The organism is Pseudomonas sp. 30_B, assembly GCF_017491605.1.
GTDB lineage: Bacteria > Pseudomonadota > Gammaproteobacteria > Pseudomonadales > Pseudomonadaceae > Pseudomonas.
The window spans coordinates 168640-226310 of record NZ_JAFGYY010000008.1; the positions used below are offsets into that span (position 1 = coordinate 168640).

Consider the following 57671-nt stretch of genomic DNA (forward strand, 5'->3'; position numbering starts at 1 on the left):
GCGGCGCAGTTCTCCGTCGGCGAGGCGCCAGACCGGTTCGGCATCCGCCCGCGCATCGCGCAGGTCCTGCCAGCCGGCCCAGTGCGCGCTGTCGGGCAGGCGCGCCAGGGGCGCGAGCCAGTAGCGCAGGGCATTGCGCTGGCGTGACGCGCTCAGGGCGGCCAGCGGCCCGATGGCCAGGGACGGCAATGGCATTTCCCGGTAATGCGTCTGCTGGTCCGCCGCCGTCAGATCGATCTGCGCCAACTCCGCCAACAGTTCGTGGGCCGCCGCCAGATGCTCGGCACTGCGGGCAATGGATTCACCTGCCGCCGGCCAGCGCCGGGCGACGACCGGAAGAACCCGGTTGCGCAGGTAGTTGCGGTCGTAGTCGTCACTGGTATTGGAAGGATCTTCTACCCAGCCCAGGCCGTGCCGGCGGGCATAGTGTTCCAGCTCGTCGCGGGAGATACCCAGCAGCGGGCGCAGCAGAAGACCGGCGCCCAGCGGACGGCAGGCGGACATTCCCGCCAGGCCGCGCACGCCGGCGCCACGGAACAGTCGGAACAGCACGGTCTCCGCCTGATCGTCACGGTGTTGCCCGGTCAGCAGGCACTCGCCTTCTCCCAGCAACGATGTGAATGCAGCGTAGCGAGCGTCTCGGGCAGCACGTTCCAGACTGGCGCCCGCCCCCACCTGCACGCGTTCGATCCGCAACGGCAGGCCAAGCGCGTCGCAAAAACGTTGGCAGTGTTCCGGCCACGCGTCGGCGATAACCTGCAGGCCGTGATGAACATGAACAGCGGAAATCGACGGCAACGCCTCGCGGCGCGCGAGTTGCGCCAGCAGATGCAGGAGAACGGTGGAATCCAGCCCGCCGGACAGCGCCACGCGCCATGCAGGCGCACAACGCCAGGGTGCGAGCGCAGCTAGAAGTCGGTTTTCCAGGGACAAGGAGTCAAGGGACATGGCGCAGGAAGGCGGGGCGGATGACGAGGCAAGGATACCTCGTCATCCACGCTGCGCCGAACACGTCGATCAGGCGATGCCGTAGCTCATCAGGCGCTCGTAGCGGCGCGCCAGCAGCTCTTCGGTGCTCAGTTGCTTGAGGGTATCCAGCTGGCCAGTCAGGGCCTTGCGGATCGACTCGGACATCGCCGCCGGATCGCGGTGGGCGCTGCCCAGCGGCTCGGGGATGATGTTGTCGACGATCCCCAGGTCCTTCAGGCGGCTGGCGGTGATACCCATGGCCTCGGCGGCATCGGGCGCCTTCTCGGCGGTGCGCCAGAGGATCGAGGCGCAACCTTCGGGCGAAATCACCGCGTAGGTGGAGTACTGCAGCATGTTCAGCTGGTCGCACACACCGATGGCCAGTGCGCCGCCGGAGCCGCCTTCGCCGATCACGGTGGCGATGATCGGAGTCTTCAGGCGCGCCATGACACGCAGGTTCCAGGCGATCGCTTCGCTCTGGCCGCGCTCTTCGGCGTCAATGCCCGGGTAGGCGCCGGGGGTGTCGATGAAGGTCAGGATCGGCATCTTGAAGCGTTCGGCCATTTCCATCAGGCGGCAGGCCTTGCGGTAGCCTTCCGGACGCGGCATGCCGAAGTTGCGGCGCACTTTCTCGCGCACTTCGCGGCCTTTCTGGTGACCGATGATCATCACCGGCTGCTCGTCCAGGCGGGCAACGCCGCCGACGATAGCGGCATCGTCGGCGAAGTGACGGTCGCCGTGCAGCTCTTCGAACTCGCCGAAGATGTGCTCGATGTAGTCGAGGGTGTAGGGGCGACGCGGATGGCGAGCGAGCTGGGCGATCTGCCAGCTGGTCAGGTTGCCGAAGATGTTCTCGGTCAGCGCCTTGCTCTTCTCCTGCAGACGGGAGATTTCGTCGGTGATGTTCAGGGCGTTGTCGTTACCGACCAGGCGCAGCTCTTCGATCTTGGCGTGCAGGTCGGCAATGGGCTGTTCGAAATCGAGAAAATTCGGGTTCATGGGCTATCCGTCGTGATGATGGCGGCAGGGCCTGGTCCGTAAAGCGCCCTACCTTACGGTATCGGGCGCAAGGGGTCGAGACTGGCGGGCGGGCGGCTTCTGGCCACCGGCGCGCTAGCGGTAGTTCAGGAAGACGTTGTCGCGGCCGAACTGGTCACGCAACGCTTGAATCAGGTTGTCCGCGGGGTCGATCCGCCATTGCTCGCCGAACTGCAACAGGGCGCGCGCCTGCTCGCCGCTGTAGTCCACCGTGACCGGGCAACTGCCACGGTGACGGGTGCAGAGGTCGGCCAGCCAGCGCAGGCGGTCGCCCTTGAGCGCATCGGCGTGGACGCGGACCCGCAGGCTCTCGGCCAGCGAGGTGCGGGCCTCCTCCAGCCCCATCACACGCTTGGCGCGCAGGCGCAAGCCGCCGGAGAAATCGTCCTGGCTGACTTCGCCCTCGATCACCACCAACGCGTCGGTCTGCAACAGCGCCTGGTTGGCGGCGAAGGCCTCGGCGAACAGCGAGGCCTCGATTCGGCCGGAGCGATCGTCCAGGGTCACGAAGCCCATCTTGTCGCCGCGCTTGTTCTTCATCACCCGCAGGTTGACGATCAGGCCGGCGACGGTCTGGGTATCACGCGCCGGTTTCAGCTCGACGATGCGCTGGCGGGCGAAACGTCGCACCTCGCCTTCGTATTCATCGATCGGGTGGCCGGTCAGGTACAGGCCGAGGGTATCCTTCTCGCCCTTCAGGCGCTCCTTGAGGTTGAGCTCCTTGACCTTGCGGTGGTTGGCGTAGACATCCGCCTCGGGTTCGGCGAAGACGCCGCCGAACAGATCCATGTGGCCGCTGTCGTGGCTGCGCGAGGTCTGTTCTGCGGCCTTGACGGCCTCTTCCATGGACGCCAGCAGCACGGCGCGGTTGATGTCGACGTGGGCGTGGTAGGCCTTCTGCTCTTCGTGGAAGTGCGGGCCGAGGCGGTCCAGCGCACCGGCGCGAATCAGCGCCTCCAGGGTGCGCTTGTTGACGCGTTTGAGGTCGATGCGATCGCAGAAGTCGAACAGGTTCTTGAACGGCCCGCCCTCGTTGCGGCACTCGGTGATGGCTTCCACCGGACCTTCGCCGACGCCCTTGATCGCGCCGAGGCCGTAGACGATCTGACCCTCGTCGTCCACGGTGAAGCGGAACTCGGAGTTATTCACGTCCGGCGCGAGGATGCGCAGCTTCATGTGGCGGCACTCTTCGATGAGCGTCACCACCTTGTCGGTGTTCTGCATATCCGCGGTGAGTACCGCGGCCATGAACGGGGCTTTCCAGTGGGTCTTCAGCCAGGCGGTCTGGTACGACACCAGGCCGTAGGCCGCCGAGTGCGACTTGTTGAAGCCGTAGCCGGCGAACTTTTCCACCAGGTCGAAGATGTTGCCCGCGAGGTTGGCGTCGATGCCGTTGCCGGCACAACCTTCGATGAAGCCGCCGCGCTGCTTGGCCATTTCCTCGGGCTTCTTCTTGCCCATCGCGCGACGCAGCATATCCGCACCGCCAAGGCTGTAGCCCGCCATCACCTGGGCGATCTGCATCACCTGTTCCTGGTAGAGGATGATGCCGTAGGTGGGCTTGAGCACCGGCTCGAGGCCGGCGTACTGGTAATCCGGGTGCGGGTAGGAGATTTCCTCGCGACCGTGCTTACGGTTGATGAAGTCGTCCACCATGCCCGATTGCAGGGGCCCCGGGCGGAACAGCGCCACCAGTGCGATGAGGTCTTCCAGGCAGTCCGGCTTGAGCTTCTTGATCAGCTCCTTCATGCCGCGCGATTCAAGCTGGAAGACCGCAGTGGTTTCCGCCTTCTGCAGCAGGTCGTAGGTCTTCTTGTCGTCCAGCGGGATGCGGTCGATGTCGACCAACTCGGTCTCGCCGTTCTTGCGCTGGATGCGATGGATGATTTCCATCGCCCACTTGATGATGGTCAGGGTACGCAGGCCGAGGAAGTCGAACTTCACCAGGCCGGCGGCCTCCACGTCATCCTTGTCGAACTGGGTCACCAGACCGCCGCCCTCTTCGTCGCAGGCGATGGGGGCGAAGTCGGTCAGCTTGGTCGGCGCGATCACCACGCCCCCTGCGTGCTTGCCGGTACCGCGGGTGACGCCTTCCAGCTTGAGCGCCATGTCCCAGATTTCCTGGGCTTCCTCGTCGCTCTTGAGGAAGTCGCGGAGCATTTCCTCCTGCTCGTAGGCCTTTTCCAGGGTCATGCCCACTTCGAAGGGAATCATCTTCGACAGCTTGTCGGCCAGGCCGTAAGACTTGCCCTGCACACGTGCCACGTCGCGCACCACCGCCTTCGCCGCCATGGAGCCGAAGGTGATGATCTGGCTGACCGCGTTACGGCCGTAGGCGCCGGCCACGTAGTCGATCACCCGGTCGCGGCCTTCCATGCAGAAGTCGACGTCGAAGTCGGGCATGGAAATACGTTCGGGGTTGAGGAAACGTTCGAACAGCAGGTCATAGGCCAGCGGGTCGAGGTCGGTGATCTTCAGTACGTAGGCCACCAGCGAGCCGGCACCCGAACCCCGGCCGGGGCCTACCGGTACGCCGTTGTTCTTGGCCCACTTGATGAAGTCCATCACGATCAGGAAGTAGCCTGGGAAGCCCATCTGGATGATGGTACCCAGCTCGAACTCCAGGCGATCGACGTAGATCTGCCGCTTCTCTTCGTAGTTCGGCGTGGTTTCCTTCGGCCAGAGCACCGCCAGGCGCTCTTCCAGGCCCTCGTAGGACACATGGCGCAGGTACTGGTTGATGTCCATGTCGTCGTAGGGGATCGGGAAGTTGGGCAGGAAGTACTTGCCCAGCTGCACTTCGATGTTGCAGCGTTTGGCGATCTCGACGGAGTTTTCCAGGGCCTCGGGGATATCGCTGAACAGCTCGGCCATTTCCGCCGGGCTCTTCAGATACTGCTGGTCGGAATAGGAGCGAGAGCGGCGCGGATCGTCCAGTGCGCGGCCTTCGCCGATGCACACGCGGGTTTCGTGGGCCTCGAAGTCTTCCTGCTTGATGAAGCGCACGTCGTTGGTCGCCACCAACGGCGCGCCACTGCGCTCGGCCAGGGCCACGGCGGCGTGCACGTGCTCTTCGTCGTTGACCCGGTTGGTGCGCTGGATGTCCAGGTAGAAGCGGTCCGGGAAGACTTCCAGCCACTCGGCCAGCAGGGAATCCGCCAGGGCATTGTCGCCCGCCAGAAGGGCCATGCCGATCTCGCCTTCCTTGGAGCCGGACAGCGCGATCAGGCCTTCCGCAGCCTCCTTGACCCACTGCCGCTCGATGATGATCTCGCCGTTACGCTGGCCTTCCTGCCAGCCACGGGAGATCAGTTCGGTGAGGTTGCGGTAGCCCTTGGCGTTCATCGCCAGCAGGGTCAGGCGGGTCAGCGGGCCGTCCTCGTCGCGGTTGGCCAGCCAGATGTCAGCACCGCAGATGGGCTTGATGCCGCCGCCCATCGCCGTCTTGTAGAACTTCACCAGCGAGCACATGTTGCTCAGATCGGTCACCGCCACCGCCGGCATGCCCGCCCCGCCGACCGCCTTGATCAACGGCTTGACCCGCACCAGGCCGTCAACCAGGGAGAATTCGGTGTGCAGACGCAGGTGAACGAAGGTGGCGGTCATGGTGGTCCTTGGGCGAACGCGAAAAACGGCAAGCCCCGGATTGTACCGGGGCTCTGTGCAAAGCTACAGGGATCAATGGGCCAGCCGTCGCGCCGGCTGATTCAAGTCACCGGCAGACCGTTGGCCGCGAGGAATTCCAGAGTAATAACAGGGTGTTACAGGATGCCGACAGGATTTTCCAGCAGCTCGCGCACCGGCCCGAAGGAACGACGGTGAATGGGCGTCGGCCCCAGGCGCTTCAGCGCCTCCAGATGCACCGGGGTCGGGTAGCCCTTGTGCCCGCCGATGCCGTAGCCGGGGTACAGCGCTTCCATTTCCTGCATCTCGCGGTCACGGCTGACCTTCGCCAGGATCGACGCGGCGGCAATCGCCGGCACCTTGGCGTCGCCCTGCACTACCGGTGCCGACGGCACCTTGAGCTTCGGGCAACGGTTGCCGTCGATGAGCGCCAGTTTCGGCGTCACGCTCAGACCTTCCACCGCACGCTGCATCGCCAGCATGGTGGCGTGAAGGATGTTCAGTTGGTCGATCTCTTCCACTTCCGCGCGGGCGATGCACCAGGCCAGGGCCTTTTCGCGGATCTCGTCGAACAGCGCCTCGCGGCGCGCTTCGCTGAGTTTCTTGGAGTCGCTCAGGCCCTTGATCGGACGCGCCGGATCGAGGATGACCGCTGCCGTTACCACGGGCCCGCACAGTGGGCCACGACCCACTTCGTCGACACCGGCGACCAGCTCCTCCACCAGGGTGAAATCCAGGCCCATCTGCATCAGTGTTTCTCCACCAGGGCGAGCACCGCTTCGGCGGCCTGCGCGGACGCATCCTGGCGCAGGGCGCGGTGGATGGCGTCGAAGGATTCGGTCTGCACGCTGCCGTCGTCCAGCAGTGGCAGCAAGGTAGTGGCCAGCGCCTCGGGGGTCGCCGCGTCCTGGATCAGCTCGGGCACCAGCAGACGCGCGGCCAGCAGGTTCGGTAGCGAAATATAGGGACTCTTCACCAGTCGCCGGAGGATGCGATAGGTCATCGGCGCGACCTTGTAGGCGACGACCATCGGTCGTTTGTAGAGCAGCGCTTCGAGCGTGGCGGTGCCGGAGGCGATCAGCACGGCGTCGCAGGCTGCCAGCGCCTCGTGGGAGGCGCCGTCGAGCAATTGCACCGGCAATTCGCGCCCCACGAGCATTTCTTCGATCTGCACGCGGCGCTCAGGGCTGGCGCAGGGCAGCACGAAGCGAAGACCGGGGCGATCCTGCAGCAGGCGCTGGGCGGTATCGAGGAACAGCGCGCCGAGCTTGCCGACCTCCCCTCCCCGGCTACCGGGCAGGAGCGCAACGACGCTGGCGTCCTGCGGCAAGCCAAGACGCTCACGCGCACCGGCGCGGTCGGCTTCCAGCGGGATGGTGTTCGCCAGCGGATGGCCGACGAAACGCACCGGTACTGCATGTTCTTCGTAGAAGCGCGCCTCGAAGGGGAAGAGCGCGAGCATCAGGTCGCAGGCTTCCTTGATCTTCAGTACGCGCTTCTGCCGCCAGGCCCAGACCGACGGGCTGACGTAGTGCACCGTGCGGATACCCGCCCGGCGCAGCTTCAATTCGATGTTCAGGTTGAAGTCCGGCGCATCGATGCCGATGAACACGTCCGGCTTGGCCGCAATCAGCATCTGGACGAGGTCCTTGCGCCGACGCAGCAGTTCGCGCAGGCGGCCAAGCACCTCGACCAGGCCCATGACGGACAGGCGCTCCATCGGGAAATGCGATTGCAGCCCTTCGGCCTGCATGCGCGGGCCGCCGACACCGATGAACTCGATGTCGGGGTGACGCTGCTTGAGCGCCTGCATGAGGCCGGAGCCGAGAATATCGCCGGACGCCTCGCCCGCGACCAGGGCGACGCGCAGCTTGCGTACGGTCGGCTGCATGGTCAGCGGGTGATGCCGCGGGTGGAGCTCTGGATGGAGTCGCGGAACACCGCAACCTCCGGGAACTGCTCGGAAACCTCGACCAGTTCGGCCAGGGCTTCGTCCACCGTCAGCCCCTGGCGGTATACCACCTTGTAGGCCCGACGCAGCGCCTGGATGGCCTCGGCGCTGAACCCACGCCGGCGCAGGCCCTCGAAGTTCATGCTGCGAGCCTCCGCCGGGTTGCCGAAGACCGTCACGTAGGCCGGGACGTCCTTGCCGATTGCGCTGCCCATGCCGGAGAAGCTGTGCGCGCCGATGCGGCAGAACTGGTGCACCAGGGTATAACCGGACAGGATCGCCCAGTCATCCACGTGAACATGACCGGCCAGCGCCGTATTGTTCACCAGAATGCAATTATTGCCGATCACACTGTCATGGCCGATATGCACGTAGGCCATGAGCAGGTTGTGGTCGCCGATGGTGGTTTCCGAACGATCCTGGATGGTGCCGCGATGGATGGTCACACCCTCGCGGATCACGTTGTGGTCGCCGATCACCAGGCGAGTCGGCTCGCCCTTGTACTTCAGGTCGGGAGTATCCTCGCCGACGCTGGAGAACTGAAAGATGCGATTGTGCTTGCCGATCTTCGTGGGGCCCTTGAGCACCACGTGCGGACCGATCACCGTACCTTCGCCGATCTCCACATCCGGCCCGACGATGGACCAGGGGCCCACCTCTACGTCGTCAGCCAGTTTTGCGCGCGGGTCGATGATGGCGCGAGGATCGATCAAACTCATAGTTTGCGTTCCGCACAGATGATTTCGGCCGAGCATACCGGCTTGTCATCGACGGTGGCATGGCAATCGAACTTCCAGATGCCGCGCTTGACGCTGATGAACTGGGCATGTAGCTGCAGCTGGTCACCCGGCAGTACCGGCTGGCGGAAGCGCAGCTTGTCGGAGCCGACGAAGTAGTACAGGGTACCGTCGGCCGGCTTCACGTCGAGCATCTTGAAGCCGAGGATACCGGCCGCCTGGGCCATGGCTTCGATGATGAGCACGCCCGGCATGATCGGGTGCTGCGGGAAGTGGCCATTGAAGAACGGCTCGTTGATGCTGACATTCTTGTAGGCGCGAATGCGCTTGCCTTCGATGTCCAGCTCCACTACCCGATCCACCAACAGGAAAGGGTAGCGATGAGGCAGGTATTCGCGAATCTCGTTGATGTCCATCATGTTCAGGGAAGCCTGTTCAGAAAAGGGAGACGCCAAAAAATGCGTGGATCACGCATCTGATGGATCGTCGCCGCTCGGGGTCACGGCAGCCACGCGCTTTTCCAGCTGCTGCAGACGACGGGCCATGTCGTCCAGCTGGCGAATACGCGCAGCGCTCTTCTTCCATTCGCCGGCCGGCTGCATGGCAGTACCGGACGAATAGGAACCCGGCTCGGTAATCGAACGGGTCACCATTGTCATACCGGTGACGAAGACGTTGTCGCAGATCTCGATGTGGCCGACCAGGCCGACGCCACCGGCGAGCATGCAATGCTTGCCGATCTTGGCGCTGCCGGAAATCCCGCAGCAGCCGGCCATCGCGGTGTGATCACCGATCTGCACGTTGTGGGCGATCATGATCTGGTTGTCCAGCTTCACGCCATTACCCACCAGGGTATCGGACAGTGCGCCGCGGTCGATCGTGGTATTGGCGCCGATCTCGACGTCATCACCCAGGGTTACGCCGCCAATCTGCGCAATCTTCTGCCAGACGCCCTTCTGGTTGGCGAAGCCGAAGCCCTCGCCTCCCAACACGGCGCCGGACTGGATCACCACGCGCTTGCCGATGCGCACGTCGTGGTAAAGGGTCACTCTGGGTGCCAGCCAACCGCCTTCACCGATCACGCTGCGCGCGCCGACGAAGCAATGGGCGCCGACGGTAACGCCGGCACCAATCTGCGCGCCCGCCTCGATCACCGCATAAGGGCCGATACTGGCGCTGGGATCGACCTGGGCGCCTTCATCGACCACGGCAGTGGGATGAATACCGGCCGGCGCCTTGGGCTTGCGGTCGAACTGATGCGAAAGGCCGGCATACGCCAGGTAGGGGTTGGCCACCACCAGCGCATTGCCGGCGAAACCTTCGGCATCGGCCGCCGTCAGCAACACAGCGCCCGCCTTGCTCTCAGGCAGGAACTTGCGGTACTGCGGGTTGGCCAGGAAGCTCAGTTGGTCCGCGCCGGCTTCCTGAAGGGTTGCCAGGCCGCGAATGACTTGAGTGGGATCACCACGCAGCTCAGCATCGAGCTGCGCAGCCAGTTCAGCGAGGGTAAAGGACAGCTCGGTCATCATCAGCGCAGCTGGTTCATGCGCTCGATGACTTGACGGGTGATGTCGTACTGCGGCTTCACGTCCACCACGGCACCACGCTCGACCACGAGGTCATAGCCACCTTTCTTGATGGTTTCCTCGACGGCCTGGTCCAGCTTCGGCTTGAGCTTCTTGAGCATATCGCGGTCGGCGACGGCCTTGGCTTCGTTCAGCTCCTTGGACTGGAACTGGAAGTCACGGGCCTTCTGCTTGAAGTCGTTCTCGGCCTTTTCACGCTCGGACTGGGACATCTTGCTGCCACCGCTGACCAGCTTGTCCTGCAGCGCTTTGGCGTCGCTTTCCAGGGCCTTGAGCTTGTTCAGCTGGGGACCGAATTTCTTCTCCGCATCCACGGCGTACTGCTTGGCCGCGTCCGACTCGAGGAGTGCCATCTGATAGTTGAGCACCGCGATCTTCATGTCGGCGAACGCAGGGCTCGCCATAAGGGCTGCGGTGATCAGTACGAACTGGGTCAACTTACGCACAATGCACTCCTGCACAAAGCATGGTTGTCTTTACAACGATACGGCCAATTAGAAGGTCTGACCCAGGGAGAACTGGAAGACCTGGGTTTCGGCGTTGTCCGGCTTCTTGATCGGGGTCGCCAGGGCGAAACTCAGCGGGCCCAGCGCAGTGATCCAGGTCAGGCCCACACCGGCGGACATGGCCATGTCATTGAACTTGACGCCATCGCAACCCTGGGTGGTGGAGGTCGGGCAGTCGGCATCGAACACGTTACCCACGTCCCAGAACACCACGCTGCGCAGCTGACGCTGATCCTTCACGAACGGCAGCGGGAACAGGACTTCGGCGCCGCCGGTGATCAGGATGCTACCACCAAAGGCCTGCGGGTCCTGGTCCGGATCGTACTCGGTGCCCGGGTTGGTGCCCTTGCTCGGCGTACTGCGCGGGCCGAGGGTGCTGTCCTTGAAGCCACGCACCGAGTTGAAGCCACCCGCATAGTAGTTCTCGTAGAACGGCAGGCGGTCGGTGGAACCATAGCCATCACCGTAGCCGAGCTCGGTGTGGAAGCGCATGGTGTAGTTCTCGGTGAGCGGAGCGAAGATCTGGCCGCGGTAGTCGAGCTTGTAGAACGACAGGTCGCTACCCGGAACGGTGGATTCCAGCACCAGGCTCTGCGAGTGACCACGGTTGGCCAGCACGCCCTTGTTCAGGGTCGATTCGGACCAGCCGACGGACGCCTTGAAGTTGGTGAAGCTGTCGCCTTCCTGCTGGATGAAGTTGAAGATCTCGTCGACGGTGTAGATGCCGGTGTCGATCTCGTCCTTCTGCGCGGTCAGGCCGTAGGTCAGACGCGAGGTTTCGCTGATCGGGTAGCCGATGCTGACGCCGGCGCCATAGCTGTTGACGGAGTAGCTGGAAACGTCGACATCCAGGTCGCTGTAGTCGGTCTTGCGGTAGAAGGCGTTGTAGCCCAGGCTCACGCCGTCGACGGTCCAGTAGGGGTCGACGAAGCCGAAGTTGTAACGGGTCTGGTAGTCGGACTTGGTCAGGCCGAGGCTGACCTTGTTACCGGTACCCAGGAAGTTGTTCTGGCTGATCGAGCCGCCGAGGATCAGGCCGGCGCTCTGGGCGAAGCCGATGCTCGCGGTGATGGAGCCGGACGGCTGCTCTTCCACGCTGTAGTTCACATCGACCTGGTCGTCGGTGCCGGGCACGGCCGGGGTCTCGACGTTGACTTCCTTGAAGTAGCCCAGGCGCTCCAGGCGCTGCTTGGACTGGTCGATCAGGTAGGTCGACGCCCAGCCGCCTTCCATCTGGCGCATTTCGCGACGGAGAACTTCGTCCTCGGTCTTGGTGTTGCCACGGAAGTTGATGCGGTTGACGTAGGCACGCTTGCCCGGATCGACCACGTAGGTGATCGCGACGGTCTTGTTCTCGTCGTTCGGCTCGGGAACGCCGTTGACGTTGGCGAAGGTATAACCCTCGTTACCCAGGCGGCGGGTGATCAGGTCGGAGGTGGTGGTCATCACCTTGCGCGAGAAGACCTGGCCTTTCTTCACCAGCAGCAGCTTCTTGATTTCGTCTTCCGGCACCTTCAGGTCACCGGAGAGCTTCACGTCGCTGACGGTGTACTTCTCGCCTTCGTTGACGTTGACGGTGATGTAGACGTGCTTCTTGTCCGGGGTGATGGAAACCTGGGTCGAGGCGATATCCATGTGGATGTAGCCACGGTCCAGGTAGTAGGAACGCAGGCGCTCCAGGTCACCGGAGAGTTTTTCGCGGGAATACTTGTCGTCGTTCTTGAAGAAGGACAGCCAGTTGGTGGTCTTCAGCTCGAACAGGTCGGTCAGGTCTTCCTCGGAGAAGACGGTATTGCCCACCACGTTGACGTGGGCGATGGCCGCCACGGTGCCTTCGTTGATGGTGATCTTCAGGGCGACGCGGTTGCGCGGCTGCGGCACCACCTCGGTCTCGATCTCGGCGGAGTAGCGGCCCTGGGCCACGTACTGGCGCTGCAGTTCGTTGCGCACGCCTTCGAGGGTCGCGCGCTGGAAGATTTCGCCTTCGGCGAGGCCCGACTGCTTCAGGCCCTTCATCAGGTCTTCGGTGGTGATCGCCTTGTTGCCTTCGATCTCGATGCTGGAGATCGACGGACGCTCGACCACGTTGACGATCAGCACATTGCCGTCACGGCTGAGCTGGATGTCCTGGAAGAAACCGGTCTTGAACAGGGAACGAGTCGCCTCGACCAGGCGACGGTCGTCGATCTGCTCCCCCACGTTCAGCGGCAGTGCAGCGAACACGCTGCCGGCGGAAACGCGCTGCAGACCATTGACCCGGATGTCGGAGACGGTGAAGGACTCGGCGTGAACCTGGGCGATCATCAGCGCGGAAAGGGCCGCGGTTAGCAGAAAGCGTTTCATGGAGTCCTTTTATTCCAACTGACAAATAAAGAATCTGCCGCAGGTGGCGGCAGATCCGGAATTCAATGGCGGTTACAGTCGACTCAGATCGTTGACCAGGGCCAGCAACATCACCCCGACCACCAGGCTGATGCCAATTTGCATCCCCCACGCCTGGACCCGCTCCGACAGTGGGCGACCTCGCACCCACTCGACCACGTAGAACAGCAGATGCCCGCCGTCGAGAACGGGAATCGGCAATAGGTTGAGAACCCCCAAACTGATGCTCAGATAGGCGAGGAAATGCAGAAAGTCCCCCACGCCCGACTGGGCTGAAGCGCCCGCCACTTTAGCAATGGTTATCGGCCCGCTCAAGTTTTTTACCGAGAGCTGTCCGAGCACCATTTTCTTTAGAGAATCCAGAGTTAGCAGGCTCATCGACCAGGTTCGAGACAGTGCTTGCCCCACTGCGTCCACTGGTCCGTAGCTGATTTTGCGAAGCATGTCCGCCGGCCATTGACCACCCGAGACACCCGCTCCCAGGTATCCGGTACGCGCCTTGCCCTCGCCTTTTACCGCCAGGGTCAACGCGATCTCCTGCCGCTGACCGTCACGCTCGACACCCAGCACGACACGCGCCTCGGGACGGGCGCGAACCTTGTCCACCACCTGCTGCCAATCGTCCACCGACTGCCCATCGACACTCAGCAGACGGTCGCCAACCTTGAGCCCGGCAGCCTTGGCCGGCCCCTTCTCGTCCAGCTCCGCCAGCACCGGCGCAATGGCCGGGCGCCAGGGCTGAATCCCCAACCCGGCGATGGGGTCGGGATTATCGGCGTTCTTCAGCCAGGCATTGAGCTGCAACTGGTGCTCGACCGGCACGGAGGAGCCCGACTCGAGCACGGAGACGCTCAGCCCGCCGGTTTCACCAAGACGGCGCACCAGCTGCAGGTTGACGCCATTCCAGCCATCCACGGCCTTGCCATCGACCGCCACCACTTCCTGGCCCGCGGCCAGCCCGCCCATTGCCGCGGGGCTGTCAGCGACAACGGAGCCGATGATGGGCTTGATCTGCTGGCTGCCCAGCATGGCCAGAACCCAGAAGAACAGGATCGCCAGAAGGAAGTTCGCCACAGGCCCGGCGGCAACGATGGCGATACGCTGGAACACCGACTTGCGATTGAAGGCCTGGTCGAGCAGTTCCGGCGGGACATCGCCCTCGCGCTCATCGAGCATTTTCACGTAGCCGCCCAGCGGAATGGCCGCCACGACGAATTCTGTGCCCTGGCGATCATGCCAGCGCACCAGCGGGGTACCGAAGCCTACGGAAAAACGCAGCACTTTCACGCCGCAGCGGCGCGCCACCCAGAAGTGTCCGAACTCGTGGAAGGTCACCAGCACACCCAGTGCGACCACCAGCCCGACGATCATGTATAGGGCGCTCATCGCTACCTCCTGGGCGTCAACGCCCGCGTTCCTGCAACCACGCCTGCGCGGCGTCGCGTGCGCGCCGGTCGGCGGCGAGCACCGCATCGAGGGATTCGACCGGGGTATGCGCCTGACGGTTCAGTACGTCTTCGATGATAACCGCGATCTCGGTGAAGCGGACGCGCCGCTCGAGGAAGGCCGCCACCGCGACTTCGTTGGCCGCATTGAGCATCGCCGGGACGCTGCCGCCGGCTTCGGCCGCTTGTCGGGCCAGGCGCAGGCAGGGAAAGCGCCGCTCATCCGGCGGGCAGAAGTCCAGCCGGGCAATGGCGAACAGGTCCAGCGGCGAGACGCCGGAGTCGATCCGCTGCGGCCAGGCCAGCGCGTGGGCGATGGGCGTACGCATATCCGGGTTGCCCAACTGCGCGAGCACCGAGCCATCCACATAGTCCACCAGGGAATGAATGACGCTCTGCGGATGAATCACCACCTCGACCTTCGAGGGTGACGCATCGAACAGCCAGCAGGCCTCGATCAGCTCCAGTCCCTTGTTCATCATGCTGGCGGAATCGACGGAGATCTTCCGTCCCATCGACCAGTTGGGATGGGCGCAGGCCTGCTCGGGGGATACGTCCGACAGCACTTCCAGGGGCGTCTCGCGGAAAGGGCCGCCCGAGGCCGTCAGCAGAATCCGACGCACCCCGACTTCGCCGAGACCGCGCGCGTAGTCCGTGGGCATGCACTGGAAAATCGCATTATGTTCGCTGTCGATCGGCAGCAGCACCGAACCACTGGCGCGAACGGCGTCCATGAACAGCGCGCCGGACATTACCAGCGCTTCCTTGTTCGCCAGCAGCACCCGCTTGCCAGCCTCGACGGCAGCCAGCGTGGGCTTCAACCCGGCGGCACCGACAATGGCCGCCATGACGGCGTCCACCTCAGGATGGCCGGCGATCTCGCACAACCCGGCCTCTCCCACGAGCACCCGCGTTTCCAGCCCTGCTGCCAGCAACCCACCCTGCAGGTGCCGGGCCTGGTCAGCCTGCGGCACCACGGCAAAACGCGGACGATGCTGCAGACAGAGCGCCTCCAACTCGGCGAGCCGGGAGAAGCCACTCAGGGCGAAGACACGGTAACGATCCGGATGACGCGCGATGACATCGAGGGTACTGAGGCCGATCGACCCCGTAGCACCCAGCACACTGATCCACTGCGGGCTGCTCACGGCGTCCCCCAGCCCACGATCCACAGCAGCGCGGTGAACACCGGAATCGCCGCGGTCAGGCTATCGATACGATCGAGTACACCACCGTGTCCCGGCAGCAGATTGCTGCTGTCCTTGAGACCCGACTGGCGCTTGAACATGCTCTCGGTCAGGTCGCCCACCACCGACAGCGCCACCACGATGGCAGCGCACGGCAGCGCCAGCAGCAGTTCGCGCACCGTCCAGTCGCGGTATATCGCCACGCCGACGGTGATTGCCAGGCTTAGCGCCAAGCCGCCAAAGAAACCTTCCCAGCTCTTGCCCGGGCTGACCTTCGGCGCCAGCTTGCGCTTGCCGAAAGCCTTGCCGGAGAAATAGGCGCCAACGTCGGCCGCCCACACCAGCACCATCACGGCGACGATCAGCCAATTGGCCAGCGGCCACTGCTTGAGCAGCACCAGCCCCTGCCAGGCCGGCGCCAGGATCAGCAAGCCGATCAGCAGGCGGCGCCAGCGGCCACCCCAGCTCGACGCGCTGTCCGGATAGGTCAGCACCATGACAGTCGCCAGCAGCCACCAGAGCAGCGCCAGCACCAGCACCGCTCCAGCCAGTTGCGGCAGCCAGGAGAGGATGAACATCAGCGCGGCCACCACGGCGGCATAGCCGATTCGGGCGGACTGTTCGTTGTAACCAGCCAGACGCGCCCATTCCCAGGCGCCGACACTGACCACCAAACCGATGAACAGCGAGAATGCCGCGCCATCGAGGAGGAAGAAACCACCCAGCGCGATCGGCAACAGGATCAGCGCCGTGATGATTCGTTGTTTCAACATGTCGGGGGAGCCTCGGCCTCGACCTGCTCGCTGGTCTTGCCGAAGCGACGCTGGCGAGAGGCGTAGTCGACCAGCGCGGCCTTCATGGCATCGTGCTTGAAGTCGGGCCAGTAGAGATCGGAGAAATACAGCTCGGCATACGCCAGCTGCCAGAGAAGGAAGTTGCTGATGCGATGCTCGCCGCCGGTCCGGATGCACAGGTCGGGCATCGGCTGGTCGCCCGTGGAAAGACACCCCTGGATCAACTCCGGGGTGATTTCGTCCGGCGCCAGGTGACCGGCCTGCACTTCGCGGGCGAGGCGCTGGGCAGCCTGGGTGATATCCCACTGACCGCCATAGTTGGCCGCCACCTGCAGCAACATGGTGGCGCCATTGGCCGTCAGGCTTTCCGCCTCGCGCATTGCCGCTTGCAGCTCGGGAGCGAAACGGCTGCGATCACCGATGATACGCAGGCGGATGCCATTGGCGCTGAGCTTGCGCACCTCACGGCGCAGCGCCATGAGGAACAGCTCCATCAGCGCCCCGACCTCGTCGGCCGGGCGCTGCCAGTTCTCGCTGGAGAAGGCGAACAGGGTCAGCACTTCGACCCCCGCCTCGGCGCAGGTCTTGATCACCGCGCGGACGGCATCCACACCCGCTTTATGCCCGGCGACACCGGGCATCAGGCGTTTTTTCGCCCAGCGGTTGTTTCCGTCCATGATGATTGCCACATGCCGCGGCACGGGCGTCACCTGCTTGGTCTTTTCCATGACAAGAGCCCGGCCGTCAGACGGCCATCAGATCCGATTCCTTGGCCTCGAGGGCCTTTTCGATCTCGGCGACGAACTTGTCGGTGATCTTCTGGATATCGTCACCCGCGCGACGCTCGTCGTCCTCGCTGATTTCCTTCTCTTTCTGCAGGTCCTTGAGCTGGGCCAGGGCATCGCGGCGAATGTTGCGCACGGATACGCGAGCCTGCTCCGCTTCGGCGCGAGCCTGCTTGGTGAAGCCCTTGCGGGTTTCCTCGGTCAGAGCCGGCATCGGAACGCGGATGGTGGTGCCGGCGGTCGCCGGATTCAGCCCCAGGTCGGAGGTCATGATGGCCTTCTCGACCGCCTGGATCATGCTCTTGTCGAACACGCTCAGGGCCAGGGTGCGGGAGTCTTCCACGGTGATGTTGGCGACCTGACGCAGCGGGGTGTCGGAACCATAGTAGGACACCATGACGCTATCCAGGATGCTCGGGTGAGCACGGCCGGTACGAATCTTGGCGAAGGCATGACCCAGGGCTTCCAGGGTTTTGCCCATGCGATCCTGAGCTTCCTTCTTGATCTCGTTGATCATCTCAATCCTCCTCGATCAGGGTGCCTTCAGCACCACCTACAACAATATTCAGCAGCGCACCGGGCTTGTTCATGTTGAACACGCGCAGCGGCATTTTCTGGTCCCGGCACAGGCAGATGGCGGTCAGGTCCATCACACCCAGCTTGCGATCGAGCACTTCATCGTACGTCAGGCGTTCGAATTTCTCGGCATTCGGGTCCTTGAACGGGTCGGCAGTGTACACGCCGTCCACCTTGGTCGCCTTCAGCACTACGTCAGCATCTATTTCAATGGCGCGCAGACAGGCAGCAGAGTCAGTGGTGAAGAACGGGTTGCCGGTACCGGCGGAGAAGATCACGACCTCGCCGCTGTTCAGGTGGCGCATGGCCTTGCGGCGGTCGTAATGATCGGTGACGCCGACCATGGAAATGGCCGACATGACGATGGCGGTGATGTTGGAACGCTCCAGCGCATCGCGCATGGCCAGGCCGTTCATCACGGTGGCCAGCATGCCCATGTGGTCACCGGTGACGCGGTCCATGCCGGCAGCGGACAGCGCCGCGCCACGGAACAGGTTGCCACCGCCGATGACCAGGCCGACCTGGACACCGATACCCACGAGCTGGCCGATTTCCAGGGCCATCCGATCGAGCACCTTGGGGTCGATACCGAATTCCTCGGACCCCATCAGGGCTTCGCCGCTCAGTTTTAGAAGAATGCGTTTATAGCGAGGTTGACGAGCGCTCAGCTGCTGAGCCATGACCTGTTTCTCCTGCGGCGATTGAATGCTTGGCGCCCAAGGCGCCTTGGTTTGGAAGCATGGACCCGCCACGCTTACGGCGCCGTTAACCCGCCGTGCGGGCCTGCGCCGTGGAAACCGCCCCATTTGGCTTCCCCAGTTTGGCAAAGAGGCCGCGCGCGTTAGCGGGCAGCCTCTTGCGGGGCGACAGTCGTGAGACCGTCTATTACTGCTTGGAAGCGGCTACTTGAGCAGCAACCTCGGCAGCGAAGTCAGCTTCGACTTTCTCGATGCCTTCGCCTACTTCATAACGGATGAAGGAAACGATTTCAGCGCCGGCTTTCTTGGCCAGGTCACCGACCTTGACTTCCGGATCCTTGACGAACGCTTGCTCGACCAGGCTGGCCTCGGCCAGGAACTTCGAGATACGGCCTTTGACCATGTTCTCGACGATATTCTCCGGCTTGCCGGCGATCTTGTCGGCGTTCAGAGCCAGGAAGATTTCCTTCTCTTTGGCAACGGCTTCTTCGGAAACCTGCGACGGATCCAGGAACTGCGGGTTGCTGGCAGCGATGTGCATGGCGATGTCGCGAGCCAGGTCAGCGTTGCCGCCCTTCAGGGTGACCAGAACGCCGATGCGGTGGCCGTGCAGGTATGCGCCAACCACGTCACCTTCGGCGCGAGCCAGACGACGGATGTTGACGTTTTCGCCACACTTGGCAACCAGGGCTTCACGGGCCGGCTCTTGTTCCGCGATCAGCGGAGCGGCGTCGGTCAGCTTCTGGGCAACAGCCTTGTCCAGGCTGGCAGCCACGAAGGCCTTGAAGTCGTCCTGCAGGGCCAGGAAGTCGGTCTGCGAGTTGACTTCGATGATGGTGGCGGCCTTGGCGTCGTCAGCCACTTTAACGGCGATGGAGCCTTCGGCGGCGATGTTGCCAGCCTTCTTGGCAGCCTTGATGGCGCCGGAGGCGCGCATGTCGTCGATGGCCTTCTCGATATCGCCTTCGGCGGCTACCAGGGCCTTCTTGCACTCCATCATGCCCTGGCCGGTACGCTCACGCAGTTCCTTGACCAGTGCTGCAGTAATTTCTGCCATTTCGAAATCCTCTTGAGTTGCTCTCAAAACCAGATCGCCCGGATGCCCGGGCGGAATCTACAGGGTGGCAAAAAGGGGGCCTAGCCCCCTTTCCGCGCACCGCAGGACGTCTGGACGTCCTGGAATCAGCCTTCGGCGGAGTCGGCCGGCGCTTCTTCTACGAACTCGTCAGCAGTCACGCCACCGGCGGACTTGCCACGCAGTACGGCTTCGGCCATGGAGCCCAGGTACAGCTGTACGGCGCGGATGGCGTCGTCGTTACCCGGGATAACATAGTCAACGCCTTCCGGGCTGCTGTTGGTATCGACGATGCCGATGACCGGGATGCCCAGCTTGTTGGCTTCGGTGATAGCAATGCGCTCGTGGTCGACGTCGATCACGAACAGAGCGTCCGGCAGGCCGCCCATGTCCTTGATGCCGCCCAGGCTGCGATCCAGTTTTTCCAGATCACGGGAGCGCATCAGAGCTTCTTTCTTGGTCAGCTTGGCGAAGGTGCCGTCCTGAGCCTGGGTTTCCAGCTCACGCAGACGCTTGATCGACTGACGGATGGTCTTGTAGTTGGTGAGCATGCCGCCCAGCCAACGGTGGTCGACGTACGGCATGCCGCAACGGGCAGCTTCTTCGCGAACGATCTTGCCGGCGGAACGCTTGGTGCCGACGAACAGGATCTTGTTCTTGCCCTGGGCCAGGCGCTCAACGAAGGTCAGGGCCTCGTTGAACATCGGCAGGGTTTTTTCGAGGTTAATGATGTGGATCTTGTTACGCGCGCCGAAAATGAACTTGCCCATTTTCGGGTTCCAGTAACGGGTCTGGTGGCCGAAGTGCACACCGGCCTTCAGCATATCGCGCATGTTGACTTGGGACATGATAGTTCCTCGATAAGTCGGGTTAGGCCTCCATGCATCCCAACGGCCAACCCTCCGAACCAGTCGAAAGGCACCCAGGCCATCGTGTCGATGCATGTGTGGGTTAGTGCCTCGAAACGGCCGTAGCCTTCGAAGCGGGGCGCTTTATACCACAACCTCCGCCCCAGCGAAACCCGAACAGATATCCGGCACCACCCTGCCGCCCCGTTTCGCCCTTATATAGAAGGGTGCCAAGTCTGATAGACTTGCGTATTCCTCTTATTCACCCGCGCCTACGCAGCGCCTGAAGAGAAGTCGCATGACCGTTACCATCAAGACGCCCGAAGACATCGAGAAAATGCGCGTCGCCGGCCGTCTGGCCGCCGAAGTGCTGGAAATGATCGGCGAGCACGTCAAGCCCGGCATCACCACCGACGAACTGGACCGCATCTGCCACGACTATATCGTCAACGTGCAGAAGGCCATTCCGGCGCCGCTGAACTACAAGGGCTTCCCCAAGTCCATCTGCACCTCGATCAACCACGTGGTGTGCCACGGCATCCCCAACGACAAGCCGCTCAAGGAAGGCGATATCGTCAACCTCGATATCACCGTGATCAAGGACGGCTACCACGGCGACACCAGCAAGATGTTCCTGGTCGGCAAGACCCCGGAATGGGCTGATCGCCTGTGCCAGATCACCCAGGAATGCATGTACAAGGGCATCGCCGTGGTCAAACCCGGCGCGCGCCTGGGCGACATCGGCGAGGTGATCCAGAAGTACGCCGAGAAGAACGGTTTCTCCGTGGTGCGCGAGTACTGCGGCCACGGCATCGGCAAGGTGTTCCACGAGGAGCCGCAGGTCCTGCACTACGGCCGCGCCGGCACCGGCATGGAACTGAAGGAAGGCATGATCTTCACCATCGAGCCGATGATCAACCAGGGCCGCCCGGAAACCCGTCTGCTGGGCGATGGCTGGACCGCCATCACCAAGGACCGCAAGCTGTCCGCGCAGTGGGAACACACCGTGCTGGTCACCGCCGACGGCTACGAGATCCTGACCCTGCGTAACGACGAAAGCTTCCCGCGCACTTCGGCCTGAATGGCTGTTCAAAATCTTGCGAGCTAGAGCAGAACAAGGCAAAAACAGGCGAGGAAGCGGAGTTTACGAGCTGTAAATGAGCATTCCGAGCCTGTTTTTAACGCAGTTATGCCGACGCGCAGCAGATTTTGAAACGCGGTTTGCATTCTTGCCGACGGCTGGGTAGAACATAGAAATCCCGGCCCGGCATGTCCGGGCCCGGCGCCACGCGCCAGGCCCGTCGCACATCTTGCCCCTGCCCTCCCCTAATCCCTGAATCAGGAAGGCCGCCATGCCGCAGGTGGATCCCGAGTTGTTCGACCGCGGGCAGTTCCAGGCGGAACTGGCCCTCAAGTCCAGCCCTATTGCCGCGTTCAAGAAGGCCATTCGCCAGGCCAACGAGGTGCTCGACGCCCGCTTCAACGGCGGTCGCGACATCCGCCGACTGATCGAGGACCGCGCCTGGTTCGTCGACCAGATCCTGCAGCAGGCCTGGAACCGCTTCAACTGGGGCGACGCCACCGCTATCGCGCTGGTTGCCGTGGGCGGCTATGGGCGCGGCGAGCTGCACCCGCATTCGGACATCGACCTGCTGATCCTGCTCGACAGCGAGGACCAGGAAACCTTCCGCGAACCCATCGAAGGCTTCCTCACCCTGCTCTGGGACATCGGCCTGGAAGTCGGCCAGAGCGTGCGCTCGGTGGCCGAATGCGCCGAGGAAGCCCGCGCCGACCTGACCGTGGTCACCAACCTGATGGAATGCCGCACCATCTCCGGCCCGGATCGCCTGCGCCAGCGAATGCTCGAAGCCACCAATACGCAGCAGATGTGGCCGAGCGGGCAGTTCTACCTGGCCAAGCGCAAGGAACAGATCCACCGCCACACCAAGTACAACGACACCGAATACAACCTCGAACCCAACGTGAAGGGTTCGCCCGGCGGCCTGCGCGACATCCAGACCCTGCTCTGGGTCGCCCGCCGCCACTTTGGCAGTCTCAACCTGCACGCCCTGGTGCGTGAAGGTTTCCTGGTGGAAAGCGAATGCAGCGTGCTCGCCTCAAGCCAGGAATTCCTCTGGAAGGTCCGCTACGCCCTGCACATGCTCGCCGGCCGCGCCGAGGACCGCCTGCTGTTCGACCACCAGCGGCGCATCGCCGGCCTGCTGGACTACGAAGGCAACGACGCCAAGCTGGCGGTCGAGCGCTTCATGCAGAAGTACTACCGCGTGGTGATGGCCGTTTCCGAGCTGAACGACCTGATCATGCAGCACTTCGAGGAAGTGATACTGCGCGCCGGCGAGAACGGCCAGATCACCCCGCTCAACAGCCGCTTCCAGCTGCGCGACGGCTACCTGGAAGTCACCCACGCCAACGTCTTCAAGCGCACCCCCTTCGCCCTGCTGGAAATCTTCGTGCTGCTGGCCCAGCACCCGGAGATCAAGGGCGTGCGCGCCGACACCATCCGCCTGCTGCGCGACAGCCGGCACCTGATCGACGACGACTTCCGCCACGACATTCGCAACACCAGCCTGTTCATCGAGCTGTTCAAGTGCCGCGAAGGCATCCACCGCAACCTGCGGCGGATGAACCGCTACGGCATCCTCGGCCGCTACCTACCGGAGTTCGGCCTGATCGTCGGGCAGATGCAGCACGACCTGTTCCACATCTATACGGTGGACGCTCATACCCTCAACCTGATCAAGCACCTGCGCAAGCTGCGCCGCCCTGACATGGCGGAGAAGTACCCGCTGGCCAGCAAGATCATGGAGCGCCTGCCCAAGCCCGAGCTGATCTACATCGCAGGGCTCTACCACGACATCGCCAAGGGCCGTGGCGGCGACCATTCCGAACTGGGCGCGGTGGACGCCGAACACTTCTGCCAGCGCCACCAACTGCCGCCGTGGGACACCGCCCTGGTGTCCTGGCTGGTGCAGAACCACCTGATCATGTCCACCACGGCCCAGCGCAAGGACCTGTCCGACCCGCAGGTGATCTACGACTTCGCCCAGCTGATGGGCAACCAGACCTACCTGGACTACCTCTACGTGCTCACCGTGGCCGACATCAACGCCACCAACCCGACGCTGTGGAACTCCTGGCGCGCAAGCCTTTTGCGCCAGCTCTATACCGAGACCAAGCGCGCGCTGCGTCGCGGCCTGGAGAACCCCGTGGACCGCGAGGAGCAGATCCGCCAGACGCAGAGCGCGGCCATCGACATCCTGGTACGCGGCGGCATCGACCAGGACGACGCCGAGCAGCTCTGGAGCCAGTTGGGCGACGACTACTTCCTGCGCCACACGGCCGCCGACGTGGCCTGGCACACCGAAGCCATCCTCCAGCACCCGGACGACGGCACACCGCTGGTGCTGATCAAGGAAACCGCCCAGCGCGAATTCGAAGGCGGCACCCAGATCTTCATCTACGCCGCCGACCAGCATGATTTCTTCGCCGTGACCGTGGCGGCGATGGACCAGCTCAACCTGAACATCCAGGATGCACGGATCATCACCTCGACCAGCCTGTTCACCCTCGACACCTACATCGTGCTCGACGCCGATGGCGGCTCGATCGGTGACAATCCCGCCCGTGTTGCGGAAATTCGCGAAGGACTGGTCTACGCACTGAAGGACCCGGACGAGTACCCGACCATCATCCAGCGCCGCGTACCGCGCCAGCTCAAGCACTTCGCCTTCGCCCCGCAGGTGACCATCTCCACCGACGCGGCCCGCCAGGTCAGCGTGCTGGAAGTCATTGCGCCGGACCGCCCCGGCCTTCTGGCGCGCATCGGCGGGCTGTTCCTGGACTTCGACCTGTCGGTGCAGAACGCCAAGATCGCCACCCTGGGCGAACGCGTGGAAGACGTGTTCTTCGTCACCGATGCGAATAGCCAGCCGCTTTCCGACCCGGAGCTGTGCAAGCGCATCCAGACCGCCCTGGTCGACATCCTCTCCGACGGCGGCCAGCAGACCATGCCGGTGCGCATCAGCATCTAGTCAGCATTTGGAAAGAAAGAGCCTTGCCCATGAATCCTGCCCTCGACTCGCTCCAGCCCTACCCCTTCGAGAAGCTCCGCGCCCTGCTGGCCGGCGCCCAGCCGCCGGCGGACCTGAAGCCCATCGCGCTGTCCATCGGCGAACCCAAGCACCGCTCGCCGGACTTCGTCGCCAAGGCACTGGCCGACAGCCTCGACCAACTGGCCGTCTACCCGACCACCCTGGGCATCCCCACCCTGCGTGAAGCCATCGCCGCCTGGTGCGAGCGCCGCTTCAAGGTGCCGGCCGGCTGGCTGGACGCCGCGCGCCACGTACTGCCGGTGAACGGCACCCGTGAAGCCCTGTTCGCCTTCACCCAGACCGTGGTCGACCGCAACGCCAAGGGCCTGGTGATCAGCCCGAACCCGTTCTACCAGATCTACGAAGGCGCGGCCCTGCTGGCCGGCGCCGAGCCGCACTACCTGCCCTGCCGGGAAGACAACGGCTTCAACCCGGACTTCGACGCCGTCCCGGCGGACGTGTGGGCGCGCTGTGAGATCCTGTTCCTCTGCTCCCCCGGCAACCCCACTGGCGCCCTGGTCCCGCTGGAGACCCTGAAGAAGCTGATCGCCCTGGCCGATGAGCACGACTTCGTGATCGCCGCCGACGAGTGCTACAGCGAGCTCTACTTCGACGAGCAGAACCCGCCGGCCGGCCTGCTGACCGCCTGCGCCGAACTGGGCCGCTCGGACTTTGCGCGCTGCGTGGTGTTCCACAGCCTGTCCAAGCGCTCCAACCTGCCGGGCCTGCGCTCGGGCTTCGTCGCCGGCGATGCGCAGGTGCTGAAGAAATTCCTGCTGTACCGCACCTACCACGGCTGCGCCATGCCGGTGCAGACCCAGCTGGCCAGCGTCGCCGCCTGGAAGGACGAGGACCACGTGCGCGCCAACCGCGACATGTACCGCGAGAAGTTCGACGCCGTGCTGGACATCCTCGCCGGCGTGCTCGACGTGCAGCGCCCGGACGGCAGCTTCTACCTGTGGGCGAAGACCCCGGTGGCTGACACTGAGTTCTGCCGTGGCCTGTTCGACCAGCAGCACGTCACCGTGGTGCCGGGCTCCTACCTGTCCCGCGAGGTGAACGGCGAGAATCCCGGTGCCAACCGCGTGCGCATGGCGCTGGTGGCCCCGCTGGCGGAATGCGTGGAAGCGGCGGAGCGGATCAAGCGTTACGTGCAAGGACTCTGACCGTAGGGCGTACAACCGTTCGCGGTTGTACGCCGATATACCGCGACTTTCTGCCGGCTCCGAGGCCGAGTTCGGAGCGCGCTGAAACCAAGGTCAAACGGCGTATAACGCGGAGCGTTATACGCCCTACACCCATCTCCCCGCCTTGCTGGTGACCCACGCCTCCTGGTTATCCAGCTCACCCAGCACGCCGCGCAGGAGTTCGTCGTCGATCTCATGCTCATGGCGCATCCGGTACAGCTCCAGCCGCTGGGCACGTAGCGCCTTGATACGCAGCGCCTGGTCCGCCAGCTCAAGCGCCCGCGCGCGCTGACGGGCTTCCAGGCTGTCCGGTGCCGGGTCAAGCTCGTGACGGTACTCGGCCATCAGCTTCGCCTTCACCTCCGCCAGCCTCGCGGTTTCCTCGGCGTCCGCGCCTTCCTTCGCCGGCAACGCCTCGCTTTCCAGCATGCGAATCGCCGCTGCAGCGGTCTTGCGCCAGACCTGCTGCACTTCGAGTTCGCGCCGGTCGTTGCTGGCCACCGGCAGGCCGCGCAGCAATATCGGCAGGCCGATGGTTGCTGCCAGCAAGGAGATCAGGATCACCCCGGCGGCAATGAAAATGATCAGGTCACGCTGCGGGAAGGCCGATCCATCCCCCAGCAGCAACGGCACCGAGAGCACGCCCGCCAGGGTCACCGCCCCGCGCACTCCCCCCAGCGCCGATATCGCCGACAGCCGCAAGGTCGGTTCCCCCGGTTGCCCACCGAGCTCGACGCCCCACCAACGCTCGAAGCGCACTGAGACCTTCCAGTAACACCAGACCCAGGCGAAGCGCAGCACCAGCAAGGCGGCGAAGACCGCCAGCACATAGAACGCCAGCAGCGACGAACGCCAGAGCATGTCGTCGGCATGGTGCGCCACCGACTTGAGGATGTCGGGCAACTGCAGGCCGAGCAGCAGGAACACGACGCCGTTGAAGGCGAACTCCAGCATCGACCACACACTGCGGTTGAGCAGCCGGGTGTTGGTCTGCCGCGGCAGCAGATCGACCCAGCTCTGCATCATGCCCGCCGCCACGGCAGCCAGGATGCCCGAGACGCCCACCTCCTCGGCGACCATGTAGGAAGCGAACGGCAACAGCAGCATCAGCACCACATGAGTCGCCGGGTCGTCCCAGCCACGGCGGATCATCCAGCCGCGGATGCGCCCGAGCAGCCAGCTCAGCAGTACCCCGCAGGCCAGGCCGCCCACCGCCACCAGCAGGAACGACAGGCTGGCATCCACCAGCGAGAAGGTGCCGGTCATCGCCGCCGCGATGGCGAACTTGAAGGCCACCAGGCCCGAGGCGTCATTCATCAGCGCCTCGCCCTGGAGGACGTGCATCAGGCGCCTGGGCAGTCGATCCTGGGCGATGGCCGAGACCGCCAGCGCATCGGTGGGCGACAGCACCGCCGCCAGGGCGAAGGCCGCCGCCCAGGGGATCTGCGGAATCAACAGGTGGATGAAGGCACCCCCGACCACCACGGTGATCAGCACCAGGACGAACGCCAGCGCCAGGATCGGCCCGCGCATTTTCCAGAACTCACCCTTGGGCATGCGCCATCCGTCGACGAACAGCAATGGCGGGATGAACAGGAACATGAAGAGCTCGGGATCGAGCGCTACGTGCAATCCCAGGCTCGGCCAGGCCAGCGCGGCACCGGCGGCGATCTGGATCAATGGCAGCGGCAATGGGATCAATTGCGCGGCGAGTCGCGTACCGCCCACGGTCAGCAACAGGATCAGCACGGTGTAGACAGTTTGCATGGACGAACCCCCGGCACAGTGCTCCATTGAACCATCGGCGCAACAGCGGATCAGCCACAGGATCGACAACAATCTGTTGCAGCCGAGCGGTTTCCCACCGGCATCCCCCAAGGCAGCGGGAAATGGCATAATCCCGCGCCTGAAGAAAAGCATGAAAGAGGAGACGCGCCCCGTGAGTCAGCGGACGCTCTATGGAATCAAGGCCTGCGACACCATGAAGAAAGCCCGCACCTGGCTGGACGAGCATGGCGTCGACTACGCCTTCCACGACTACAAGGCTAGCGGAATCGACCGCGCGCACCTGGAGCAATGGTGCAATGAGCACGGCTGGGAGACCATCCTGAACCGCGCCGGCACCACCTTCCGCAAGCTCGACGACGCGCAGAAAGCCGATCTCGACCAGGCCAAGGCCATCGAACTGATGGTCGCCCAGCCGTCGATGATCAAGCGCCCGGTGCTCGACCTGGGCGGCCGTACCCTGGTCGGCTTCAAGCCCGACAACTACGCCGCCGCGCTGGCCTGAGCCTTTCCGCCATGAGCATCGCCTGGGCCCTGTTCCTCCCCGCCTGCTTCGCCCTGAACCTGGCGCCGGGACCGAACAACCTGCTGTCGCTGAACAACGCCGCACGCTTCGGCCTGTTGCGCGCGACGCTGGCCGGCGGCGGGCGCCTGCTGGCGTTCGCCGGCATGCTGGCCCTGGCCGCCTCCGGCCTGGCGCTGGTGCTGCAGACCTCGGCCTGGCTGTTCCTGGCGATCAAGTTGGTGGGCGCCGCCTACCTGCTGTGGCTGGCCGTGCAACTCTGGCGTGCGCCTACCGCCAATCTGCAGGCGAGCGCCGCCTCCGTTCCTGCCAGCAGCCTCTGGCGCCTGACGCGCCAGGAATTCTGGGTCGCCGCCGGCAATCCCAAGGCAATCCTGATCTTCACCGCCTTCCTGCCGCAGTTCGTCGATCCGAACCAGGCCGTGGGCGCTCAGTTCGCCCAGCTGGGCGCCGCCTTCCTGCTGCTGGAATGGCTGGCCATCGCCCTTTACGGGCTCGCCGGGGTCCACCTGGGCAAGCTGCTCGCCGGCGCACGCGCCCGGCGCCTGTTCAACCGTGGTTGTGCCGCGCTGCTGGGCAGCGCCGGGCTGGGCCTGCTGCTCAGCCGCCGTCCGGCCTGACCGAATCCGTTCTTCGAGACTCTCTTTTCAAGGAATCACCCACATGTCGAAATCCCTGTTCAGCCTGGCCTTCGGTGTCGGCACCCAGAACCGCCAGGGCAACTGGCTGGAAGTCTTCTACGCGCAGCCGCTGCTCAACCCCAGCGCCGAACTGCTCGCCGCCGTCGCTCCGCTGCTGGCCTACGAAGGCGGCAACCAGGCGATCGCCTTTACCGCCCACCAGGCCTATCAGCTGGCCGATGCCGTGGAATCCGTCGACGCCACCCAGGCCGCCCTGCTCAACCGCCTGGCCGAAAGCCAGAAGCCGCTGGTCGCCACCCTGCTGGCCGAAGACGCCGCTCCCACCTCCACCCCGGAGGCGTACCTCAAGCTGCACCTGCTGTCCCACCGTCTGGCCAAACCCCACGGCCTGAACCTGACCGGCATCTTCCCGCTGCTGCCGAACGTGGCCTGGACCAACCAGGGCGCCGTCGACCTGGCCGAGCTGGCCGAACTGCAACTGGAAGCGCGCCTGAAGGGCAAGCTGCTGGACGTCTTCTCGGTGGACAAATTCCCGAAGATGACCGACTACGTGGTCCCGACTGGCGTGCGCATCGCCGATACCGCCCGCGTGCGCCTGGGCGCCTACATCGGTGAAGGCACCACCGTGATGCACGAAGGCTTCGTCAACTTCAACGCCGGCACCGAAGGTCCGGGCATGATCGAAGGCCGCGTCTCCGCGGGCGTCTTCGTACGCAAGGGCTCGGACCTCGGCGGCGGCTGCTCCACCATGGGTACCCTGTCCGGCGGCGGCAACATCGTCATCAGCGTCGGCGAAGGCTGCCTGATCGGCGCCAACGCCGGCATCGGCATCCCGCTGGGCGACCGCAACATCGTCGAAGCCGGCCTGTACGTCACCGCCGGTACCAAGATCGCCGTGCTGGACGACCAGAACAATCTGGTGAAAGTGGTCAAGGGCCGCGACCTGGCCGGCCAGCCGGACCTGCTGTTCCGCCGCAACTCCCAGACCGGCGCGGTCGAGTGCAAGACCAACAAGACCGCCATCGAGCTGAACGAAGCGCTGCACGCGCACAACTGAGCAGGTGCGTCCCCGTTCGCGCGGGGTTCGCACTAAGCTTGAAAAACGGGGGCTGCGGCCCCCGTTTTCCATTTTCCGCAACCGGCCACACGTCCATGTCCATTCCCTCGCCCTGGCGTTCCGACTTCCCGGCCCTCGCCGCCTTCGAGGCCGAAGGCCAGACCTACCTCGACAGCGCCGCCACTGCACAGAAGCCCCAGGCCATGATCGACGCACTGGCCGGCTACTACGCCAGCGGCGCCGCCAACGTGCACCGCGCCCAGCACCTGCCCGGCGAGCGCGCCACCCGAGCCTTCGAGGCGACCCGCAGCCTGGCGGCCAACTGGCTCAACGGCGGCAGCCCGGCGCAGGTCATCTTCACCCGCGGCGCCACCGAAGCGCTGAACCTGCTGGCTTACGGGCTGGAAAGCCAGCTCCAGGCCGGCGACGAAATCGTCGTCAGCGCGCTGGAGCACCATGCCAACCTTCTGCCCTGGCAGCAGTTGGCGCTCAGGCGCGGGCTGAAGCTGGTGGTCCTGCCGCTGGACCGCAGTGGACATATCGATCTGGAACGCGCTGCCGGTCTGATCGGCCCGCGCACGCGCCTGCTCGCCGTCAGCCAGTTGTCCAACGTGCTCGGCACCTGGCAACCGCTGCCGGAGCTGCTGCAGATGGCACGCCAGCACGGCGCGCTGACCGTGGTCGACGGCGCACAGGGCGTGGTCCACGGCCGGCACAACCTGTCGGCGCTGGGTTGCGACTTCTACGTCTGTTCCAGCCACAAGCTCTACGGCCCGGAAGGCCTCGGCCTGCTCTGGGGCCGCCCGGAAGCCCTGGAGCGCCTGGCGCACTGGCAGTTCGGCGGCGAGATGGTGCGCGTAGCGGATTACTTCGACGCGCAGTTCCACGGTGCGCCCATGGGCTTCGAAGCCGGCACCCCGCCCATCGGCGCGGTCATCGCCCTGGGCGCCACCCTGGAATGGCTGGCCCGCCAGGACAACGCCGAAATCAGCGCCCACGAGGACTTCCTCCATGCCCGCCTGCTCGCCGGCTTGCGCGCCCGCGACGGCGTACGCGTACTGGGCGAGCCGGAGGTGGCGCTGGCCAGTTTCGTGGTCGAGGGCGTGCATGTTTCGGACCTGGGCCATCTGCTCACTGAACAGGGCATCGCCGTGCGCGCCGGGCACCACTGCGCCATGCCGCTGATGAAGACCCTGGATGTCGCCGGCGCCCTGCGTGTCTCCCTCGGCCTGTACAACGACGGCGCCGATCTGGAGCGCTTCTTCCACGCCCTGGACAGCGCCCTGGAGCTGCTGCGATGAGCCTGCCCGCCGCCGCCAACGAGGCCTTGCAGGCTTTCACCGCCTTGCAGGGCTGGGAGCAACGCGCCCGCCTGCTGATGCAGTGGGGCGAACGCCTGGAGCCACTGAGCGAAGCCGAACTTGGCGACGAACAGCGCGTGCAGGGCTGCGAGAGCAATGTCTGGCTGGTGGCGGATTCGCGCGCCGGTCATTGGCACTTCCGCGCTTACAGCGATGCGCGCCTGCTGCGCGGGCTGCTGGCGTTGCTGCTGGTGCGGGTGGAGGGTTTGCCGGCGGACGAGCTGTCCGCCGTCGATCTGGCGGGCTGGTTCGAACAGCTGGGGCTGGGCCGGCAACTGTCGCCGTCACGCAGCAATGGGTTGAACGCCGTGCTCAAGCGCATGCAGGAGCTGACCAACGGCTGATATGAATGCCTGTGCGTAGGAGCGGACTCCGTCCGCGATAGGTCCGCATCGCGCCGGAGGCCATCGCGGATAAATCCGCTCCTACAAGAGCATTCAGCCCGCAACGCGCTCCGACGGCCGACGCGCTCCGGCGACGATCTTGTCCACCGCCCGCGCCGCCGCGACCATGCCGAAAGTCGCGGTGACCATCATCACTGCACCGAACCCACCGGCGCAGTCCAGCTTCACCCCTTCGCCGACGAAACTCTTGGACTGGCACACCGTGCCGTCCGGTTTCGGGTAGCGCAGCTGCTCGGTGGAGAACACGCACTGCACGCTGTAGTGCCGGCCCGGCGTGCGCGAAAAATTGTAGTCGCGGCGCAGCATCGAGCGGACCTTCGCGGCCAGCGGATCGTTGAAGGTCTTGTTCAGGTCGGCGACCTGGATCTGCGTCGGGTCCACCTGCCCGCCGGCGCCGCCGGTGGTGATGATCTGCAGCTTGCGGCGCTTGCACCAGGCAATCAACGCGGCCTTGGCGGCAACGCTGTCGATGCAGTCGATCACGCAGTCCAGCTCGGGGGTGATGTAGTCCGCCATGGTTTCACGGGTGACGAAATCCGCCACGGCATGGACGACGATGCCGGGGTTGATCGCCTTCAGGCGCTCGGCCATGACCTCGACCTTGGGCTTGCCCACGGCGCCCTGGATGGCGTGTACCTGACGGTTGGTATTGGTGACGCAGACGTCGTCGAGATCGAACAGCGAAATCTCGCCCACGCCGCTACGCGCCAGCGCCTCGGCCGCCCAGGAGCCCACGCCGCCGATCCCGACCACCGCCACATGGCTGGCCGCCAGCCGCTCCAGGCCCTCGCGGCCGTACAGCCGCGCGATACCGCCGAAACGCTGTTCATCCAGTTCCATTCACCACACCTCGTATCGAAACGGCCGGCATTCTATAGCCTTCCGCAATCAGCGTCGGCAGACGTGCAACAAAGCTGACTTTCGGCAGTCTCATACACGCGCCTACAGCCCATTCTAAACTGTCGGGAGCCAGCGTCCGACACCCCACCGCAACGGACCGCCGGCAACCTGTACAGCCCCCGGAGTGCGGGGTAGGATGCGCCCCGCCCGGACGCCATTCCGGCCCCTCCCCGTTCCACCCTTTGGAACCCGATCGCACCATGCCTGCACGCAAGTTCGGCCTCAACCTGGTGGTCTTCGTCGCCCTGGCGGCGCTCTTCACCGGTTTCTGGGCCCTCTACAACCGCCCCGTCAGCGTTCCCGACTGGCCGGAAAGCATTTCCGGATTCTCCTTCTCGCCCTTCCGCCTGAACCAGAATCCGCAGAAGAACCAGTTCCCCAGCGACGACGAAATCCGTTCGGACCTGGAGCTCGTGTCGAAGCAGACCGACAATATCCGCACCTACTCGGTGAAGGGTTCGCTGGCCGACATCCCGCGCCTGGCCGAGGAGCTCGGCATGCGCGTCAGCCTGGGGATCTGGATCGGCCCGGACGAAGCCGAGAACGAGGCCGAGATCGAGCGCGGCATCGAGATCGCCAACAACTCGCGCAGCGTGGTGCGGGTGATCGTCGGCAACGAGGCCCTGTTCCGCCGCGAGGTCACGGTGGAGCAGTTGTCCGGCTACCTGGACCGCGTGCGCAAGGCGGTGAAGGTACCGGTGACCACCGCCGAGCAGTGGCATATCTACGAGAAGTACCCGGAACTGGCCAGGCACGTCGACCTGATCGCGGCGCACATCCTGCCCTACTGGGAATACACCCCGATGGACACCGCCGTGCCGTTCGTCCTCGAACGCGCCCGCGAACTGCGCGCCAAGTTCCCGCGCAAGCCGCTGCTGCTGGCCGAGGTCGGCTGGCCGAGCAACGGCCGCATGCGCGGTGGCGCCGACGCCACCCAGGCGGACCAGGCCATCTACCTGCGCCGGCTGACCAATGCACTGAACAAGAAGGGCTACAACTACTTCGTCGTCGAGGCCTTCGACCAGCCGTGGAAAGTCGGTGACGAAGGCTCGGTCGGCGCCTACTGGGGCGTCTACAACGCGCAGCGCCAGCCCAAGTTCAACTTCACCGGCCCGGTGGTGAATATCCCGCAGTGGCGCACCCTGGCGGTGGCCTCGGTGGTGATGGCGCTGCTCGCCCTGACCCTGCTGATGATCGATGGCAGCGCCCTGCGCCAGCGCGGCCGCACCTTCCTCACCGTGGTCGCCTTCGCCGGCGGCTCGGTGCTGGTATGGATCGGCTACGACTACAGCCAGCAGTACAGCACCTGGTTCAGCATGACCGTCGGCGGCCTGCTGGGCATCGGCGCGCTGGGCGTATTCATCGTGCTGCTCACCGAGGCCCACGAACTGGCCGAGACCGTCTGGGTGCGCAAGCGCCGCCGGCCGTTCGACCCGGTGCTCACCGATACCGGCTACCGGCCCAAGGTCTCGGTGCATGTGCCCTGCTACAACGAGCCGCCGGAGATGATGAAGAAGACCCTGGACGCGCTGTCCCGGCTCGACTATCCGGACTTCGAAGTCCTGATCATCGATAACAACACCAAGGACCCGGCAGTCTGGGAACCGGTGCGCGACTACTGCGAAATCCTCGGCCCGCGCTTCCGCTTCTTCCACGTCGCACCGCTGGCCGGCTTCAAGGGCGGCGCGCTGAACTACATCCTGCCGCACACCGCGCCGGACGCCGAAGTCGTCGCTGTGATCGACGCCGACTATTGCGTCGAGCCGAACTGGCTCAAGCAGATGGTGCCGCACTTCAGCGATCCGAAGATCGCCGTGGTGCAATCCCCGCAGGACTACTACGACGGCGAGGAGAACGTCTTCAAGAAGCTCTGCTACGCCGAATACAAGGGCTTCTTCCACATTGGCATGGTCACCCGCAACGACCGCGACGCGATCATCCAGCACGGCACCATGACCATGATCCGCCGCACCGTGATGGACGAGCTGAAATGGGCCGACTGGACCATCTGCGAGGACGCCGAACTGGGCCTGCGGGTGTTCGAGAAGGGCTACTCGGCCGCCTACTCGCACCAGAGCTTCGGCAAGGGCGTGATGCCCGACACCTTCATCGACTACAAGAAGCAGCGCTTCCGCTGGGCCTACGGCGCCATCCAGATCATGAAGGGCCACGCCCGCGCCCTGTTCCAGGGCAAGGACAGCAAGCTCACCCTCGGCCAGCGCTACCACTTCATCGCCGGTTGGCTGCCGTGGATCGCCGATGGCATGAACATCTTCTTCACCATCGGCGCGCTGCTGTGGTCGTCGGCGATGATCATCGTGCCCAAGCGTGTCGACCCGCCGCTGCTGATCTTTGCCATCCCGCCGCTGGCGCTGTTCTTCTTCAAGTTCGGCAAGATCCTGTTCCTCTACCGCCGCGCCGTGGGCGTCAATCTCGTACGATCGTTCCAGGCAGCGGTGGCGGGCCTGGCGCTGTCGCACACCATCGCCAAGGCGGTGCTCTACGGGGCGTTCACCAAGACCATCCCGTTCTTCCGCACGCCGAAGATGGCTTCCAACCACGGCATCCTCGTCGCGCTCGCCGAGGCGCGGGAGGAAGTCTTCATCATGCTCCTGCTGTGGGGCGCGGCACTGGGTATCGTGCTGGTACAGGGCGTGCCAAGCCGGGATATGATGTTCTGGGTGGCCATGCTGCTGGTGCAGTCGCTGCCCTACCTTGCCGCCCTGGTGATGGCGCTGCTGTCCGCGGCGCCCAAGGCTCAGGAGGCACCGGTCGCGGACGCCGCACCGGCCAGCTAAGGAGTTATCGCGTAGGGCGTACAACCGTTCGCGGTTGTACGCCGATACACCGCTCGCATCGTCGGCGCCATGGTCAAACCTGAAACGCCTTGGAGCGGCGTCTCCGCGCCAACCCCGGAGCGCCCTGCTGCCAAGGTCAATCGGCGTATAACGTCGAACGTTATACGCCCTACGATCCCGGGACCTTGTGTAGCGGCTCGTGCACCATCCGTCTCCTCCCAAGAACGCCGGCCATATGCCGGCGTTTTTGCTTTAAGATGGGCGCCTTTTTCCGTTCCACCCCCAGGATGCCCTCAATGTCCCTCTCGCCGACACTGGCCCTCGCCTGCGAGCTGATTCGCCGTCCCTCCGTCACGCCGGTCGATGCCGACTGCCAGCAGCTGATGATGCAGCGCCTGGACGCCTGCGGCTTCGCCCTGGAGCCCATGCGCATCGAAGAGGTAGATAACTTCTGGGCCCTGCGCCAGGGCCGCGACGGCGCCAATGGCCCGGTGCTGTGCTTCGCCGGCCACACCGACGTGGTCCCCACCGGCCCCGAGCAGGCCTGGCAGCACCAGCCGTTCGACGCCCTGATCGACGCCGACGGCATGCTCTGCGGCCGTGGCGCGGCCGACATGAAAGGCAGCCTGGCGTCGATGATCATCGCCACCGAGCGCTTCGTCGCCGACCACCCGGACCACCGCGGCAGCATCGCCTACCTGATCACCAGCGACGAGGAAGGCCCCGCCCATCACGGCACCAAGGCCGTGGTCGAGCGCCTGAAGGCGCGCAACGAGCGTCTGGACTGGTGCATCGTCGGCGAGCCGTCGAGCACCACCCTGGTCGGGGACATCGTCAAGAACGGCCGTCGCGGTTCCCTCGGCGCCACCCTCAGCGTGCGTGGCAAGCAGGGCCACGTGGCCTACCCGCACCTGGCGAAGAACCCGATCCACCTCGCCGCCCCGGCCCTGGCCGAGCTAGCCGCCGAGCACTGGGACAACGGCAACGACTACTTCCCGCCGACCAGCTTCCAGATCTCCAACATCAATGGCGGCACCGGCGCGACCAACGTGATCCCGGGCGAGCTGAAGGTGATCTTCAACTTCCGCTTCTCCACCGAATCCACCGTCGAAAGCCTGCAGCAACGCGTCGCGGCGATCCTCGACAAGCACGGCCTCGACTGGCACATCGACTGGGCGCTGTCCGGCCTGCCGTTCCTCACCCAGCCGGGTGAGCTGCTCGATGGCGTGGCGGCGGCGATCCGCGCGGTCACCGGCCGCGAGACCACTCCGTCGACCTCCGGCGGCACCTCCGACGGCCGCTTCATCGCCACCATGGGTACCCAGGTGGTCGAGCTCGGCCCGGTCAACGCCACCATCCACCAGGTGGACGAACGCGTGCTGGCCAGCGACCTCGATGTGCTGACCGAAATCTATTACCAGACCCTGGTGCGACTGCTGGCATGAGTGGACCGAACAAAGGCTTCTGCCTGGGCGCCGTACAGCCCGACACCCCGCCGCCCGCGCCAGCCGCCGAGCGCCGCTATTCCCTGCGCGTGTACCAGATCGCCCAGCGCCGCCGCTCCCTGCCCACGGTGCTGCGCAACGACCTGCCGCAGCCGCTGGTGCCGCCGCAAGGGAAGAAAGGATGCTGATCTGCCCGCTGTGCCGCGAGGCGCTGACCGAGGTCGATAACGGTGTCGCCTGCCCCGCCGGCCACCGCTTCGACCGTGCCCGCCAGGGCTACCTGAACCTGCTGCCGGTGCAGCACAAGAAGAGCCTCGATCCGGGCGACAACGCCGCCATGGTCGAGGCACGCCGGCACTTCCTCGGCGCGGGCCACTATGCTCCGCTGGCCAGACGCCTGGCCGAACTCGCCGCCGAGCGCGCTCCTGGGCGCTGGCTGGATATCGGTTGCGGCGAGGGCTACTACACCGCGCAGCTGGGTGAAGCCCTGCCACAGGCCGACGGCTATGCGCTGGACATCTCCCGCGAGGCCGTGAAACGCGCCTGCAAGCGCGCCCCGCAGCTGACCTGGATGGTCGCCAGCATGGCTCGCGTGCCGCTGGCCGACGCCTCCTGTCAGCTGCTGGCCAGCGTATTCAGCCCGATCGACTGGAAGGAAGCGGCGCGCCTGCTGACGCCCGGCGGCGGCGTGCTGCGCCTGGGCCCGGCCCGCGACCACCTGCTGGAGCTGCGCCAGCGCCTGTACGACGAAGTGCGCGAGTACGTCGAAGACAAGCACCTCGCCGACCTGCCCGAAGAGCTGAAACTGGCGCACAGTGAGCAACTGAGCTTCAAGCTGCCGCTGCACACCCGCGAAGCCCGCGAACACCTGCTGGCGATGACGCCCCACGGTTGGCGGGTCAACCCCGAGCGGCGCGAGCGTATCCTCGCCGAGCCGTTCGAGGTGACGGTCGCGGTACGCTACGATTGGCTGGAACGCCAGGAACCCTGAAGCCGGCCCAAGGCCGGCTTGCGTTCGCCCATGCGGCGTTAAAAACAGGTTCAAAGTGCTCATTTACTCCACGTAAACTGCGCTTTTGAACCTATTTTTGCCTAGCCTGAGCATCGCTCGGCTCGGCCTTGAACCGGCTTACGAGGACGCCATGCGCCAACCGGATATCGAGATCTACATCAAGGATGCCGACCAGGCCGCCGTCAGCGCCTGGCTGGAAAAGGCCCTTGGCCCCTGCTCCGAATGGCGCGCCCAGGGCGAGACCTTCAAGTGCACCGCCGGCAGCATTCCCGCCACCTGGCTGCCCAAGGCCGTGGGCAAGTGGAACAGCCTGTTCCTGGACAGCGACAAGACTCCGTGGGACGACGATGTCGCCTGTGCCCGCGATGCCTGCGCCGCGCTGGACGTCGAAGTGCGCTGCGCACCGGGAAGCTGGAGCGAGGATCAGGGCGAGGAAGATGCGGACCGCTGGCTGAAGGTAACCACCGCCGGCGTCGAGGAGATCACCTGGCGCACGGGCTGAAGCCGTCCTGCGCAAGGCTGTAAAAACAAAGGCCCGTCCATTGGACGGGCCTTTGTCGTCTTCGGGGGCTCAGACCTTGGCGACGTCTTCCGCCTGGAGGCCTTTCTGACCCTGGATCACCGAGAACTCCACTTTCTGGCCTTCGGCCAGGGAGCGGTGACCATCGCCACGAATGGCACGGTAGTGAACGAAAACGTCCGGACCGCTATCGCGTTGAATGAATCCATAACCTTTGGCGTCATTGAACCACTTGACGGTTCCGACCTCACGATCAGCCATTACCACACTCTCCAACTTGCCTATTATTTTTGGGTGGCCCCCGAAATGAGGACTTCGACGGCTCGTCCGACTGAACGTTTTCCGCATCATCCGACCCGAGCCCGAGGCGCGTTGGAAGGCAATTCGAATAACGCCCGAAGGCGACCGCGATCCCGAGTATATAAATCAAAAGTTACAGCTGAAAAGCACTTTTTCAACAAGTCCGCGCGCCTGTGACTCATCGAGCCAAAGTGCCATTTTACGGGGCTTGCAGGGCCATTTTGGTGCTCGTTACCCAGCGTAACGAAAGTGTTTCGAACTTGGACTCCTGCACAACTTTGCACGATGGTTCCGGGCGTTTTCGCAACACCCGGAGCCACTTTTCCGATCAGGGTTTGCGTCCCTGCATAGCAACCGGACGCAGTGCCAGAATCTCGCCCAAGGCGAAACCCTCAAATGGCCGACACCGCCTGCGGTCGCGAGGTGTCACGGGTTGACCTGGTAGCCACGCCCCTGCAGGCAGCTGCTGTAGGCCGAGGAACTCGCCTGGCTCTGCGTGGCCTGCTGGTTGCGGCGGTCCTGACGGCGATCCTGGCGCTGGCGGGATGCCCCCACCACGGCCCCGGCGGCGGCGACTTCGCCGGCACGGTTCTGCCGGTACTGCTGCTTGGCGTCATCGCTGGCCCGGTCGTAGATCTCGTCGTGCTGCTGGCCGCGCACTTCGGCGGCCACCGCCCCGGCGGCCGCGCCCCTGGCCGCGCCCCGCACTCGCCCGCCGACCTTCGGGTCGGTGCTGGTGGTCGAGCTGCTCGCGGCATTGGCGGCAACCCCGTTGCAGTAGTCCATGTCCTGTTGCACCTGCTGGCTGCTCTGGCCATTGAGCGGCACCACCGTCTGCGCTCCTGCCGGCGCTATGCAGACCAGCGCCAACAAGCATCCAAAAGTCACTTTACGCATCGTTCCACCTCCATAAATGGGAACCCTGAGTTAGCAGGATAGTCCCTGCCGATACGGCGTTCGCTGCCGCCGACCAGCCGCCTGCGGCTTTGCCGCAGACCCGCCGATCCGGCACACTAACGCTCCTGAGTAATCGCTCGTTTTATTTCTGCCAGCCATAGGGCCTGTATGCCTCGTTACCCGTTCCGCCGCTTCGGTTTTGGTGCCCTGCGCCGCCTGCTGTACCTCTGGGTGCGCTCGGAAACCATCAACCAGTCGGCCTTCAGCCTGAAGATCGACCGCAGCAAACCGGTCCTCTACGTCCTGCAGCAGCCCTCGGTCAGCGATCTGGCCGTGGTCGACACAGAATGCCGCAAGGCCGGCCTGCCGCGCCCGGTGATGCCGGTCGCTATCGGCGAGTCCATCGAGCCCGCGGCCTTCTTCTACCTGACTCCGGAGCCCGACTGGCTTGGCCGCCAGGACAAGCGCGGCGCACCGCCGACGCTGGTACGCACGCTCAATGCCATTGGCCAGAACGGGATCGACGACGCGCAGATCGTCCCCGTCAGCGTGTTCTGGGGACAATCGCCGGATAGCGAAAAGAGCGCCTGGAAGTTGCTGTTCGCCGACAACTGGGCGGTGACCGGGCGCCTGCGCAAGCTGGCGCGCATCCTGATCCTCGGCCGCAAGACCCGCGTGCAGTTCTCCGCGCCTATCCATCTGCGCGAGCTGGTGGAGCAGAACAAGGGCCACGCGCGCACCCTGCGCATGGTGCAACGCATCCTGCGGGTGCACTTCCGCAACCAGAAGACCGCCGTGATCGGCCCGGACCTTTCCCACCGCCGCACCCTGGTCAAGGGCCTGCTGCGCGCGCCGCTGGTGCGCCAGGCGATCCAGGAAGAGTGCGAAACCCAGAAGATCTCCCAGGAGAAGGCCGAGGCCACCGCGCTGCGCTACGCCAACGAGATCGCCGCCGATGTCTCCTACCCGGTGATCCGTTTCCTCGAAGTAACCCTGACCTGGTTCTGGAACAAGCTCTACGAGGGCGTGAAGGTCAACCACATCGAGCGCGTGCAGGACGTCGCCCAGGGCCACGAGATCGTCTACGTGCCCTGCCACCGCAGCCACATCGACTACCTGCTGCTGTCCTACCTGCTGTTCCGCAACGGCCTGACCCCGCCGCACATCGCCGCCGGCATCAACCTCAACATGCCCATCGTCGGCTCGATCCTGCGCCGTGGCGGCGCCTTCTTCATGCGTCGCAGCTTCAAGGGCAACCAGCTGTACACCGCGGTGTTCAACGAATACCTGCACACCCTGTTCAGCCGCGGCTTCTCCACCGAATACTTCGTCGAAGGCGGCCGCTCGCGCACCGGGCGCATGCTGCACCCGCGCACCGGGATGCTGGCGATCACCCTGCGCAGCTTCCTGCGCGACTCGCGCCGCCCCATCGTCTTCGTCCCCGTGTACATCGGCTACGAGCGCGTGCTCGAAGGCCGCACCTACCTGGGCGAACTGCGCGGCGCGGCGAAGAAGAAGGAGTCGATCTTCGACATCTTCAAGGTCATCGGCGCGCTGAAGCAGCGCTTCGGGCAGGTCTGGGTGAACTTCGGCGAGCCGATCCACCTCGACCGCTTCCTCGACCAGCAGCAGCCGGACTGGCGCCAGCAGGAACTGGCCCCGGAGTTCCGCCCGGCCTGGCTGTCGGAAACCACCCACCACCTGGCCCGCGACGTCGCCCGTCACCTGAACGACGCCGCCGCGATCAATCCGGTGAACCTGGTGGCCCTGGCGCTGCTCTCCACCACCCGCCTGGCGCTGGACGAAACCGCCCTGGCGCGGGTCATCGACCTCTACCTCGGCCTGCTGCGCAAGGTGCCCTACTCGCCCAGCGCCACCCTGCCCGACGGCGACGGCCAGCAGCAGATCGAATACGTGAAGAGCATGAACCTGCTCAGCGAGCAGAAGGACGCCCTCGGCCGCATCTGCTACCTCGACGAGCAGAACGCGGTACTGATGACCTACTACCGCAACAACATCCTGCACATCTTCGCCCTGCCCGCGCTGATCGCCAGCTTCTTCCAGAACAGCGGGCGAATCAGCCGCGAGCAGCTGCTGCGCTACACCCGCGCGCTGTATCCGTATCTCCAGGCCGAGCTGTTCATCCGCTGGAATCTGGACGAGCTGGACGCGGTGGTCGACCAGTGGCTGCAAGCCATGGTCGACGGTGAACTGCTCAGGCAGGAGAACGACACCTTCATCCGCCCGGCGCCCAGCTCGCGCCAGTTCGTACTGTTGACCCTGCTGGCCCGTGCCATCACCCAGACGCTGCAGCGCTTCTACATGTCGATTTCGCTGGTGCTCAACGCCGGACAGAAGCAGCTCACCGCCGAGGAGCTGGAAAACCTCTGCACCGTCATGGCCCAGCGCCTGTCGATCCTGCACGGCCTGAACGCCCCCGAGTTCTTCGACAAGAGCCTGTTCCGCCATTTCATCCAGACGCTGCTGGAGGAAGACGTGCTGCGCAAGGACGAGAACGGCAAGCTGAGCTTCCACGAGCTGCTGGGCGAGCTGGCCGAGGGCGCGGCCAAGCGGGTATTGCCGGCGGAAATCCGGCTCTCCATCCGCCAGGTTGCGCTGGAGCAGCCGAACCCGGCAACACCGGCCGAACAGCCTGCGGTCACTCCGGGGAACTGAAAGGCAGCGGCCGGTTGATACCGGCCGCTTGACGCCTGCTTGTCACGGTCGATAGATTTTTGGCGATCCCCCCTTTCCGCGGTCAGGAACGCCCTCGTGTTCGACAGGATTCTGATCGTCTGCACCGGCAACATCTGCCGTAGCCCCATCGCCGAGCACCTGCTGCGCGAAGCCTTGCAGGGCAGTGACATCGCCGTCAGCTCCGCCGGGCTCGGCGCGCTGGTCGACCATCCCATCGACTGTACCGCCCTGGCCACCCTCCAGCACCACGGTCATCGCCCGCCATCGCACCGCGCACGCCAGCTGACCGCCGAGCTTGCCCATGAGGCCGACCTGATCCTGACCATGGAGCAGGGCCAGATCCAGAGCATGATCCAGCGCGTCCCCGAAACACGCGGGAAAATCTTCCTGCTCGGCAAGTGGCAAAGCGAACAGGAGATTCCCGACCCGTACCGCCAGGGACCGGAAGCCTTCGAGCACAGCTACGGGTTGATCGAGCGTGCCGTGGCCAGCTGGGCAGAGCGCCTGCTGGCGCGCCGATAGTTCGACGGCCGACAAACGTAGCGTCCGCTCTGCCACGACCGCGTAGCAAAAAGACTACGCTGAGGTTCTGCCCGACCATATTCCGCAGTTTGGTCTCTCCAGGTAGTCGCTCAACTGACTCGGAGCCTGCGTCTGAATATGAAGACACCTCATATCACCAAGGTCGCGATCATCCACTACTGGTGGCTGAGCAATCGCGGCGGCGAGGCCGTCTGCTCCGCAATTGCGGAGCTGTATCCCGACGCGGATATCTTCATCCATGTCTGCGATGAGCAGGTCGTGCGCCAGGCATTGCCTGGAAACTTCCAGGGAAAGATAGGCACGACATTCATTTCGAAACTGCCCAAAGCGCGCAGGCACTATCAGAAGTACTTGCCCCTCATGCCGCTTGCGCTCGAACAGCTCGATCTCACGCCGTATGACCTGATCATCAGTAGCGAATCCGGCCCAGCCAAGGGCGTCATTACCCGCCCTGACTCCGTTCACATCTGTTATTGCCATTCGCCCATGCGCTATGTGTGGGACATGTATCACGAGTACCTGTCCGGAGCGGGGCGTTTCGTTCGAACACTGTTCCCCGTCATTGCCCATTGGCTCAGGGTCTGGGACAGGCTTTCGGCGGACCGCGTCGACTACTTCATCGCCAACTCGACCTTCGTTGCATCGCGCATCCGGAAGTTCTACCGGCGCGACTCGGAAATCATCTTTCCCCCCGTCAACGTCTCGGACTTCAATCCGCGGCTGGAGCGGGGTGACTTCTATCTGTGCCTGGGCCAGCTGGTCGCCTACAAACGCGCCGACATGGCGGTCGAAGCCTTCAACAGGCTCGGACTGCCCCTGGTGGTGGTCGGCGAAGGCGAGCTGTTCGAGTCGTTGACGAAGATCGCCGCGCCAAACGTCAAGTTGATGGGGCGTCAGCCCTTTTCAGTCATTCAGGATCTGCTGCAACGCTGCCGCGGGTTGATTTTCCCGGGGATGGAGGATTTCGGCATCGTCCCGGTCGAAGCCATGGCGGCAGGCGCTCCGGTGATCGCCTACGGAAAAGGCGGCGCCCTGGATACCGTCATTCATGGCAAGACCGGCATTCTGTTTCAGGAACAAAGCGTCGATGCATTGATGGAGGCCGTCAGGCAGCTTGAGCGTGGCGAGTTCGATTTCACTCCGGCAGAAATGCACCTGCATGCGCAGCGTTTCGCAAAACCCGTATTCCAGCAGCGCATCAAGGCATTCGTGAACCAGGCACTGACCCAGACGCCCTCCACGGAAAGACACGACCCCGGCCTACCTCCCGAAGTCAGGCAGCACTCCTGAGGACGAACAGGTGGCCATCCCGTTTTCATGACCGGTGAATACTCACCCATTGCAGGTCCATCATGCGCTGTGCCGTCATCTTCGGAGGCTCCGGCTTCATAGGCGTTTTCTTTGCCAGGCACCTGCTGGCAACGGGAGCCTTCGAAAAGGTCTATCTGTTCGACAAGGAACAGGTCGCCGACAAACCTTTCCCCTATCGAACCAGGCTGGTGCAGGAATCTGCCGGCATCGTCGAGGTTCGCGGCGATGTTCGCCAACCCATCGACTGGACGCCCGCGGAATCGATTTCGCTCATCGCGAACTTCGCCGCCGTGCATCGCGAACCCGGTCATGACGACTTCGAGTATTACGAGACCAACCTGCAGGGCGCCCAGCATGTCTGTGCCTGGGCCGAACGCGTGGGTTGCAACGACATCATCTTCACCAGTTCGATCTCTCCCTACGGGCCGAGCGAGGAACAGAAGGACGAGCGCTCGCTGCCCGTCCCCATGACCGCCTATGGCGGATCGAAACTGGTGGCGGAGAAGATGCACCTGGCCTGGCTCGCGGCAGACCAGGACACGCGGCACCTGGTGATCGTGCGGCCCGGCGTGGTGTTCGGTCCCGGCGAGGGCGGCAATGTCTCGCGCCTGATCAAGGCGGTGCTGCGTCACTACTTCTTCTACATGGGCAACCGCGATACCCGGAAGGCCGGCACCTACGTCAAGGAGCTGTGCAATGCCATGTACTGGATGCTCGAACGGCAGAAGGCCCAGGGGGAGCACTACTCACTGTTCAACATGTCGATGAATCCCGGGCCGTCGATCCAGGACTATGTCGATACCGTCTGCCAGGTGGCCGGGGTGAAACGGCGCGTGCCGGAGATCCCCTTCCACGTCCTGCTTGGCGCCGCCCATTGCATAGACCTGGTCGCCCGCCCGCTGGGCATTCGCCACCCGTTCAGCCCGGTTCGTATCCGCAAGCTGGTGCGTTCCAACAATATCCATCCCGCTCGCCTCGTCGAACTGGGTTACCCCTATCAGTTCGACCTGAAGTCCGCCTTCAGCGATTGGAAGTCCGCCGCGCCCGAAGAATGGCGCTGACCAGGGAACCCGTCGCACCCGGCACGTTCCAATGCTCCGTCCCTGTGCGCTGATTCATCGCACCTCCGGGTTTTCCCCGACGGCCTCCGTCCGTTACTCTCCGCGCCTCATTTTTCACCTCGACGGCCAGCTAGGCCGCCGAGCTTCGCTCAAGGAAGTCTCGATGTTGCGAATCCCTGCCCTGCTGGCCGGCGCCCTGCTCTCGGTCAACGCCTTCGCCCTGTCCCTCTCCGACCTCAGCCAGAGCGACGCATCCACCGGCCTGAAGGACGCCCTGACCCAGGGCGCACAGGTGGCCGTGAAACAGCTCAGCCAGCCCGGCGGCTTCAGCAATGACCCGCAGGTGCGCATCGAGCTGCCCGGCAAGCTGGGCAAGGCCGCCAAGACCATGAAGCAGTTCGGCATGGGCGCCCAGGTCGACCAGCTGGAAGCCAGCATGAACAAGGCCGCCGAGGCCGCCATGCCGCAGGCCCAGGCGCTGCTGGTGGATGCGGTGAAGAAGATGACCGTGACCGACGCCAAGGGCATCCTCCAGGGCGGCGACCATGCCGCCACCGACTACCTGAACCGCAGCAGCCGCGAACAGCTGCGCGCCAAGTTCCTGCCGATCATCAAGCAGGCCACCGACCAGGTCGGGGTGGCCAAGCAGTACAACGCCTTCGCCAGCCAGGCCACCGCCTTCGGCGTGGTCGATGCCAAGAGCGCCAACGTCGAGAACTACGTGACCGAGGAAGCGCTGGACGGCCTGTTCAAGATCATCGCCGAGCAGGAGAAGAGCATCCGCCAGGACCCGGCCGCCGCGGCCACCGGGATGGCGAAGAAGGTGTTCGGGGTGCTCTGAAACATCCGTCTCAAGAGCGTTCGCGAGCAAGCTCGCTCCTACAGGTAAAGCAAAGCCCGGCATCTGCCGGGCTTTTTCATGCCTGCTCCTACAGGGAAACACGGCCGTGACCGGTTTGGTGTAGGAGCGGACCTTGTCCGCGAAATCCATCGCGGCGGGCTGGTTGCCGCCAGGGAATCACCTCGGCATGGCGCCCGATCCGTACACAGCGCTCATCCTTCAACGCCGGCGTGGCGGCGGGACTTCGCGGACAAGTTCCGCTCCTACGGGAACCGAAACGCCGGAGCTAGCCTGTAGGAGCGCGCCATGCGCGCGATTCGCGGGCATGGCCCGCTCCTACAGGTCTACTCCGCAGCCCTCTCAGGCTTCCTTCTTCACCCTGAACCACGCCGCATACAGCGCCGGCAGGAACAGCAGGGTGAGCGCCGTGGCGACGATCAGGCCGCCCATGATCGCCACCGCCATCGGCCCGAAGAACACGCTGCGCGACAACGGGATCATCGCCAGCACCGCCGCCAGCGCGGTCAGCACGATGGGACGGAAGCGCCGCACCGTGGCCTCGATGATCGCGTGCCAGGTGTCCAGGCCATGGGCGCGGTCCTGTTCGATCTGGTCCACCAGGATCACCGAGTTGCGCATGATCATCCCGGCGAGCGCGATGGTGCCGAGCATCGCCACGAAGCCAAAGGGCTTCTGGAACACCAGCAGGAACAGGGTCACGCCGATCAGCCCCAAGGGCGCGGTGAGGAACACCATGATCATCCGCGAGAAGCTGCGCAGCTGGATCATCAGCAGGCTCAGCACCACCACGATGAACAGCGGCACGCCGGCGTTCACCGAGTTCTGGCCCTTGGCCGAATCCTCCACCGTGCCGCCGACTTCCAGCAGGTAGCCATCGGGCAGCTCGGCGCGAATCGGGTCCAGGGTCGGCGAGATCTGTTTCACCAGGGTGGCCGGCAGCGAATCGTCGTAGATGTCGGCGCGCACGGTCACGGTGGGCAGGCGGTTGCGCCGCCAGATGATGCCTTCCTCGAAGCCATACTCCAGGGTCGCCACCTGCGACAGCGCCACGCTGCGGCCGCTGCTGGTCTGCATCGACAGGCTGGGCAGCTGCGACAGGTCATGCCGCTCGCGCTCGTCACCGCGCAGGAGGATTTCGATCAGCTCGTTGTCCTCGCGGTAGAAGCTCACGGTGGAGCCGGTCAGCGAGCTCTGCAGGAACTGCGAGATGTCCGCCGTGCTCACCCCGAGGGCGCGGGCGCGCTCCTGGTCGATGTCGAGGAACACTGCCTTGCTCGGCTCCTCCCAGTCCAGGTGCACGTTCACCACGTGGGGGTTCTCGCGCATCTTGTCGGCGACCTTGCGCGCCAGCGCGCGGACCTCCGGGATGTGCTCGCCGGAGACGCGGAACTGCACCGGATAGCCCACCGGCGGGCCGTTCTCCAGGCGGCTGATACGGGTGCGCAGGGTCGGGAAATCCTCGTTCATGTGCTTGATCAGCCACTGGCGGATTTCCTCGCGGGCCTCCAGGTTCTTCGCCAGCACCACGAACTGGGCGAAGCTCGCCGCCGGCAGTTGCTGGTCCAGCGGCAGGTAGAAGCGCGGCGAACCGGTGCCGACGTAGGCCACGTAGTTGTCGATGCCCGGATGCTCGGCGAGCATCTTCTCCAGGCGGTTGACCTGCTCGGCGGTGGCGGTGAGCGAATCGCCCTCGGCCAGCTTCAGGTCCACCAGCAGTTCCAGGCGCGCTGACGGCGGGAAGAACTGCTGCGGCACCAGGCGGAACAGCATGATCGAGCCGATGAAGGCCGTCACGGTGAGGAGGATCACCGTCTTGCGGTAGCGCACGCACCACTCCACCACGCGGCGGAAGCGCTGGTAGAAGGCGGTCGAATACGGGTCGTGGCCCTTGTCGGTGCCGCCGTGCTTCTCCGCGTAGCGCTTGGCCAGGTCCGGTAGCAGCTTCTCGCCCAGGTAGGGCACGAACACCACGGCGGCGACCCAGGACACCAGCAGCGCGATGGTCACCACCTGGAACAGCGAACGGGTGTACTCGCCGGTTCCCGACTGCGCAGTGGCGATCGGCAGGAAGCCGGCGGCCGTCACCAGGGTGCCGGTGAGCATTGGGAAGGCGGTACTGGTCCAGGCGTAACTGGCCGCCTTCAGGCGGTCGTAGCCCTGCTCCATCTTCACCGCCATCATCTCCACGGCGATGATCGCGTCGTCCACCAACAGGCCCAGCGCCAGCACCAGCGCGCCGAGGGAAATCTTGTGCAGGCCGATGCCGAAGTAGTACATGGCAGCGAAAGTCATCGCCAGCACCAGAGGGATCGACAGCGCCACCACCAGGCCGGTGCGCAGGCCGAGGGAGAAGAAGCTCACCAGCAGCACGATGATCAGCGCCTCGGCCAGCACGCGGACGAACTCGCCCACGCTCTCGCGCACCGCCTCCGGCTGGTCGGACACCTTGCGCAGCTCCATGCCCGCCGGCAGGGTCTGCTGCAGGCGCGCGAATTCGGCGTCCAGGGCCTTGCCCAGCACCAGGATGTCACCGCCGTCCTTCATCGCCACGGCGATGCCGATGGCGTCCTCGCCCATGAAGCGCATGCGCGGCGCAGGCGGATCGTTGAAGCCCCGGTGCACGTCGGCCACGTCACCGATGCGGAAGGTGCGGTCGCCCACGCGGATCGGGAAGGCGCGGATGTCTTCCACCGAATCGAAGCGGCCGGACACGCGCAGTTGCACGCGGTCGGTGGTGGTTTCGAAGAAGCCGGTGGCGGTCACCGCGTTCTGCTCTTCCAGCGCCTTCTGCACCGCCGCCAGCGGCAGGCCGAGGGTGGCGAGCTTGGTGTTGGACAGGTCGATCCAGATCTTCTCGTCCTGTAGACCGACCAGCTCGACCTTGCCCACGTCCTTGATCCGCTGCAGCCGCAGTTGCAGGCGGTCGGCGTAATCCTTGAGCACCGCGTAGTCGAAACCCTTGCCCGACAGCGCGTAGATATTGCCGAAGGTGGTGCCGAACTCGTCATTGAAGAACGGCCCCTGGATGCCCTGCGGCAGGGTGTAGCGGATGTCGCTGACCTTCTTGCGGATCTGGTACCACAGCTCGGGGATATCGCGGGAGCGGAAGTCCTCGCGGGCGATGAAAGTGACCTGGGATTCGCCGGGGCGGGAGAAGGAAACGATGCGGTCGTAGTCGCCGGTCTCCATCAGCTTCTTCTCGATGCGCTCGGTCACCTGGCGCGAGACTTCCTCGGCGGTCGCGCCCGGCCAGTTGGTCTTCACCACCATGGCCTTGAAGGTGAACGGCGGGTCCTCGCTCTGCCCCAGCTTGGTGTACGACAGCGCACCGACGATACCCAGGAGCAGCATGAGGAACAGGACGATCTGACGGTTCTGCAGCGCCCAGGCGGAAAGGTTGAATTGCATCGGGCGTTACTCCTTCGCCACCAGCTTGACCGAGCGGTTTTCCCGATCGACCGGCCGTACCTCCTGCCCTTCACGCAAAACCTGCACGCCCGCGGCCACCACCCAGTCGTCGCTGTTCAGCCCTTCGAGCACCGGCACGCGGTCCTCGGCGAAGGGGCCGATGCGCACCGGGCGGCGGTGCAGGGTGGAATTATTCGGATCGACCACCCAGACGAACGGCTTGCCACCCTCGGCGGTCACCGCCGCCAGCGGTACCGCCAGGGGTACCTTGCCGGCGGCCTGGATGTAGACGCGCGCACTCTGGCCCAGCTCGGCGGGCACCTTGGTGTCATCGAAGGCGACCCGCGCCGCGAAGGTGCGCGACTGCGGATCGGCGGCCGGCGACAGCTCGCGGATCTTGCCGCTGAAGCGCTTGTCGCGCTGCGACCAGAGTTCGACGCTCACCGCCTCGCCGATGCGGAAGCGGTCGATGGCATGTTCGGGGAAGCTGATCAGCACTTCGCGGTCGCCGTCGGCGGCCAGGGTGAAGACGGTTTGCCCGGCGGCGACCACCTGCCCTACTTCCACCCGGCGCGTGGCGATCACGCCGTCCTGGGGCGCACGCAGAATCGCGTAGTCCGCCTGGTTGCGGGCCACGTCGTACTCGGCGCGAATCTGCTTCAGCCGCGCCTCGCCGGCGCGGTAGGTGTTCTCGATGTTGTCGAACTGCGACTGGCTGACCAGCTGGCGTTCGAGCAGCGTCTTGTAGCGGGCGTATTCGGAACGCACGGTCTGCAGGTTGGCCTCGGCAGCGGCCACCTGGGCGCGGGTGGCTTCGAGCTGCAGGCGGACATCTTCCGGATCGAGCTCGGCCAGCGGCTGGTCCTTCTTCACGCGCTCGCCCACCTCGACCAGTCGTCGGCTGACCTTGCCGCCAATGCGGAAAGCCAGCTCCGGCTCATGCCGGGCATGTACCTCGCCGGGATAGGCTTCGGTAACATCCCGCGCCGGCAACGGCTGCACCACCATCGCCGGGCGTACCGCCGGCTTGGGCGGCTCGCCGGAACCGCAGGCGGCCAGGGACAGGGAAAGGACGACGGGGAGCGCGACAGACAGAGCATGGCGGAACATGATGTGTGACCTTTCGCAAAGCGCGGTTGAATTCTTATACTCCCCGGTATAGTAAAAATACAGAACCCACCAGTCCAGTATTAGAAATGTAAAAACATGTCACTCACGACTCCCTCCAATGGGCCGGGTCGCCCCAAGGACCCCGCCAAACGCAAGGCCATCCTCGACGCGGCGAAGGACCTGTTCATTCGCCTCGGCTACGACGGCAGCAGCATGGAAGCCATCGCCGCCGAGGCTGGCGTGTCGAAACTGACCGTCTACAGCCACTTCACCGACAAGGAGACGCTGTTCGTCGAAGCGGTTCAGGCCAAGTGCGCCGAGCGCATGCCCGAGCTGTTCGCCGAGCCGCCGGCCGACGCGCCGTTTGAAAGTCTGCTGCTGACCCTGGCGCGCGGTTTCAACCAGCTGATCAACAGCCCCGAGGCGATCTCCCTGAGCCGGCTGATGGTGGCCCAGGGCGCGGGGAACCCGCACCTGTCGCAGCTGTTCTTCGAAGCCGGCCCGCAACGTGTGCTGGACCTGATGGAGCGCCTGCTGGAGCAGGCGCGCCAGCAGGGCAAGTTGCAGATGGACAGCCCGCGCCGGGCGGCCGAGCACTTCCTGATGCTGGTGCAGGGCTGCGTGCACTTCCGCCTGCTGATCGGCTGCGAAACAGCGCCCACGGAAGCGGAAGCCGAAGCGCATGTGCAGGAGGTGGTGGCGTTGTTCCTTAAGGCCTTTGCGCCCTGATGCAGCCGTGACCGGCTGATCGCGGGCCTCGGCCGCGAACCGCGCTGATGATCGCGTCGAGATTAAAAGCCCCTCACCCTAACCCTCTCCCGCAAGCGGGAGAGGGGACCGTTCGGTGCAGGATGAGGCCTAAGCGTCAGCCGGCACGATCTGCCCCCTCTCCCTGAGGGAGAGGGCCGGGGTGAGGGGGACGCGCGAGCACGGACTGCCCGGCAGAAAGAAGAGAATTCAGCCCTTCAGGCTTTTCAGCGGATAGATGTCATAGCGGCTGGACTTGCCTTCGAGGCTGTAGCTCGGCTTCTGCCCCTCGATGATCGGCGCCTTGCGCGGGCGCTTGACCACCACCCGGTGGCTCGCCAGCTTCAGCGCCGCCTCCAGCAACGCCGGCGCGTCCAGGTCGTCGCCCACCAGCGGGCGGAACAGGCGCATTTCCTTCTTCACCAACGCGCTCTTGTCGCGGTGTGGGAACATCGGGTCGAGGTAGATCACCTGCGGCGCCTCCCCTTCCCAGGCGGCCATGCGCTCGATCGAATTGCCCTGCAACAGACGCATGCGCGCGACGATGGCGCCCACCTCGAAATCCCCCGCCGCACGAGCCAGCCCGTCTTCCAGCAGCGCCGCAATGATCGGCTGGCGCTCGGTCAGGTGCATCTCGCACCCCAGGGTCGCCAGCACGAAGGCGTCTTTGCCCAGCCCGGCGGTGGCGTCCAGCACACGGGGACGCACCCCCTGCTGGACACCGACCGCCTTGGCGATCATCTGCCCGGCGCCGCCGCCGAACTGGCGACGGTGCGCAGTGGCGCCTTCGAGGAAGTCCACCCGCACCGGACCGGGCGAATCCGGCCCCAGTTGCAGCAGCTGCAAGCCATCGTCGCCCAGTTGCAGGGCGAAGTCCGCATCACCCTCGCCCATCGGCAACCCGAGCCGCTGCGCCCACTGCTCGGCGGCGGCCTGCCAGGCAGGCGCCAGCGCCTGGACGACGATGCGCGGCGGGGTAAGGGTCTCGGTCATGACGGGCGATCCTGGAAAAAACCGCGATTCTAGCGCAGCCCGGCCCTCTACGGACTCAAGGGCTCAACTACGGAACAGCTGATTGATCCGGTCGAACGGCATCGCCCCGCCCATTGGCTTCAGGTCTCCCTTTGCCAGCGACTCGGCGGCGCTGAAGAAGGCACCGAAGGCCACTCGAGCCAGGTTCGACCCGACGCTGACACGCTTCACGCCCAGCTCGGCCAACTCCTGCAGACTCACCTGCAACGCCGGCGAGCCTACCAGCACGTTGACCGGCCTCGGCGCCACGGCGCTGACCACCGCGGCGATCTCCTCCCGCGTCTTCAGCCCCGGCGCGTAGAGCACGTCAGCGCCCGCTTCGGCGAAGGCCACCAGACGGCGAATGGTGTCGTCCAGGTCGTTACGACCGTGCAGCAGATTCTCCGCCCGCGCCGCCAGGGTGAAGGGGAACGGCAACGCGCGGGCGGCCTGCACGGCGGCGCTGACCCGCTCCACCGCCAGTTCCAACGGGTAGATCGGCGTATCCGGACGGCCGCTGGCATCCTCGATGGAGCCGCCGACCAGCCCGCAGGCGGCGGCAAGACGGATAGTCTCGGCGCAGTCCTCCGGCGCGTCGCCGTAACCGTTTTCCAGGTCGGCGGCCACCGGCAGCGGCGTGGCCTCGATGATCGCTCTGGCGTTCGCCAGGGCCTCCTCGCGGCTGACCTCGCCCTCGGCATCAGGGCGACCCAGGGCAAATGCCAGACCTGCGCTGGTCGTGGCGAGCGCTTCGAAGCCCAGATGGGCGAGCATCTTCGCCGAGCCGGCGTCCCAGGGGTTGGGCAGAACGAACAGACCGTCGCGCTGGTGCAGCGCCCGGAACGCTTCGCCGCGCTGTTGTTGATGGGTCATGGCTATCTCCTTGCCGAACAGGGGAAGGAGCAGGTTAGTCCCCTCACCGCCGACCCGCCATGCACAGTTGGCCGCTCAGAGCAGGCCGAGCTGTTCCACTTCAGGTTTCGGTACGACCAGCGCCGGCAAGCCCGGCAGGCGCTCGCGCAGCAGGGAGTGGAAGCGTTGCGCCTGTTCGGCGGCGCGGTGGTTGTCCGGGGTGTGCAGGAAAACGTGGGGCGTCAGGCCCTGCTCGATCCACTCCGCCACCTTGGCGATCCACGGCGTGAGGAAGGCTGCGTTGGCGTCCAGATCGGGACCACCGATGAAGCGCACCTGCGGGCTGTCGCTGAAGGCCGCCGGGCGTACCGGCACCTTCGGCTTCTTCGATTGCGCGTGCAGCACCGCGGGATCGTCGGAGCGGCAGGCGAACAGCGCGCGGGAATCCAGGCAGATGCGCTCGACACCGCGATCCAGCAACAGCCGGTTCAGCGCCCGCTCCTCCTCGCCCTTGGCGAAGAACGCCGGGTGCCGCACTTCCACCGCCATCCGCCGCTCGGCAAAGGCATCCAGCCAGGCCGCCAGCTCGCCAAGACGATCCGGGCCGAAACTCGCGGACACCTGCAGCCACAGCGGCGCGACCCGCTCCCCCAGCGGCGCCAGCAGGTCGAGGAAGTCCTGGGTGTTTTCCAGTTGCCCGCGCAGGTCGCCTTCGTGGCTGATGTCGCGGGGCAGCTTGGCGCAGAAGTGGAAGTCCGCCGGCATGGTCTGCGCCCAACGCCTCAAGGTCTCGGCATTGGGCCGGGCATAGAAGGTGGTATTGCCTTCCACCGCGTTGAAGACCTGGGAGTAGAAGCCCAGCGTCTCGGCGGCACGCAGGTCGGCGGGGTAGAAGCTGCCGCGCCAGGCCGGCTCATTCCACGAGGGACAGCCCAGGTAGTACGGCAAACTCATGGAATCAGGCGTAGAGGTCGAGACCCAGGACTTCCTGGCCCTCGTACTGGCCGCCCATGCTGGCGGTGCTGGCGTAGCTGGCGAGCGCCTGGGCGGCGCGGGAGCTCAGCGGGCGCTGGTAGTCGAGGTTGTCGCGCAGGGTGGCCGGCAGGCTGTAGCTGCTGGCGTTGCCGGCTTCGACGCGGCGCGCTTGCGGCTGCTGCTCGAAGCCCTGGCTGGCCGAGGCCGGCGCGGGTCGCTCGCGGCGGGATTCGACGTCACGCTGCACTTCCCGATAGGGCGTGACCGCAGTGCCCGTGCGGGCAGTGCGCTCAGGCGCCTGGGAAGTGGAAACGAGACCGTCGATACGCATTTCGTGGAAACTCGGAGGGGATACCCATCACTCTAACGAGGGCCCCATGCCTTGGCAATTGGCATGGATCAGGCCTTCTTGGGGGTCGCCACGTTGTCACGCAGGTAAACCGGCTGGGCCTGCTCTGCGTCAACCGCCTCGCCGCGAGCCCAGGCGAATTCGGCCAGGGTCAGCAGGTCTTCGGCGTGGGGCAGCAGGCTGGCGTCATGGGCCGCGACCTTCACCGCCAGGCGCTCCTCGAAGCCCCAGCCAGTGCCGGAGCCGAACCACTCGCCGTGGGCATCGCCCGGCAGTTCCACGCGCTCCGGCGGCAGCACAGCCTCGGCGCCGGCCAGGCGCATCTCGCCCTGCTCCGCGCGGTAGCAACCCCAGTACACCTCGTCCATGCGCGCATCGATGGCCGCGGCCACCTGGTTCGCGCCATGCTCGCGATGGGCACGCTGGGCCAGCACCGCCAGGTCGGAGATCGGCAGCACCGGCTTCTGCAGCGCGAAGGCCAGGCCCTGGACCACGCCGATGGCGATGCGCACACCGGTGAAGGCGCCGGGACCGCGACCGAAAGCGATGGCATCCACGGCGGACAGCTCGATGCCGGCTTCGCCAAGGATGTCCTGCACCATCGGCAGCAGGCGCTGGGCGTGCAGGCGCGGGATCACCTCGTGGCGAACATACCGGCGACCGTCATGCAGCAGCGCGACGGAACAGGCTTCGGTCGAGGTATCCAGGGCCAGCAGCGTGGGCATGGTGTTTTCCATAGGACGTCAAAAAAGGGCGGGCATTATAAACGCCAAAGGCCCGCATTGTGCGGGCCTTTGGCATTGCGCGGGGCAATCAGCTCAGAGCGGCGAACACCTTGGCGGTGATCTGCTCCACCGAGCCGACACCTTCGACGCGGGTGTACTTCGGGGTGCCTTCGACGGCGGCCAGCTTCTGGTAGAAATCGACCAGCGGCTTGGTCTGCGAGTGGTAGACCGACAGGCGGTGACGCACGGTTTCTTCCTTGTCGTCTTCGCGCTGCAGCAGGTCTTCGCCGGTCACGTCATCCTTGCCTTCCACCTTCGGCGGGTTGTGCTGGATGTGGTAGACGCGGCCGGAGGCGGCGTGTACGCGGCGACCGGCCATGCGGCCGACGATTTCCTCGTCGTCCACGGCGATCTCGATCACGTTGTCGATGGTGACACCGGCTTCCTTCATGGCTTCAGCCTGGGGAATGGTGCGCGGGAAGCCATCGAACAGGAAACCCTTGGCGCAGTCGGGTTGAGCGATGCGCTCTTTCACCAGGTTGATGATCAGGTCATCGGAGACCAGACCGCCGGCGTCCATCACGCTCTTGGCCTTCAGGCCCAGTTCGGTGCCGGCCTTGACCGCCGCACGCAGCATGTCGCCGGTGGAGATCTGCGGAATGCCGAACTTCTCAGTGATGAAGCGAGCCTGGGTACCTTTGCCGGCACCGGGCGCCCCGAGCAGAATCACACGCATCGATATGCTCCTTAATACTTGTTAAGCGAAATCACGGATCCGCCTCTTGGGGCCAATCTCATCATGCTTTTAATGGCGCAAATGCGCGCCGAAAGGTTGCTCACGATACACAGCGGCCCCCCACCATACAAGCCGCCCTCGGCGACCGTACACGCCGATCGCGGGCGGGAAAACCACCCTCGATCAGCCTTCAAATTACCCCCATTTCGGGGTCGTGCAATCCACCATTAGTGGGGGGTCGAGCGACCTCAGCCGGTGTTGCGCAGACCGGCGGCGATACCCGCCACGGTGACCAGCATCGCCTGCTCCAGACCGCCGCAGGCGTCGCCCGCGCAGCGCCGGGAGCGCGCGAGGAGTTCGGCCTGGAGCAGGTGCAGCGGGTCCAGGTAAGTGTTGCGCACACCGATCGATTCGCGCGTCTCGGCGGCGTTGCCGAGCAACTGGGATTGCCCGGTCAGCCCCAGCACCACGCGCACCGACTGCGACAATAGGTCGCGTAAATGTGCACCTAATGGTCGCAGTTCCGATTGCACCAGTCGCTCGTCATAAAGTTGGGCGATTTCCCGGTCGGCCTTGGCCAGCACCATCTCCAGCATGTCGATGCGCGTGGTGAAGAATGGCCACTCCTTGCGCATGCGGCCCAGCAGCGCGCCCTCGCCCCGTTCGATGGCGTTGAGCAGTGCGTTTTCCCAGCCCAGCCAGGCCGGCAGCATCAGGCGCGTCTGGGTCCAGGCGAAGATCCAGGGAATCGCCCGCAGGCTTTCCACCCCGCCCTCGCGGCGCTTGGCCGGACGGCTGCCCAGCGGCAGGCGGCCCAGCTCCTGTTCTGGCGTGGCCTCGCGGAAGTAGTCGACGAACTGCGGGTTCTCCCGCACCACCGCGCGATAGGCCGCCAGCCCGTCCGCGGCGAGCCGGTCCATCTCCTCGCGCCAGGCCGGTTCCGGCACGGGCGGTGGTTGCAGCGTGGCTTCCAGCACGGCGGCGAGATAGAGGTTGAGGTTCTGTTCGGCGATACCCGGCAGGCCGAACTTGAAGCGGATCATCTCGCCCTGCTCGGTGGTACGGAAACGCCCGGCCACCGAGCCCGGCGGCTGCGAGAGGATCGCCGCGTGGGCTGGGCCGCCGCCACGGCCGACGGTGCCGCCACGGCCATGGAACAGCAGCAGCTCGACGCCATGGTTGCGGCAGATATCCACAAGAGCCTCCTGCGCGCGGTACTGCGCCCAGGCGGCGGCCAGGGTGCCGGCGTCCTTGGCCGAGTCGGAGTAGCCGATCATCACTTCCTGCGGGCCGGCGAGGCCGGTGCGGTAGCTGTCCAGGCTGAGCAGGCGGTCGATGCAGGGACCGGCGTTGTCCAGGTCGTCCAGGGTCTCGAACAGCGGCACCACGCGCATAGGCCGCTGCAGCCCGCACTCCTTGAGCAGCAGCTGCACGGCGAGCACGTCGGAGGGCTGCCCGGCCATGGAGATGACGTAGGAACCCAGCGACGCCGCCGGCGCCTCGGCCACCACCCGGCAGGTTGCCAGGGCTTCGGCGGTTTCCGGCGAGGCCTGGTAGTTGGCCGGCAGCAGCGGGCGGCGGCTGGCCAGTTCTTCCAGGAGGAATTCCTGGCGCACGCTTTCGTCCCACTCGGCGTAGTTGCCCAGACCGAGGTACTCGGTGATTTCGCTCATCGCCCGTGCGTGGCGCGTGGAGTCCTGGCGCACGTCCAGGCGTACCAGGAACAGGCCGAAGGTGGCGGCACGGCGCAGGGTGTCGAGCAGGGCGCCGTCGGCGATCACCCCCATGCCGCACTCCTGCAGCGAGCGGTAGCAGAGCTGCAGGGGTTCGAGCAGTTCGCGGTTGTCCTGCAGCACCTCCGCGCACGGCGCTTCGCCGCTGTGGATGGCCCGCTCGGCCCAGGCGCGGGTGGCGCGCAGGCGTTCGCGCAGTTGCTTGAGCAGCGCACGATAGGGTTCGGCAACGTCGCCCACCTCGGCGCGCAGCTCGTCGCTGGCCTGTTGCATGGACAGGTCCGAAGCCAGGCTGTCGACGTCGCGCAGGTACAGATCAGCGGCCATCCAGCGCGCCAGCAGCAGGACTTCGCGGGTGATGGCGGCGGTAACGTTGGGGTTGCCGTCGCGGTCGCCGCCCATCCAGGA

General features: G+C 65.1%; 50 protein-coding genes (2 of these 50 only partly in view). 19 read left to right on the forward strand and 31 right to left on the reverse strand.

Annotated elements, in window-relative coordinates; genetic code table 11:
• The 18 genes from tilS to rpsB all read right to left on the reverse strand — a co-directional run.
• On the reverse strand, positions 1 to 948 hold the 5' portion of the coding sequence (tilS, locus tag J5M67_RS11450; RefSeq protein WP_207885428.1) for a tRNA lysidine(34) synthetase TilS. The gene continues 381 nt to the left of window position 1, outside the view; only the first 948 of its 1329 coding nucleotides appear in the window; its start codon is at positions 946 to 948; the stop codon falls past the left edge of the window.
• 69 nt (positions 949 to 1017) lie between these two features.
• On the reverse strand, positions 1018 to 1968 hold the full coding sequence (gene accA, locus J5M67_RS11455) for an acetyl-CoA carboxylase carboxyl transferase subunit alpha (RefSeq protein WP_207885429.1): 951 nt from the start codon (positions 1966 to 1968) through the stop codon (positions 1018 to 1020).
• 114 nt (positions 1969 to 2082) lie between these two features.
• Positions 2083 to 5613, reverse strand: coding sequence for a DNA polymerase III subunit alpha (gene dnaE, locus J5M67_RS11460; protein WP_207885430.1), 3531 nt, complete (start codon positions 5611 to 5613; stop codon positions 2083 to 2085).
• Positions 5614 to 5768: 155 nt separating this feature from the next.
• Positions 5769 to 6380, reverse strand: coding sequence for a ribonuclease HII (gene rnhB / locus J5M67_RS11465; RefSeq protein WP_207885431.1), 612 nt, complete (start codon positions 6378 to 6380; stop codon positions 5769 to 5771).
• Positions 6380 to 7522: a lipid-A-disaccharide synthase gene (lpxB, locus tag J5M67_RS11470; RefSeq protein WP_207885432.1), complete on the reverse strand. Its 1143-nt coding sequence runs from the start codon at positions 7520 to 7522 to the stop codon at positions 6380 to 6382. The genes rnhB and lpxB overlap by 1 nt, the downstream gene beginning before the upstream one ends.
• Positions 7523 to 7524: 2 nt before the next feature.
• Positions 7525 to 8301, reverse strand: coding sequence for an acyl-ACP--UDP-N-acetylglucosamine O-acyltransferase (gene lpxA / locus J5M67_RS11475; protein WP_207885433.1), 777 nt, complete (start codon positions 8299 to 8301; stop codon positions 7525 to 7527).
• A complete protein-coding gene (gene fabZ, locus J5M67_RS11480; RefSeq protein ID WP_152225019.1) occupies positions 8298 to 8738 on the reverse strand; it encodes a 3-hydroxyacyl-ACP dehydratase FabZ in 441 nt (146 codons plus the stop codon). Before fabZ ends, lpxA begins: the two co-directional genes overlap by 4 nt.
• A gap of 48 nt (positions 8739 to 8786) precedes the next feature.
• Positions 8787 to 9848 carry a UDP-3-O-(3-hydroxymyristoyl)glucosamine N-acyltransferase gene (gene lpxD, locus J5M67_RS11485; RefSeq protein ID WP_207885434.1) on the reverse strand — a complete coding sequence of 354 codons (1062 nt, stop codon included), beginning with the start codon at positions 9846 to 9848 and terminating at the stop codon, positions 8787 to 8789.
• Positions 9848 to 10351, reverse strand: coding sequence for an OmpH family outer membrane protein (locus J5M67_RS11490; protein WP_207885435.1), 504 nt, complete (start codon positions 10349 to 10351; stop codon positions 9848 to 9850). The genes lpxD and J5M67_RS11490 overlap by 1 nt, the downstream gene beginning before the upstream one ends.
• A gap of 48 nt (positions 10352 to 10399) precedes the next feature.
• Positions 10400 to 12754: an outer membrane protein assembly factor BamA gene (gene bamA, locus J5M67_RS11495; protein WP_207885436.1), complete on the reverse strand. Its 2355-nt coding sequence runs from the start codon at positions 12752 to 12754 to the stop codon at positions 10400 to 10402.
• Positions 12755 to 12826: 72 nt separating this feature from the next.
• Complete coding sequence (gene rseP, locus J5M67_RS11500) at positions 12827 to 14179, reverse strand: sigma E protease regulator RseP (protein WP_207885437.1); 1353 nt, start codon at positions 14177 to 14179, stop codon at positions 12827 to 12829.
• 16 nt (positions 14180 to 14195) lie between these two features.
• Positions 14196 to 15386, reverse strand: coding sequence for a 1-deoxy-D-xylulose-5-phosphate reductoisomerase (gene ispC / locus J5M67_RS11505; protein ID WP_207885438.1), 1191 nt, complete (start codon positions 15384 to 15386; stop codon positions 14196 to 14198).
• The gene (locus J5M67_RS11510) at positions 15383 to 16198 is read right to left on the reverse strand and encodes a phosphatidate cytidylyltransferase (protein WP_207885439.1); all 816 of its coding nucleotides are present in this window, start codon (positions 16196 to 16198) and stop codon (positions 15383 to 15385) included. Before J5M67_RS11510 ends, ispC begins: the two co-directional genes overlap by 4 nt.
• The gene (gene uppS, locus J5M67_RS11515; RefSeq protein ID WP_207885440.1) at positions 16192 to 16947 is read right to left on the reverse strand and encodes a polyprenyl diphosphate synthase; all 756 of its coding nucleotides are present in this window, start codon (positions 16945 to 16947) and stop codon (positions 16192 to 16194) included. Before uppS ends, J5M67_RS11510 begins: the two co-directional genes overlap by 7 nt.
• A 16-nt stretch (positions 16948 to 16963) precedes the next feature.
• A complete protein-coding gene (frr, locus tag J5M67_RS11520; RefSeq protein WP_207885441.1) occupies positions 16964 to 17521 on the reverse strand; it encodes a ribosome recycling factor in 558 nt (185 codons plus the stop codon).
• Position 17522: 1 nt separating this feature from the next.
• Positions 17523 to 18260 (reverse strand): UMP kinase, encoded by a 738-nt coding sequence (gene pyrH / locus J5M67_RS11525; protein WP_207885442.1) that lies wholly within the window; start codon positions 18258 to 18260, stop codon positions 17523 to 17525.
• A gap of 205 nt (positions 18261 to 18465) precedes the next feature.
• Positions 18466 to 19335, reverse strand: a complete 870-nt coding sequence (gene tsf / locus J5M67_RS11530) for a translation elongation factor Ts (protein ID WP_207885443.1) — start codon at positions 19333 to 19335, stop codon at positions 18466 to 18468.
• Between the two features lie 125 nt (positions 19336 to 19460).
• Complete coding sequence (rpsB, locus tag J5M67_RS11535) at positions 19461 to 20201, reverse strand: 30S ribosomal protein S2 (RefSeq protein WP_207885444.1); 741 nt, start codon at positions 20199 to 20201, stop codon at positions 19461 to 19463.
• A 283-nt stretch (positions 20202 to 20484) separates the two neighbouring features.
• Here rpsB and map point away from each other — a divergent pair, with 283 nt between their 5' ends.
• From map to dapC, 3 genes are all read left to right on the forward strand, one after another.
• Entirely contained in the window at positions 20485 to 21282 is a 798-nt protein-coding gene (gene map / locus J5M67_RS11540) for a type I methionyl aminopeptidase (RefSeq protein WP_279381563.1), read from the forward strand.
• Positions 21283 to 21553: 271 nt separating this feature from the next.
• On the forward strand, positions 21554 to 24253 hold the full coding sequence (locus J5M67_RS11545) for a [protein-PII] uridylyltransferase (protein ID WP_207885446.1): 2700 nt from the start codon (positions 21554 to 21556) through the stop codon (positions 24251 to 24253).
• A gap of 29 nt (positions 24254 to 24282) precedes the next feature.
• Positions 24283 to 25479, forward strand: a complete 1197-nt coding sequence (gene dapC, locus J5M67_RS11550) for a succinyldiaminopimelate transaminase (protein ID WP_207885447.1) — start codon at positions 24283 to 24285, stop codon at positions 25477 to 25479.
• 126 nt (positions 25480 to 25605) lie between these two features.
• On the opposite strand, the gene J5M67_RS11555 is transcribed toward dapC, so the two are convergent.
• Complete coding sequence (locus J5M67_RS11555; RefSeq protein ID WP_207885448.1) at positions 25606 to 27267, reverse strand: Na+/H+ antiporter; 1662 nt, start codon at positions 27265 to 27267, stop codon at positions 25606 to 25608.
• A 151-nt stretch (positions 27268 to 27418) separates the two neighbouring features.
• Between J5M67_RS11555 and J5M67_RS11560 the strand changes: the two genes are divergently transcribed.
• The 5 genes from J5M67_RS11560 (at position 27419) to J5M67_RS11580 (ending at position 31211) form a co-directional block, all read left to right on the forward strand.
• Complete coding sequence (locus J5M67_RS11560; protein ID WP_207885449.1) at positions 27419 to 27790, forward strand: ArsC family reductase; 372 nt, start codon at positions 27419 to 27421, stop codon at positions 27788 to 27790.
• Between the two features lie 11 nt (positions 27791 to 27801).
• On the forward strand, positions 27802 to 28428 hold the full coding sequence (locus J5M67_RS11565; RefSeq protein WP_207885450.1) for a LysE family translocator: 627 nt from the start codon (positions 27802 to 27804) through the stop codon (positions 28426 to 28428).
• Between the two features lie 43 nt (positions 28429 to 28471).
• Positions 28472 to 29506 carry a 2,3,4,5-tetrahydropyridine-2,6-dicarboxylate N-succinyltransferase gene (gene dapD / locus J5M67_RS11570; RefSeq protein ID WP_207885451.1) on the forward strand — a complete coding sequence of 345 codons (1035 nt, stop codon included), beginning with the start codon at positions 28472 to 28474 and terminating at the stop codon, positions 29504 to 29506.
• A gap of 95 nt (positions 29507 to 29601) precedes the next feature.
• Positions 29602 to 30807: an aminotransferase class V-fold PLP-dependent enzyme gene (locus tag J5M67_RS11575; protein WP_207885452.1), complete on the forward strand. Its 1206-nt coding sequence runs from the start codon at positions 29602 to 29604 to the stop codon at positions 30805 to 30807.
• Positions 30804 to 31211, forward strand: coding sequence for a SufE family protein (locus J5M67_RS11580; RefSeq protein WP_207885453.1), 408 nt, complete (start codon positions 30804 to 30806; stop codon positions 31209 to 31211). The genes J5M67_RS11575 and J5M67_RS11580 overlap by 4 nt, the downstream gene beginning before the upstream one ends.
• Before the next feature lie 93 nt (positions 31212 to 31304).
• Here the strand turns inward: J5M67_RS11580 and tcdA are convergent, their stop codons facing one another.
• A complete protein-coding gene (gene tcdA / locus J5M67_RS11585; RefSeq protein WP_207885454.1) occupies positions 31305 to 32111 on the reverse strand; it encodes a tRNA cyclic N6-threonylcarbamoyladenosine(37) synthase TcdA in 807 nt (268 codons plus the stop codon).
• Between the two features lie 260 nt (positions 32112 to 32371).
• Between tcdA and J5M67_RS11590 the strand changes: the two genes are divergently transcribed.
• From J5M67_RS11590 to J5M67_RS11610, 5 genes are all read left to right on the forward strand, one after another.
• Positions 32372 to 34969 carry a glycosyltransferase gene (locus J5M67_RS11590; RefSeq protein WP_207885455.1) on the forward strand — a complete coding sequence of 866 codons (2598 nt, stop codon included), beginning with the start codon at positions 32372 to 32374 and terminating at the stop codon, positions 34967 to 34969.
• A gap of 287 nt (positions 34970 to 35256) precedes the next feature.
• A complete protein-coding gene (gene dapE, locus J5M67_RS11595) occupies positions 35257 to 36414 on the forward strand; it encodes a succinyl-diaminopimelate desuccinylase (RefSeq protein WP_207885456.1) in 1158 nt (385 codons plus the stop codon).
• Positions 36411 to 36602, forward strand: a complete 192-nt coding sequence (locus J5M67_RS11600) for a hypothetical protein (protein ID WP_045209989.1) — start codon at positions 36411 to 36413, stop codon at positions 36600 to 36602. The genes dapE and J5M67_RS11600 overlap by 4 nt, the downstream gene beginning before the upstream one ends.
• Positions 36596 to 37405 (forward strand): putative RNA methyltransferase, encoded by an 810-nt coding sequence (locus tag J5M67_RS11605; RefSeq protein WP_207885457.1) that lies wholly within the window; start codon positions 36596 to 36598, stop codon positions 37403 to 37405. Before J5M67_RS11600 ends, J5M67_RS11605 begins: the two co-directional genes overlap by 7 nt.
• Before the next feature lie 151 nt (positions 37406 to 37556).
• Positions 37557 to 37928, forward strand: coding sequence for a hypothetical protein (locus tag J5M67_RS11610; RefSeq protein WP_207885458.1), 372 nt, complete (start codon positions 37557 to 37559; stop codon positions 37926 to 37928).
• Positions 37929 to 37997: 69 nt separating this feature from the next.
• On the opposite strand, the gene J5M67_RS11615 is transcribed toward J5M67_RS11610, so the two are convergent.
• Positions 37998 to 38207, reverse strand: coding sequence for a cold-shock protein (locus tag J5M67_RS11615; protein ID WP_207885459.1), 210 nt, complete (start codon positions 38205 to 38207; stop codon positions 37998 to 38000).
• A 465-nt stretch (positions 38208 to 38672) separates the two neighbouring features.
• On the reverse strand, positions 38673 to 39143 hold the full coding sequence (locus tag J5M67_RS11620) for a YMGG-like glycine zipper-containing protein (RefSeq protein ID WP_207885460.1): 471 nt from the start codon (positions 39141 to 39143) through the stop codon (positions 38673 to 38675).
• Positions 39144 to 39311: 168 nt separating this feature from the next.
• Here J5M67_RS11620 and plsB point away from each other — a divergent pair, with 168 nt between their 5' ends.
• From plsB to J5M67_RS11645, 5 genes are all read left to right on the forward strand, one after another.
• Positions 39312 to 41819, forward strand: coding sequence for a glycerol-3-phosphate 1-O-acyltransferase PlsB (gene plsB / locus J5M67_RS11625; RefSeq protein ID WP_207885461.1), 2508 nt, complete (start codon positions 39312 to 39314; stop codon positions 41817 to 41819).
• 96 nt (positions 41820 to 41915) lie between these two features.
• Positions 41916 to 42362, forward strand: coding sequence for a low molecular weight protein-tyrosine-phosphatase (locus tag J5M67_RS11630; RefSeq protein WP_207885462.1), 447 nt, complete (start codon positions 41916 to 41918; stop codon positions 42360 to 42362).
• Between the two features lie 138 nt (positions 42363 to 42500).
• Positions 42501 to 43673: a glycosyltransferase gene (locus J5M67_RS11635; RefSeq protein ID WP_207885463.1), complete on the forward strand. Its 1173-nt coding sequence runs from the start codon at positions 42501 to 42503 to the stop codon at positions 43671 to 43673.
• A gap of 62 nt (positions 43674 to 43735) precedes the next feature.
• Positions 43736 to 44755, forward strand: a complete 1020-nt coding sequence (locus J5M67_RS11640) for an NAD(P)-dependent oxidoreductase (protein WP_207885464.1) — start codon at positions 43736 to 43738, stop codon at positions 44753 to 44755.
• A gap of 163 nt (positions 44756 to 44918) precedes the next feature.
• Positions 44919 to 45596 (forward strand): DUF4197 domain-containing protein, encoded by a 678-nt coding sequence (locus J5M67_RS11645; protein ID WP_207885465.1) that lies wholly within the window; start codon positions 44919 to 44921, stop codon positions 45594 to 45596.
• A gap of 360 nt (positions 45597 to 45956) precedes the next feature.
• Here the strand turns inward: J5M67_RS11645 and J5M67_RS11650 are convergent, their stop codons facing one another.
• On the reverse strand, positions 45957 to 49025 hold the full coding sequence (locus tag J5M67_RS11650; protein ID WP_207885466.1) for an efflux RND transporter permease subunit: 3069 nt from the start codon (positions 49023 to 49025) through the stop codon (positions 45957 to 45959).
• A 6-nt stretch (positions 49026 to 49031) separates the two neighbouring features.
• Complete coding sequence (locus J5M67_RS11655) at positions 49032 to 50135, reverse strand: efflux RND transporter periplasmic adaptor subunit (RefSeq protein ID WP_207885467.1); 1104 nt, start codon at positions 50133 to 50135, stop codon at positions 49032 to 49034.
• A gap of 96 nt (positions 50136 to 50231) precedes the next feature.
• On the opposite strand from J5M67_RS11655, the gene J5M67_RS11660 reads away from it, so the two are divergent.
• The gene (locus J5M67_RS11660) at positions 50232 to 50864 is read left to right on the forward strand and encodes a TetR/AcrR family transcriptional regulator (protein WP_207885468.1); all 633 of its coding nucleotides are present in this window, start codon (positions 50232 to 50234) and stop codon (positions 50862 to 50864) included.
• Positions 50865 to 51092: 228 nt separating this feature from the next.
• On the opposite strand, the gene J5M67_RS11665 is transcribed toward J5M67_RS11660, so the two are convergent.
• The 7 genes from J5M67_RS11665 to ppc form a co-directional block, all read right to left on the reverse strand.
• Positions 51093 to 51875, reverse strand: coding sequence for a class I SAM-dependent methyltransferase (locus J5M67_RS11665; protein ID WP_207885469.1), 783 nt, complete (start codon positions 51873 to 51875; stop codon positions 51093 to 51095).
• 63 nt (positions 51876 to 51938) lie between these two features.
• Positions 51939 to 52766 carry an oxaloacetate decarboxylase gene (locus J5M67_RS11670; protein WP_207885470.1) on the reverse strand — a complete coding sequence of 276 codons (828 nt, stop codon included), beginning with the start codon at positions 52764 to 52766 and terminating at the stop codon, positions 51939 to 51941.
• Between the two features lie 75 nt (positions 52767 to 52841).
• Positions 52842 to 53699 (reverse strand): DUF72 domain-containing protein, encoded by an 858-nt coding sequence (locus tag J5M67_RS11675; RefSeq protein ID WP_207885471.1) that lies wholly within the window; start codon positions 53697 to 53699, stop codon positions 52842 to 52844.
• Positions 53700 to 53703: 4 nt separating this feature from the next.
• A complete protein-coding gene (locus tag J5M67_RS11680; RefSeq protein WP_207885472.1) occupies positions 53704 to 54051 on the reverse strand; it encodes a hypothetical protein in 348 nt (115 codons plus the stop codon).
• 68 nt (positions 54052 to 54119) lie between these two features.
• On the reverse strand, positions 54120 to 54794 hold the full coding sequence (gene tsaB, locus J5M67_RS11685; protein ID WP_207885473.1) for a tRNA (adenosine(37)-N6)-threonylcarbamoyltransferase complex dimerization subunit type 1 TsaB: 675 nt from the start codon (positions 54792 to 54794) through the stop codon (positions 54120 to 54122).
• Between the two features lie 88 nt (positions 54795 to 54882).
• A complete protein-coding gene (gene adk, locus J5M67_RS11690; protein ID WP_207885474.1) occupies positions 54883 to 55530 on the reverse strand; it encodes an adenylate kinase in 648 nt (215 codons plus the stop codon).
• Positions 55531 to 55778: 248 nt separating this feature from the next.
• Positions 55779 to 57671 carry the 3' portion of a phosphoenolpyruvate carboxylase gene (ppc, locus tag J5M67_RS11695; RefSeq protein ID WP_207885475.1) on the reverse strand. Its footprint extends 744 nt past the window's final position, so 1893 of the gene's 2637 nt are visible here — the last part of the coding sequence; its start codon lies beyond the right edge, outside the window; it ends in the stop codon at positions 55779 to 55781.

Excerpts from the sequence above, each read along its gene's own strand:
- lpxA (WP_207885433.1), bottom strand. The coding sequence starts at position 8,301 with ATGAGTTTGATCGATCCTCGCGCCATCATCGACCCGCGCGCAAAACTG.
- J5M67_RS11655 (WP_207885467.1), bottom strand. The coding sequence starts at position 50,135 with ATGTTCCGCCATGCTCTGTCTGTCGCGCTCCCCGTCGTCCTTTCCCTG.
- J5M67_RS11555 (WP_207885448.1), bottom strand. The coding sequence starts at position 27,267 with ATGCAAACTGTCTACACCGTGCTGATCCTGTTGCTGACCGTGGGCGGT.
- J5M67_RS11510 (WP_207885439.1), bottom strand. The coding sequence starts at position 16,198 with ATGTTGAAACAACGAATCATCACGGCGCTGATCCTGTTGCCGATCGCG.
- dnaE (WP_207885430.1), bottom strand. The coding sequence starts at position 5,613 with ATGACCGCCACCTTCGTTCACCTGCGTCTGCACACCGAATTCTCCCTG.
- J5M67_RS11600 (WP_045209989.1), top strand. The coding sequence starts at position 36,411 with ATGAGTGGACCGAACAAAGGCTTCTGCCTGGGCGCCGTACAGCCCGAC.
- J5M67_RS11565 (WP_207885450.1), top strand. The coding sequence starts at position 27,802 with ATGAGCATCGCCTGGGCCCTGTTCCTCCCCGCCTGCTTCGCCCTGAAC.
- J5M67_RS11635 (WP_207885463.1), top strand. The coding sequence starts at position 42,501 with ATGAAGACACCTCATATCACCAAGGTCGCGATCATCCACTACTGGTGG.
- J5M67_RS11575 (WP_207885452.1), top strand. The coding sequence starts at position 29,602 with ATGTCCATTCCCTCGCCCTGGCGTTCCGACTTCCCGGCCCTCGCCGCC.
- fabZ (WP_152225019.1), bottom strand. The coding sequence starts at position 8,738 with ATGATGGACATCAACGAGATTCGCGAATACCTGCCTCATCGCTACCCT.
- J5M67_RS11645 (WP_207885465.1), top strand. The coding sequence starts at position 44,919 with ATGTTGCGAATCCCTGCCCTGCTGGCCGGCGCCCTGCTCTCGGTCAAC.
- J5M67_RS11620 (WP_207885460.1), bottom strand. The coding sequence starts at position 39,143 with ATGCGTAAAGTGACTTTTGGATGCTTGTTGGCGCTGGTCTGCATAGCG.
- J5M67_RS11660 (WP_207885468.1), top strand. The coding sequence starts at position 50,232 with ATGTCACTCACGACTCCCTCCAATGGGCCGGGTCGCCCCAAGGACCCC.
- uppS (WP_207885440.1), bottom strand. The coding sequence starts at position 16,947 with ATGGAAAAGACCAAGCAGGTGACGCCCGTGCCGCGGCATGTGGCAATC.
- plsB (WP_207885461.1), top strand. The coding sequence starts at position 39,312 with ATGCCTCGTTACCCGTTCCGCCGCTTCGGTTTTGGTGCCCTGCGCCGC.
- tsaB (WP_207885473.1), bottom strand. The coding sequence starts at position 54,794 with ATGCCCACGCTGCTGGCCCTGGATACCTCGACCGAAGCCTGTTCCGTC.
- J5M67_RS11670 (WP_207885470.1), bottom strand. The coding sequence starts at position 52,766 with ATGACCCATCAACAACAGCGCGGCGAAGCGTTCCGGGCGCTGCACCAG.
- J5M67_RS11615 (WP_207885459.1), bottom strand. The coding sequence starts at position 38,207 with ATGGCTGATCGTGAGGTCGGAACCGTCAAGTGGTTCAATGACGCCAAA.
- J5M67_RS11675 (WP_207885471.1), bottom strand. The coding sequence starts at position 53,699 with ATGAGTTTGCCGTACTACCTGGGCTGTCCCTCGTGGAATGAGCCGGCC.
- lpxB (WP_207885432.1), bottom strand. The coding sequence starts at position 7,522 with ATGCAGCCGACCGTACGCAAGCTGCGCGTCGCCCTGGTCGCGGGCGAG.
- rpsB (WP_207885444.1), bottom strand. The coding sequence starts at position 20,201 with ATGTCCCAAGTCAACATGCGCGATATGCTGAAGGCCGGTGTGCACTTC.
- lpxD (WP_207885434.1), bottom strand. The coding sequence starts at position 9,848 with ATGATGACCGAGCTGTCCTTTACCCTCGCTGAACTGGCTGCGCAGCTC.
- bamA (WP_207885436.1), bottom strand. The coding sequence starts at position 12,754 with ATGAAACGCTTTCTGCTAACCGCGGCCCTTTCCGCGCTGATGATCGCC.
- frr (WP_207885441.1), bottom strand. The coding sequence starts at position 17,521 with ATGATCAACGAGATCAAGAAGGAAGCTCAGGATCGCATGGGCAAAACC.
- J5M67_RS11650 (WP_207885466.1), bottom strand. The coding sequence starts at position 49,025 with ATGCAATTCAACCTTTCCGCCTGGGCGCTGCAGAACCGTCAGATCGTC.
- pyrH (WP_207885442.1), bottom strand. The coding sequence starts at position 18,260 with ATGGCTCAGCAGCTGAGCGCTCGTCAACCTCGCTATAAACGCATTCTT.
- adk (WP_207885474.1), bottom strand. The coding sequence starts at position 55,530 with ATGCGTGTGATTCTGCTCGGGGCGCCCGGTGCCGGCAAAGGTACCCAG.
- J5M67_RS11545 (WP_207885446.1), top strand. The coding sequence starts at position 21,554 with ATGCCGCAGGTGGATCCCGAGTTGTTCGACCGCGGGCAGTTCCAGGCG.
- J5M67_RS11665 (WP_207885469.1), bottom strand. The coding sequence starts at position 51,875 with ATGACCGAGACCCTTACCCCGCCGCGCATCGTCGTCCAGGCGCTGGCG.
- accA (WP_207885429.1), bottom strand. The coding sequence starts at position 1,968 with ATGAACCCGAATTTTCTCGATTTCGAACAGCCCATTGCCGACCTGCAC.
- J5M67_RS11605 (WP_207885457.1), top strand. The coding sequence starts at position 36,596 with ATGCTGATCTGCCCGCTGTGCCGCGAGGCGCTGACCGAGGTCGATAAC.
- J5M67_RS11610 (WP_207885458.1), top strand. The coding sequence starts at position 37,557 with ATGCGCCAACCGGATATCGAGATCTACATCAAGGATGCCGACCAGGCC.
- rnhB (WP_207885431.1), bottom strand. The coding sequence starts at position 6,380 with ATGCAGATGGGCCTGGATTTCACCCTGGTGGAGGAGCTGGTCGCCGGT.
- J5M67_RS11640 (WP_207885464.1), top strand. The coding sequence starts at position 43,736 with ATGCGCTGTGCCGTCATCTTCGGAGGCTCCGGCTTCATAGGCGTTTTC.
- tcdA (WP_207885454.1), bottom strand. The coding sequence starts at position 32,111 with ATGGAACTGGATGAACAGCGTTTCGGCGGTATCGCGCGGCTGTACGGC.
- J5M67_RS11580 (WP_207885453.1), top strand. The coding sequence starts at position 30,804 with ATGAGCCTGCCCGCCGCCGCCAACGAGGCCTTGCAGGCTTTCACCGCC.
- J5M67_RS11680 (WP_207885472.1), bottom strand. The coding sequence starts at position 54,051 with ATGCGTATCGACGGTCTCGTTTCCACTTCCCAGGCGCCTGAGCGCACT.
- rseP (WP_207885437.1), bottom strand. The coding sequence starts at position 14,179 with ATGAGCGCCCTATACATGATCGTCGGGCTGGTGGTCGCACTGGGTGTG.
- dapE (WP_207885456.1), top strand. The coding sequence starts at position 35,257 with ATGCCCTCAATGTCCCTCTCGCCGACACTGGCCCTCGCCTGCGAGCTG.
- tsf (WP_207885443.1), bottom strand. The coding sequence starts at position 19,335 with ATGGCAGAAATTACTGCAGCACTGGTCAAGGAACTGCGTGAGCGTACC.
- J5M67_RS11560 (WP_207885449.1), top strand. The coding sequence starts at position 27,419 with ATGAAAGAGGAGACGCGCCCCGTGAGTCAGCGGACGCTCTATGGAATC.
- dapD (WP_207885451.1), top strand. The coding sequence starts at position 28,472 with ATGTCGAAATCCCTGTTCAGCCTGGCCTTCGGTGTCGGCACCCAGAAC.
- J5M67_RS11590 (WP_207885455.1), top strand. The coding sequence starts at position 32,372 with ATGCCTGCACGCAAGTTCGGCCTCAACCTGGTGGTCTTCGTCGCCCTG.
- dapC (WP_207885447.1), top strand. The coding sequence starts at position 24,283 with ATGAATCCTGCCCTCGACTCGCTCCAGCCCTACCCCTTCGAGAAGCTC.